This window comes from Chryseobacterium paridis (assembly GCF_016595215.1).
GTDB classification, from domain to species: domain Bacteria; phylum Bacteroidota; class Bacteroidia; order Flavobacteriales; family Weeksellaceae; genus Chryseobacterium; species Chryseobacterium paridis.
In genome coordinates, this window is record NZ_JAENHK010000007.1 from 115,343 (window position 1) to 173,013 (window position 57,671).

55 protein-coding genes and 1 riboswitch (1 of these 56 cut by a window edge) are annotated in these 57,671 nt (G+C 35.6%); of the genes, 33 read left to right on the forward strand and 22 right to left on the reverse strand.

What is annotated here, in order from left to right; all coding sequences use genetic code 11:
• The 11 genes from JHL15_RS07445 to JHL15_RS07495 form a co-directional block, all read left to right on the forward strand.
• Nucleotides 1–381: the 3' portion of a M13 family metallopeptidase gene (locus tag JHL15_RS07445; protein WP_200244665.1), read on the forward strand. The gene continues 1,716 nt to the left of window position 1, outside the view; only the last 381 of its 2,097 coding nucleotides appear in the window; the start codon falls outside the window, past its left edge; its stop codon occupies nt 379–381.
• 257 nt (nt 382–638) lie between these two features.
• Nucleotides 639–1,085 carry a type VI secretion system contractile sheath small subunit gene (locus JHL15_RS07450; protein ID WP_234047709.1) on the forward strand — a complete coding sequence of 149 codons (447 nt, stop codon included), beginning with the start codon at nt 639–641 and terminating at the stop codon, nt 1,083–1,085.
• A 23-nt stretch (nt 1,086–1,108) separates the two neighbouring features.
• Complete coding sequence (locus JHL15_RS07455; protein WP_200244671.1) at nt 1,109–2,470, forward strand: DUF5458 family protein; 1,362 nt, start codon at nt 1,109–1,111, stop codon at nt 2,468–2,470.
• 124 nt (nt 2,471–2,594) lie between these two features.
• Complete coding sequence (locus JHL15_RS07460; RefSeq protein ID WP_234047710.1) at nt 2,595–3,011, forward strand: hypothetical protein; 417 nt, start codon at nt 2,595–2,597, stop codon at nt 3,009–3,011.
• 79 nt (nt 3,012–3,090) lie between these two features.
• Nucleotides 3,091–4,125, forward strand: a complete 1,035-nt coding sequence (gene mutY / locus JHL15_RS07465) for an A/G-specific adenine glycosylase (RefSeq protein WP_200244675.1) — start codon at nt 3,091–3,093, stop codon at nt 4,123–4,125.
• A 44-nt stretch (nt 4,126–4,169) separates the two neighbouring features.
• The gene (gene gldD, locus JHL15_RS07470) at nt 4,170–4,727 is read left to right on the forward strand and encodes a gliding motility lipoprotein GldD (protein ID WP_200244677.1); all 558 of its coding nucleotides are present in this window, start codon (nt 4,170–4,172) and stop codon (nt 4,725–4,727) included.
• Between the two features lie 28 nt (nt 4,728–4,755).
• Entirely contained in the window at nt 4,756–5,679 is a 924-nt protein-coding gene (locus JHL15_RS07475) for a PfkB family carbohydrate kinase (protein WP_200244678.1), read from the forward strand.
• A gap of 87 nt (nt 5,680–5,766) precedes the next feature.
• Nucleotides 5,767–7,134: a peptidylprolyl isomerase gene (locus tag JHL15_RS07480; RefSeq protein WP_200244679.1), complete on the forward strand. Its 1,368-nt coding sequence runs from the start codon at nt 5,767–5,769 to the stop codon at nt 7,132–7,134.
• A 145-nt stretch (nt 7,135–7,279) separates the two neighbouring features.
• Nucleotides 7,280–7,780 carry a hypothetical protein gene (locus JHL15_RS07485; RefSeq protein ID WP_200244680.1) on the forward strand — a complete coding sequence of 167 codons (501 nt, stop codon included), beginning with the start codon at nt 7,280–7,282 and terminating at the stop codon, nt 7,778–7,780.
• A gap of 110 nt (nt 7,781–7,890) precedes the next feature.
• On the forward strand, nt 7,891–8,835 hold the full coding sequence (locus JHL15_RS07490; RefSeq protein WP_200244682.1) for an NAD(P)H-dependent flavin oxidoreductase: 945 nt from the start codon (nt 7,891–7,893) through the stop codon (nt 8,833–8,835).
• Nucleotides 8,836–8,852: 17 nt separating this feature from the next.
• Nucleotides 8,853–9,620: an alpha/beta fold hydrolase gene (locus tag JHL15_RS07495; RefSeq protein ID WP_200244683.1), complete on the forward strand. Its 768-nt coding sequence runs from the start codon at nt 8,853–8,855 to the stop codon at nt 9,618–9,620.
• A gap of 111 nt (nt 9,621–9,731) precedes the next feature.
• On the opposite strand, the gene JHL15_RS07500 is transcribed toward JHL15_RS07495, so the two are convergent.
• Both JHL15_RS07500 and JHL15_RS07505 read right to left on the reverse strand, forming a co-directional pair.
• Nucleotides 9,732–10,349: an HD domain-containing protein gene (locus tag JHL15_RS07500; RefSeq protein ID WP_200244685.1), complete on the reverse strand. Its 618-nt coding sequence runs from the start codon at nt 10,347–10,349 to the stop codon at nt 9,732–9,734.
• A 30-nt stretch (nt 10,350–10,379) separates the two neighbouring features.
• Nucleotides 10,380–10,679, reverse strand: coding sequence for a rhodanese-like domain-containing protein (locus JHL15_RS07505; protein ID WP_200244687.1), 300 nt, complete (start codon nt 10,677–10,679; stop codon nt 10,380–10,382).
• Between the two features lie 103 nt (nt 10,680–10,782).
• On the opposite strand from JHL15_RS07505, the gene queG reads away from it, so the two are divergent.
• Nucleotides 10,783–11,742, forward strand: a complete 960-nt coding sequence (gene queG / locus JHL15_RS07510) for a tRNA epoxyqueuosine(34) reductase QueG (RefSeq protein WP_200244688.1) — start codon at nt 10,783–10,785, stop codon at nt 11,740–11,742.
• Nucleotides 11,743–11,800: 58 nt separating this feature from the next.
• Here the strand turns inward: queG and JHL15_RS07515 are convergent, their stop codons facing one another.
• The 4 genes from JHL15_RS07515 to JHL15_RS07530 form a co-directional block, all read right to left on the reverse strand.
• Complete coding sequence (locus tag JHL15_RS07515) at nt 11,801–13,270, reverse strand: TolC family protein (protein WP_200244690.1); 1,470 nt, start codon at nt 13,268–13,270, stop codon at nt 11,801–11,803.
• The gene (locus tag JHL15_RS07520) at nt 13,263–16,424 is read right to left on the reverse strand and encodes an efflux RND transporter permease subunit (RefSeq protein WP_200244691.1); all 3,162 of its coding nucleotides are present in this window, start codon (nt 16,422–16,424) and stop codon (nt 13,263–13,265) included. Before JHL15_RS07520 ends, JHL15_RS07515 begins: the two co-directional genes overlap by 8 nt.
• A 15-nt stretch (nt 16,425–16,439) precedes the next feature.
• Nucleotides 16,440–17,525 carry an efflux RND transporter periplasmic adaptor subunit gene (locus JHL15_RS07525; protein ID WP_200244692.1) on the reverse strand — a complete coding sequence of 362 codons (1,086 nt, stop codon included), beginning with the start codon at nt 17,523–17,525 and terminating at the stop codon, nt 16,440–16,442.
• A 95-nt stretch (nt 17,526–17,620) separates the two neighbouring features.
• Complete coding sequence (locus JHL15_RS07530) at nt 17,621–18,073, reverse strand: hypothetical protein (RefSeq protein WP_200244693.1); 453 nt, start codon at nt 18,071–18,073, stop codon at nt 17,621–17,623.
• 575 nt (nt 18,074–18,648) lie between these two features.
• Here JHL15_RS07530 and JHL15_RS07535 point away from each other — a divergent pair.
• On the forward strand, nt 18,649–19,326 hold the full coding sequence (locus JHL15_RS07535) for a TIGR02117 family protein (RefSeq protein ID WP_200244694.1): 678 nt from the start codon (nt 18,649–18,651) through the stop codon (nt 19,324–19,326).
• A 604-nt stretch (nt 19,327–19,930) separates the two neighbouring features.
• On the forward strand, nt 19,931–20,389 hold the full coding sequence (locus JHL15_RS07540; protein ID WP_200244695.1) for a hypothetical protein: 459 nt from the start codon (nt 19,931–19,933) through the stop codon (nt 20,387–20,389).
• 27 nt (nt 20,390–20,416) lie between these two features.
• Here JHL15_RS07540 and JHL15_RS07545 read toward each other — a convergent pair whose 3' ends face one another.
• From JHL15_RS07545 to JHL15_RS07585, 9 genes are all read right to left on the reverse strand, one after another.
• Nucleotides 20,417–21,202: a helix-turn-helix domain-containing protein gene (locus JHL15_RS07545; protein WP_200244696.1), complete on the reverse strand. Its 786-nt coding sequence runs from the start codon at nt 21,200–21,202 to the stop codon at nt 20,417–20,419.
• Nucleotides 21,203–21,234: 32 nt separating this feature from the next.
• Nucleotides 21,235–22,374 (reverse strand): MBL fold metallo-hydrolase, encoded by a 1,140-nt coding sequence (locus JHL15_RS07550; RefSeq protein WP_200244697.1) that lies wholly within the window; start codon nt 22,372–22,374, stop codon nt 21,235–21,237.
• A 143-nt stretch (nt 22,375–22,517) separates the two neighbouring features.
• Nucleotides 22,518–23,558: an SDR family oxidoreductase gene (locus tag JHL15_RS07555; protein WP_200244698.1), complete on the reverse strand. Its 1,041-nt coding sequence runs from the start codon at nt 23,556–23,558 to the stop codon at nt 22,518–22,520.
• A gap of 184 nt (nt 23,559–23,742) precedes the next feature.
• Complete coding sequence (locus JHL15_RS07560) at nt 23,743–23,937, reverse strand: cold-shock protein (protein WP_089029390.1); 195 nt, start codon at nt 23,935–23,937, stop codon at nt 23,743–23,745.
• A gap of 30 nt (nt 23,938–23,967) precedes the next feature.
• Nucleotides 23,968–24,396: a cold shock domain-containing protein gene (locus JHL15_RS07565; protein WP_200244700.1), complete on the reverse strand. Its 429-nt coding sequence runs from the start codon at nt 24,394–24,396 to the stop codon at nt 23,968–23,970.
• A gap of 12 nt (nt 24,397–24,408) precedes the next feature.
• Nucleotides 24,409–25,137: a DEAD/DEAH box helicase gene (locus JHL15_RS07570; RefSeq protein WP_200244701.1), complete on the reverse strand. Its 729-nt coding sequence runs from the start codon at nt 25,135–25,137 to the stop codon at nt 24,409–24,411.
• Between the two features lie 662 nt (nt 25,138–25,799).
• On the reverse strand, nt 25,800–26,492 hold the full coding sequence (locus JHL15_RS07575; protein ID WP_200244702.1) for a DUF4386 domain-containing protein: 693 nt from the start codon (nt 26,490–26,492) through the stop codon (nt 25,800–25,802).
• Between the two features lie 92 nt (nt 26,493–26,584).
• Nucleotides 26,585–27,169 (reverse strand): Crp/Fnr family transcriptional regulator, encoded by a 585-nt coding sequence (locus JHL15_RS07580; RefSeq protein WP_200244703.1) that lies wholly within the window; start codon nt 27,167–27,169, stop codon nt 26,585–26,587.
• Between the two features lie 141 nt (nt 27,170–27,310).
• Complete coding sequence (locus tag JHL15_RS07585; RefSeq protein WP_200244704.1) at nt 27,311–27,823, reverse strand: hypothetical protein; 513 nt, start codon at nt 27,821–27,823, stop codon at nt 27,311–27,313.
• A gap of 144 nt (nt 27,824–27,967) precedes the next feature.
• On the opposite strand from JHL15_RS07585, the gene JHL15_RS07590 reads away from it, so the two are divergent.
• The 7 genes from JHL15_RS07590 to JHL15_RS07620 all read left to right on the forward strand — a co-directional run bounded on the left by JHL15_RS07590 (nt 27,968) and on the right by JHL15_RS07620 (nt 38,019).
• Nucleotides 27,968–29,383, forward strand: a complete 1,416-nt coding sequence (locus JHL15_RS07590; protein ID WP_200244705.1) for an aminotransferase-like domain-containing protein — start codon at nt 27,968–27,970, stop codon at nt 29,381–29,383.
• 334 nt (nt 29,384–29,717) lie between these two features.
• Nucleotides 29,718–29,911: riboswitch (cobalamin riboswitch) on the forward strand.
• Nucleotides 29,912–30,306: 395 nt separating this feature from the next.
• Nucleotides 30,307–31,215 carry a methylisocitrate lyase gene (prpB, locus tag JHL15_RS07595; RefSeq protein ID WP_200244706.1) on the forward strand — a complete coding sequence of 303 codons (909 nt, stop codon included), beginning with the start codon at nt 30,307–30,309 and terminating at the stop codon, nt 31,213–31,215.
• Complete coding sequence (prpC, locus tag JHL15_RS07600; protein ID WP_234047711.1) at nt 31,202–32,353, forward strand: bifunctional 2-methylcitrate synthase/citrate synthase; 1,152 nt, start codon at nt 31,202–31,204, stop codon at nt 32,351–32,353. The genes prpB and prpC overlap by 14 nt, the downstream gene beginning before the upstream one ends.
• 45 nt (nt 32,354–32,398) lie before the next feature.
• Complete coding sequence (locus JHL15_RS07605; RefSeq protein WP_200244711.1) at nt 32,399–33,850, forward strand: bifunctional 2-methylcitrate dehydratase/aconitate hydratase; 1,452 nt, start codon at nt 32,399–32,401, stop codon at nt 33,848–33,850.
• An 84-nt stretch (nt 33,851–33,934) separates the two neighbouring features.
• Nucleotides 33,935–35,431, forward strand: a complete 1,497-nt coding sequence (locus JHL15_RS07610; RefSeq protein ID WP_200244712.1) for a CoA-acylating methylmalonate-semialdehyde dehydrogenase — start codon at nt 33,935–33,937, stop codon at nt 35,429–35,431.
• A 74-nt stretch (nt 35,432–35,505) separates the two neighbouring features.
• Nucleotides 35,506–36,666 carry an acyl-CoA dehydrogenase family protein gene (locus JHL15_RS07615; RefSeq protein WP_200244713.1) on the forward strand — a complete coding sequence of 387 codons (1,161 nt, stop codon included), beginning with the start codon at nt 35,506–35,508 and terminating at the stop codon, nt 36,664–36,666.
• A gap of 249 nt (nt 36,667–36,915) precedes the next feature.
• Nucleotides 36,916–38,019, forward strand: coding sequence for an enoyl-CoA hydratase/isomerase family protein (locus JHL15_RS07620; RefSeq protein ID WP_200244714.1), 1,104 nt, complete (start codon nt 36,916–36,918; stop codon nt 38,017–38,019).
• Nucleotides 38,020–38,220: 201 nt separating this feature from the next.
• Here the strand turns inward: JHL15_RS07620 and JHL15_RS07625 are convergent, their stop codons facing one another.
• Complete coding sequence (locus JHL15_RS07625; protein WP_200244715.1) at nt 38,221–38,580, reverse strand: four helix bundle protein; 360 nt, start codon at nt 38,578–38,580, stop codon at nt 38,221–38,223.
• 368 nt (nt 38,581–38,948) lie between these two features.
• Between JHL15_RS07625 and mmsB the strand changes: the two genes are divergently transcribed.
• Both mmsB and JHL15_RS07635 read left to right on the forward strand, forming a co-directional pair.
• The gene (gene mmsB / locus JHL15_RS07630; protein ID WP_200244720.1) at nt 38,949–39,845 is read left to right on the forward strand and encodes a 3-hydroxyisobutyrate dehydrogenase; all 897 of its coding nucleotides are present in this window, start codon (nt 38,949–38,951) and stop codon (nt 39,843–39,845) included.
• 93 nt (nt 39,846–39,938) lie between these two features.
• Nucleotides 39,939–40,721: an enoyl-CoA hydratase/isomerase family protein gene (locus JHL15_RS07635; RefSeq protein ID WP_200244722.1), complete on the forward strand. Its 783-nt coding sequence runs from the start codon at nt 39,939–39,941 to the stop codon at nt 40,719–40,721.
• Between the two features lie 98 nt (nt 40,722–40,819).
• Here the strand turns inward: JHL15_RS07635 and JHL15_RS07640 are convergent, their stop codons facing one another.
• From JHL15_RS07640 to JHL15_RS07660, 5 genes are all read right to left on the reverse strand, one after another.
• On the reverse strand, nt 40,820–41,149 hold the full coding sequence (locus JHL15_RS07640; RefSeq protein WP_200244724.1) for a hypothetical protein: 330 nt from the start codon (nt 41,147–41,149) through the stop codon (nt 40,820–40,822).
• Complete coding sequence (locus JHL15_RS07645) at nt 41,146–41,544, reverse strand: DUF4267 domain-containing protein (RefSeq protein WP_200244726.1); 399 nt, start codon at nt 41,542–41,544, stop codon at nt 41,146–41,148. The genes JHL15_RS07640 and JHL15_RS07645 overlap by 4 nt, the downstream gene beginning before the upstream one ends.
• A gap of 72 nt (nt 41,545–41,616) precedes the next feature.
• On the reverse strand, nt 41,617–42,189 hold the full coding sequence (locus tag JHL15_RS07650; RefSeq protein WP_200244727.1) for a Crp/Fnr family transcriptional regulator: 573 nt from the start codon (nt 42,187–42,189) through the stop codon (nt 41,617–41,619).
• A gap of 170 nt (nt 42,190–42,359) precedes the next feature.
• Complete coding sequence (locus tag JHL15_RS07655) at nt 42,360–42,959, reverse strand: hypothetical protein (protein ID WP_200244729.1); 600 nt, start codon at nt 42,957–42,959, stop codon at nt 42,360–42,362.
• Between the two features lie 224 nt (nt 42,960–43,183).
• Nucleotides 43,184–43,603: a hypothetical protein gene (locus JHL15_RS07660; protein WP_200244731.1), complete on the reverse strand. Its 420-nt coding sequence runs from the start codon at nt 43,601–43,603 to the stop codon at nt 43,184–43,186.
• Nucleotides 43,604–43,751: 148 nt separating this feature from the next.
• On the opposite strand from JHL15_RS07660, the gene JHL15_RS07665 reads away from it, so the two are divergent.
• From JHL15_RS07665 to JHL15_RS07680, 4 genes are read left to right on the forward strand one after another with little or no spacing between them, the layout of a single operon-like run.
• A complete protein-coding gene (locus JHL15_RS07665; protein ID WP_200244733.1) occupies nt 43,752–44,315 on the forward strand; it encodes a TetR/AcrR family transcriptional regulator in 564 nt (187 codons plus the stop codon).
• Between the two features lies 1 nt (nt 44,316).
• Nucleotides 44,317–45,729 carry an MFS transporter gene (locus JHL15_RS07670; protein ID WP_200244734.1) on the forward strand — a complete coding sequence of 471 codons (1,413 nt, stop codon included), beginning with the start codon at nt 44,317–44,319 and terminating at the stop codon, nt 45,727–45,729.
• Nucleotides 45,730–45,732: 3 nt separating this feature from the next.
• Nucleotides 45,733–46,242 carry a methylated-DNA--[protein]-cysteine S-methyltransferase gene (locus tag JHL15_RS07675; RefSeq protein ID WP_200244736.1) on the forward strand — a complete coding sequence of 170 codons (510 nt, stop codon included), beginning with the start codon at nt 45,733–45,735 and terminating at the stop codon, nt 46,240–46,242.
• Between the two features lie 27 nt (nt 46,243–46,269).
• Complete coding sequence (locus JHL15_RS07680; protein WP_200244738.1) at nt 46,270–46,920, forward strand: DNA-3-methyladenine glycosylase family protein; 651 nt, start codon at nt 46,270–46,272, stop codon at nt 46,918–46,920.
• A gap of 28 nt (nt 46,921–46,948) precedes the next feature.
• Here the strand turns inward: JHL15_RS07680 and JHL15_RS07685 are convergent, their stop codons facing one another.
• Nucleotides 46,949–47,728: a hypothetical protein gene (locus JHL15_RS07685; RefSeq protein ID WP_200244740.1), complete on the reverse strand. Its 780-nt coding sequence runs from the start codon at nt 47,726–47,728 to the stop codon at nt 46,949–46,951.
• Between the two features lie 412 nt (nt 47,729–48,140).
• On the opposite strand from JHL15_RS07685, the gene JHL15_RS07690 reads away from it, so the two are divergent.
• The 6 genes from JHL15_RS07690 (at nt 48,141) to JHL15_RS07715 (ending at nt 57,570) form a co-directional block, all read left to right on the forward strand.
• Complete coding sequence (locus JHL15_RS07690; RefSeq protein WP_200244742.1) at nt 48,141–49,808, forward strand: T9SS type A sorting domain-containing protein; 1,668 nt, start codon at nt 48,141–48,143, stop codon at nt 49,806–49,808.
• 4 nt (nt 49,809–49,812) lie between these two features.
• Nucleotides 49,813–52,662 carry a hypothetical protein gene (locus tag JHL15_RS07695; RefSeq protein WP_200244744.1) on the forward strand — a complete coding sequence of 950 codons (2,850 nt, stop codon included), beginning with the start codon at nt 49,813–49,815 and terminating at the stop codon, nt 52,660–52,662.
• Nucleotides 52,663–52,664: 2 nt separating this feature from the next.
• Nucleotides 52,665–56,354: a DUF6443 domain-containing protein gene (locus JHL15_RS07700; RefSeq protein WP_200244746.1), complete on the forward strand. Its 3,690-nt coding sequence runs from the start codon at nt 52,665–52,667 to the stop codon at nt 56,352–56,354.
• 18 nt (nt 56,355–56,372) lie between these two features.
• Nucleotides 56,373–56,714, forward strand: a complete 342-nt coding sequence (locus JHL15_RS07705; protein ID WP_200244748.1) for a hypothetical protein — start codon at nt 56,373–56,375, stop codon at nt 56,712–56,714.
• 427 nt (nt 56,715–57,141) lie between these two features.
• On the forward strand, nt 57,142–57,309 hold the full coding sequence (locus JHL15_RS07710; RefSeq protein WP_200244750.1) for a hypothetical protein: 168 nt from the start codon (nt 57,142–57,144) through the stop codon (nt 57,307–57,309).
• A gap of 6 nt (nt 57,310–57,315) precedes the next feature.
• Entirely contained in the window at nt 57,316–57,570 is a 255-nt protein-coding gene (locus JHL15_RS07715; RefSeq protein ID WP_200244753.1) for a hypothetical protein, read from the forward strand.
• The last annotated feature ends 101 nt before the right edge of the window (nt 57,571–57,671 follow it).

Below are 57,671 nucleotides of genomic sequence, written 5' to 3' on the forward strand. Positions count from 1 at the left end.
GCTGCACAATACAATGGATATGAGCCTGTAAAAGGAAGTTTTGTAAACGGTAAATTTACAAGCGGTGAAAATATTGGTGATTTGGGTGGAGTAGCTGTAGCGTATGATGCATTACAAATGTATCTTAAAGACCATGGAAATCCGGGATTAATCAGCGGGTTTAATCAGGATCAAAGATTCTTTATGAGCTGGGCTACTGTTTGGAGAACAAAATCTACAGACCAATATATGGTGAATCAGGTGAAGACCGACCCACACTCTCCGGGATATTTCAGAGCGTTTGGACCATTGGTAAATCAGGATGCATTTATTAAAGCATTTGACATAAAGCCTGGAGATAAGCTGTACAAAGCACCTCAGGACAGAATAAAAATTTGGTAATAACACCAAAATTGTTAGAAAAGAAAAACACATCAGCGATGATGTGTTTTTTTATTTATTTTTCATAGTTTAGTGAAGTGAAAATGGCATATTCGTATGGCATAAAATACTTATAATTAAATAATTCAAGAAAAATCTTAACAAAATTTTGTATGTTAGAGTTTTTTTTTAAATTTAAACATTGGATTGGCGAACTATTCGATTCGTCGGGGAAAGTCAATTCTAACCAAAATCAAAAATCTCAAAATAATAATAATATGGCAATGTTTAATTATGGTGTTGGCGGAAACGAGATAAAAGTAGACGCTAATGAAGCTATCCAGGAAATACAGGAAAATAAATCACTGATCGTAAGCCAGCTTACAACTGATGAATCTTATACCCCTGAAATTGTAACAGGATTAAAGACTGTAGATGACGTCTTCAGGCATTTTCAACCTTCTATCAGTGTACAGCATGAAACAGAAGATGGTAGTGCTGTAGAAGAAGAATTCCGCTTTCAAAATCTTGCGGACTTCACTCCCAAAAGTCTTACTCAGAAATCAGAATATTTGCAGCAACTTAGCATGGAACAAGAACAATATAATAAAATTGTGCGTCAGCTAAAAACAAATAAGATTCTGCGTAATATGCTGGAAAACGAACAGACAAGATCTGCTTTTGTGGAAGTATTGAAAGAAGTGGCACAAGAACTTGAAAAATAACCTAAAGACTTTACATTAAAATCATGGATAGTAAATTACAGGCAGCAGAAAACCAACAACAAGGTCAGCAGCAACATTCGGGACAACCCAAAGGTAATCCTCTTGCCGAACTCAACAAAATTGGTGGGTTTGGATTTGTAGAATCTGTTGTGGATGGTATCGCCAACATGAATCCTACCAGAAAAGCAAGGAAAGAAATATTCCTGAATGATAATAATAAAGGAGACGAAAGAAAAGAATTACTGCAAAAGATCAACCTGTGGGTAAGTCTTTTAGAAGGTAATGAATCTGCCGATAAAATGGCAGATGTCTGCAAAAATAAAGCACAGCAGGCAGAAAATAGTTTGAAAACAAACTTAAAAAATGCATTGGATACGGTTCGCCAGTTGGAAACATCATACAGAACGGTAGCTCAATTCTATAAAAATACAGAACTTGATAAAGTTGATAATGTAAGTATTGTAAATGCAAGCTTAGATCAGCTTTCAGATTTAGATAATCCTATCTTTATTGATGCGATTGCTGAAGAGTTCAAAAGCTATTACGACCGTTTGGATCTAAGAGATAATTATTCTCTTTTAGCAATTCCAGGATATTTAGGATCTAATAAAGTAGTTGAAAAATGGGCGAAGATCTGTAACGAAAACAAAGTAATGATGGTTACCGATTTTGCTAACCTTGATAAACCGGATGACGTTGTAGATTTATTCCATTCTGCAAACCTTACAGGAGGCGAGCTTCACAGAAGTAATGTGATCATGACCTGTAACTGGCTTGTAGGCCGTGGAAGAGCAGAAGAAGTAGGTGAAGAAGAGAATGTGGAGCTTCCACCTTCCACTTCATTAGCTGGAAAGATCCATAAAACCCTAATGTCTCAGGTAGCAGCAGGTAAAAAACATGGTAACATCAACGAGGTAGATGCTGTAAAATTCGAATTGAAGAAAAGTGAAATTTCTCAATTGGAAAAAATGGGATTGGTACCTATGGTGAATGAGTATGGCAAGATCATGGCTTTCTCTGCAAAAACATTATTTACGGGTGATAATATTGGACTTCAGACTTATTCTGTAGTTCGTGTATTCGACTATGTAACAAAAGTTTTATTGGATTTCCTAAACAGAAGAGCATTTGAAAACTGGACTGCAAAAAATGAGGACGATCTGAGAAGACAGATTGTGACCTTCCTTGATGGAATCAAAGGAGCGGACAAATTGATTGAAAAGTTCAAAATTGTTCGTTTTGAGCAAGATAAAGTAAATAAAGACAGAGTATGGCTGGACATTCGTTTAACGCCTTATTTTCCTACAAAAAGTTTCGTTATTAAACTGGACGGACATAAAGGGGATGATGGTAACGAATGGGAGTCTCAATACACTCAGGACTAATACCAGTCTGATTTAATAATAAAAACCGATGCAATTTTACATCGGTTTTTTTCTACCAATTCACATGAAAATTAATATGTTTAAATCAAGGTTTATTTATTGTATACCGATCTTTCTTATATTTTTGATTATTGGCTGTGAAAAGAAATACGAAAGCCCCAATTATTATAAAAAAGATCTTTTTGAAGATGAAAGACAGGAAGGGAAGGCTTATATCATGAATAAAAAAGAATGTACTGATGCCAGCGATATGGTTCTAGTAAGTTCTAATGTAAAACTTGTGGATAGCTCTTCAGGTCGTGGAAAATCGATATTTATCTACCGCCTCACTTCGGGTGTTATCGAAAAGACCACAAGGGACTCTGTGGTTACTTATCCATTTCAGTTTCTGTCCAATCAAAGATTAAAATTGAAAAAAGATTCCATGTATATCTTCCTCAAAAAGCTGAGTGGATATCGTTTTATAGCAGAAGAGAAAAAGCTCAATTATCAATGGCTGAAATCTGCTCCTGTATATGCTGTAGGTACAGAAAGTAAATAGTTCTATCTTTGCAAATGTTTAATCAGATTTTAGATCAGTATGGTTAAACAAATCGGATTATTTAAACAGACTCAATTTTTTGGAAAAGAATTTTAGAAATTCAGACTTTCTTCATGTAGGAAATAAACTCCTGGCCTGGTATAAGGAAAACGCCAGAGACTTGCCATTCAGAAAAACCAAAGATCCTTACAAAATATGGATTTGTGAAATTGTTTTTCAGCAGACAAGAATTAATCAGGGGCTCAATCATTATAATAATTTTATTAAAAGATTTCCGGATGTAAAAACTTTAGCAGAGGCTGAAGAAAATGAGGTTTTGCTTTATTGGAAAGGTCTGGGATATTATTCCAGAGCGATCAACATTCATAAAGCAGCACAACAAATAATGACAGGTCATAATGGTGCTTTCCCCGCTCAATATGAAGATATATTACAATTAAAAGGAATAGGGAAATATACAGCAGCTGCAGTTTCCAGTATCTGCTTTGGAGGAAAAATGCCTGCAGTAGATGGGAATTTTTATAGAGTTTTAAGCCGTGTTTTCGCTGATGACTTTGATGTTTCCAATTCCAGAGCATTTACTTATTTTTCGGAACTGGCAGCTTTAATTATGCCGGATAATGTGGGAGATTTTAATCAGGCGATGATGGATCTTGGCTCGGAAATTTGCAAACCCAAAAATCCTCTTTGTGATGAATGTCCTTTAGAAGATGACTGTTTGGCATTTTCTTTAGATAAAGTTTCTGATTTTCCTGTTAAAACAAAAAAAGTAAAAACAGAAGATCTTCATTTAAAATATTATTTTGTGCATCATAATGGGCAGTTTGTAGTCCAACAGAGAAAAGATGATTTTATCTGGAAGAAACTTTTTGAATTTCCAGTTTCCATTCCTGAAGAGATGGAAGAATTCATTAAAGGACTGAAAACAGTTCATCATAAACTGACTCACAAGAATTTGACGATTGATATTTATAACGTTGAAGTTACTTCAGACACCGTTTGGAACGATTTCATTATAAAAAATGAATACCTGATTACAGACTTCAATGGATCACAGGACAAATCTTTTCCTAAACCTTTGGAGACCTATATTCAAAACTCGTTGAAAGACTGAAATTTGTCTTCTTAAATCTGAAATCTAATTTGTACTTTTGCAAAATGATTAAAAAAGTCATTTTTATATTTGCTTCATTGCTTTTAATTTCATGTGGAAAAGATCCCATTCCCAAACCGTACGGCGAACTACGTTTGGAATATCCCACCCCAAAATATCAGAAGTTTGAATCTAACTGTGCATACAGCTTTGAGTATTCTGATTTTGCGACAATGACAGATGCGAAAAGACCTTGTTGGTACTATTTGAATTACCCGAAGATGAAGGCTAAGATCTTCGTCACGTACTATCCGATTCAGAATGACTTTGCAGATCACATCAAAGAAGCAGAAAAAATGGTATATGAACATACCATTAAAGCCAGCGCTATCGATACAAAATCCTTTGAATACCCTGAAAAAAAGGTGTATGGGAATTTTTATGAATTGAAAGGGCAGAGTGCTTCCAATCTTCAATTTTACATTACAGACAGTACAAAACACTTTGTAACTGCTTATCTATACTTTAATACAAGACCGAAACCGGATTCATTGGCTCCTGCAGTGGATTATATCAAAAATGATATGAAACACCTGCTGGATACATTTGAATGGAAAAAATAAATCAGTTTAAAAATACATTGAAAAATATATGAAACTTTTAGTTGTTGGAAGTGTTGCATTTGATGCAATTGAAACACCATTTGGTAAGACAGATAAAATTTTAGGAGGTGCAGCCACCTATATTGCAATTACGTCATCCATATTAGGAGTAAAATCAGGAATTGTTTCTGTTGTAGGAGGGGATTTTCCACAAGAACATCTGGATATGTTTACCAATAGAGATGTGAATATTGAAGGGCTTGAAATTATAAAAGAAGGAAAAACATTTTTCTGGTCAGGGAAATATCATAACGATTTAAATACAAGAGATACATTAGCCACTGAGGTGAATGTATTGGAAAATTTTGATCCTAAAATTCCTGATTCTATGCAAGATGCCGAGATCTTATTATTGGGTAATCTGCATCCTGGTGTTCAGCTATCAGTTCTTGAAAAAATGAATCAACGTCCTAAATTAGTTGTTTTAGATACCATGAATTTCTGGATGGATAGCGCTTTGGATATCTTAATGGATATGATTGCTAAAACAGATGTGATCACTATTAACGATGAAGAGGCAAGACAACTTTCCGGAGAGTATTCTTTGGTAAAAGCAGCGAAAAAGATCCTTACCATGGGACCAAAATATGTTATTATTAAAAAAGGAGAGCATGGTGCTCTACTTTTCAATGATACGCAGGTGTTTGCTATTCCGGCACTTCCATTAGAAGATGTTTTCGATCCGACAGGAGCGGGAGATACTTTTGCAGGTGGTTTTGCAGCTTATTTAGCTAAGAAAGAAAAGATTGATTTCGAAACAATGAAATCTGCATTGATCGTTGGTTCTGCTATGGCTTCTTTTACTGTTGAAAAATTTGGAACAGAAAGAATTGAGGAAGTAAACGAATCTGATATGTTCAGCAGACTGAGACAATTTAAAGAATTAACAACATTTGATGTTGAACTTCAATAAATAGATGTTTTTAAGAAATATTTATAATAAAAAATTGAGTGTAATTCATTAAGAATTCTAAATTTGCAACTTGTTTAAAATACTAAAATGATAAATAAACTAAAGATCACTTTTCTTTTTGGAGTTTTTGTGATGCTGTTTGCTACCAACATGAAAGCTCAGATAAAACAAGGAGACCTAGTGGATGGTATTGCTGCTGTAATAGGAGATGAAATTGTGTTGGAATCTGATGTAAACGAACAGATGAACTACGCTAAACAGCAGGGAGCTTCCAATACGGATAAGTGTGAGTTTTTGGAGAATCTGATCAACAATAAACTTCTTGTATTCGAAGCCAAAAAAGATACATTAATTGAAAACAGATCTGCAGCTATTAAAAGCCAGGCCAGCGCTAAATACAGCCAGTTACTTTCTCAGTTTCCGGATGAAAAAACAATGTTGGCAGCTTATAAATTCAGAAATGGGTATGAAATGAAAAATGCTATTGAGAAAATAGATACTGATACCTATTACGGACAGGCAAAATATCAGAGAGTTACTGATAAAGCAGATGTTACTCCGAATGAAGTAACTGATTTCTTCAATATGTATAAAGCTCAATTGCCAGAGATCAAGGATGAAGTTTCTTTAGCTCAGATCATGATGTATCCTAAGCTTACTGAAGCCCATAAGGATGAGTTGATCAATAAATTAAAAAAAATCAAACAAGATATTGCTGGTGGAGAATCATTTGAAAGCCAGGCAAGAATCTATTCTGAAGATCCAGGTTCTGCATCTACAGGAGGTCTGATGAAAAATATTTCTAAAGGTCAGATGGTAAAACCATTTGAAGCTGCTGCGCTTAACCTACAGGAAGGTGAGATTTCAGATCCGGTAGAATCTGAATTTGGTTACCATATTATTCAGTTGGTAAAAAAATCAGGAAAGATCTATGACGCAAGACATATTCTTTTAATGGCTACGCCTACAGAAGATGAGCTTAAAACAGCAAAAAAGAAATTAGATAGTATCAAAACTTTAATTACTGAAGGTAAGATCACATTTAAAGATGCTGCTTTTAAATATTCTGATGATAAAAAGACAAAGTTCAATGGTGGTGTAATCGCTGGAGCTGACGGTTCTAATAAGATTGAAAGAGAAAGCATTCCCGGAACGATCAGTTATGAGCTAGCAGGTCTTAATAAAAATGATATTACCTCTGCTTTTGATGATGAGGATGAAAGAAAGAGAAAGGTCGTTAAAGTTGTGAAAATAGAGGATGTAATTCCTGCTCACCAGATCACTCTGGAAACTGACTATGACAGAATAAAGCAAATGGCGCTTAATAAAAAAAGAAATGAAATGGTTGAAAAGTTTGTTAATTCCAAATTACCGACCACCTTTATATCAATAGACAGCCGCTATGATTCTTGTAAGTTCAAAGGAAACTGGAAGAAAGAGGCTTTAAAGAAATAAATTAAAAACCTTCAGTAGTACTGAAGGTTTTTTTTATTTATACAATTGGCTAAAAGTATTACTTTTAGCCAATTATCTTTATTGAGATATAGACTTTAATACAAAGCTTATTGAACAGTTTATTTTAACTTTTAAAGCAAAACATATGGATTATAATTTTTACCGAAATAATTTTCAATCTGTTATTTCTAAGATTTCTAAAAAGCAATTAGATGATCTTGGGCTTATAATATCTATAGATGAAGTAATGGAATCCATAGCACTTAAAATCTATAAACCAGAATGGTCCAGCAATCCTCAATCGCCACTGGATGCCACTGGAAGAATATTTTTTTCAATCTGGGTAAATGATAAGGGTATTCAAGAGGGTAAATTATATTATAATATTCATGCATTTAAACTCAGAACATTCAAAGGGTATAAAATAGCCAGTAGAAATTTTGCAGAACGATTTAGAGAGCGGTTTATTACTGAAATGGACAATTGGCCTAATGTCAGTATACAATATGGACCTTTAACATTAATGGAAGGGTGGTCTGAACTGAAAATAGATCATATTGAAAAAGAAACAGCAAAATGGGTTCAGCAGTTTTTAGATATCAGTTTTATAATCGATGAAACACTTGAACATTACAAAGTTCAATAGAAATCAAAGTGAATATTTTTAAAAATTGAAATGTGTAAAATCTTTGTTTTTAGTATTTTTACACCATGAGCAATTTTATAGATTTTAGTACGGCAAAAAGGCTCCATAACATGGAATCAGAGCAGAATAGAATTACAAAACTTTTTGATATAAAATACCCGATCATCCAGGCTGGAATGATTTGGCATTCAGGTTGGAGACTTGCTTCTGCTGTTTCTAATTGCGGAGGATTAGGACTAATTGGTGCAGGAAGTATGTACCCTGATATATTAAGAGAAAATATACAGAAATGTAAAGCAGCTACTGATAAACCATTTGGGGTGAATGTCCCTATGCTGTATCCCAATATAGAAGAGATCATCCAGATTATTTTAGAAGAAGATGTGAAAATTGTTTTTACTTCTGCCGGAAACCCTAAAACCTATACAGAGACACTACAAAAGGAAGGAATAAAAGTAGCCCATGTTGTTTCCTCAACAAAATTTGCGATCAAATGTGAAGATGCCGGAGTTGATGCTGTTGTTGCAGAAGGTTTTGAAGCTGGTGGACATAACGGACGAGATGAAACCACCACTTTTTGCCTTATCCCTAATGTAAGACAACATATCTCTAAACCTTTAATTGCCGCAGGTGGAATCGCTCTAGGTTCCCAAATGAAAGCAGCAATGATTTTAGGAGCAGATGGTGTGCAAATAGGTTCCCGCTTTGCGGCTACTCATGAAGCCAGTGCCCACGAAAACTGGAAAAAGAAGATTACGGAACTGAATGAAGGGGATACTCATCTTACATTAAAAGAATTGGCACCTGTAAGAATGGTCAAGAATAAATTCTTTAATGAGTTAGAAACAATATATCAGTCAGGGAGAGATGCTGCAGCTTTAGCAGCGTCACTGGGTAGAGCAAGAGCTAAAAAGGGAATGTTTGAAGGTGATATGGAAGATGGTGAATTGGAAATAGGGCAGGTTTCAGCCTTAATTAAAGATGTTCTTCCTGTGGAAACGGTTTTTAGCAATTTATTGAAAGAATTCGAAGCCGTGAAAATGCCTCAATTTTAATGAAGTATTGAATTTTGATGTTAGAAAATGTAATTAGAGCAAAAGAAGAAAGTTTTTATATAGAATATGATCATTCATTAGAGGATAGACCGACACTGGTTTTTCTGCACGATTCGCTCGGATGTACTCAATTATGGAGAGACTTTCCTAAGAAACTCTCAGAAGCATCTCACTGCAATGTTCTGGTATATGATAGATTAGGATATGGTAAATCCAGTCCGATGTCGACTTATGAAAGACCTAATAACTATATGGAACTGGAGGCAGATTTATTAAATGATCTGTTGTTGGAGTTGAATATCAAAGATGCTATTTTATTTGGGCATAGCGATGGAGGAACAATAGCTTTGATCACCGCAAGTAAATACCCCAAAAATATAAAAGCTGTAATTTGTGAAGCTGGGCACATATTTGTTGAGGAGGTGACTTTAAAAGGGGTCTATGATGCTTGGGAAGCCTATAAAACAACTAATCTTCCTGAACGTTTACAAAAATACCATGGTGATAAAGTAGAAATGCTTTTCAAGGCATGGACAGAAACATGGACAAGGGAAAGTTACAGAGATTGGAATATAGAATATCTTTTAAAAGATATGAGTTGTCCGTTGCTCTTTATTCAGGGAGAAAAAGATGAATACGGAACTTTAGATCAGGTCGAGAAAACGTTAAGTCAAGCAAGCGGAACCTCAGAAAAGTATATTATTCCTGACGTAGGACACACTCCACACAAAGAAGTACCGGAATTAGTATTGAACAGAGCTGTAGAGTTTATTCAGCATCTTTAGAATAGGGGAGCTTTACAATAATCATAGGAGAAAATTACAATAATCAATAGAAGCGGGCTTTAGCCCGCTTTTTATTTTATATAGCCACCTCCAACTGGCTTTAGCCAAAACTTACAAACTTTCCAATTCGTATTTGATATTTACTCTTGCTTGATTTTCATATTTATTTTTAAAGTAATCGCTTTTAAAAATATGCTCTAACTCCAGGAAATATTTAAGCACTTTTTTTCTGCCAGGTTTATATAAAAGATCAGGATAAATACCATATTCTTTTCTGATCTTTTTGGTATAATCCATATAGGTCTCGGTATCTTTTCCTAAAATAGATAAGTCAGCATCTAAAAGATAATTGGTGTCATTATCAGCAGATCCTTGATGAGATTTAGTTGCCAGAATTTGTTCAAAAACCTCATCAATCGATTTTTGTTCCATATTAAGCTTCTGAAGTCTTATTGTAGCAATCCCAGCACTTTTTTCCTCATTCATTTTTGATGAAGCATCATAAATAATGTCATGATAAAATACGGAGAAACTGATATTCGAAAAATTTGAAATATGAGTTTCTACCAATTCAAGTTCTGAAAAAATATTACTCAAATGTTCCAGATTGTGATAATACCTTCCTTTGTGAGAATAGGAGGTTTCAATTTCCTGCCACAGAACATCAATTAAATCTTGATCCTGTTTATATTGTAAAACATTCTGCTTAAATCTTTCTTTTAGCTCCATATCAATAATTCATATAATAAAAAAAGGAACTTAAAAAGTTCCTTGATTTGCTTCGATTGTTGCTTTTAGATCTGCCCAGCCACCGCCGTTGTAGCCATCCTTAAGCCCTTGAGAGTTTAAATACTCCAATGCTTTTCCACTTCTGTTTCCACTTCTGCAGAATATCACAACTGGTTTTTCAATCGAAAGAATTTCTTCTTTTCTATCTTCTACTTCACCTAGTGGAATATTTTGAGCACCTTCTATATTGCCGTCCATTTCCAGTTCCATTGGTTCACGAACGTCTATTAATTGATAATTTCCTGATTTTAATACTTCTGTTAAAGACATAATTTAAATATTTAAGTTAAAAGTCTGATGTAGAGGTTTGAGATTTCAAACATCCAAACTCCAACAAATTTATAAAATAATCTTAATTTTGCAATGAGAAATCATGAATTCAACTGCTGAAAAATATTCTGAACTGATAAAGTCCAAAGCGCTGCGTTTTGGGTTTCAGAATTGTGGTATCTCGAAAGCAGATTTTCTTGAGGAAGATGCAAGACATTTGGAAAAATGGCTTAAGAATAATTTCCATGGAGAAATGAAATACATGGAAAATCATTTTGATAAAAGATTAGATCCCAGATTGTTGGTAGAAGGTTCTAAGTCAGTAATTTCATTATCTTACAATTACTTTCCTGAAGAAAAGATTCCAACGCTGGAGAATTATAAAATTTCAAAATATGCTTATGCCGAAGACTATCATGAAGTGATCAAGGAGATCCTTCGTGAAATGGTTGCTGAATTGCAAGAGGAAATTGGAGAATTTGGATTCAGGGTTTTTGTAGATTCTGCTCCTATACTTGAAAGAAGCTGGGCGAGAAAATCGGGGATTGGCTGGGTAGGTAAAAATGCGAATCTGATCACCAAGCAAAATGGATCTTTTTATTTTTTAGCAGAAATCATCTGTGATCTTGAACTGGTTGCTGATCATGAAACCACCAATCATTGCGGAACGTGCAGAAAGTGTATAGATGCTTGTCCCACAGATGCTATCGTTTCAGATAAACTTATTGATGGAAGCAAATGTATTTCTTATGCAACTATAGAATTGAAAAGCGAAATTCCGGATTATTTTAAAGATAAAATGCAGGATTGGATGTTTGGTTGTGATATTTGCCAGGATGTTTGTCCTTGGAATAGGTTCTCAGCTCCTAATATGCAAAGCAGATTCAAACCTAATGAAACCCTTAAAAACTTTAAAAAAGGAGAATGGAAAGAACTTACCCAGGAATTGTTCTCAGATATTTTTAGAAAATCACCTGTAAAAAGAACAAAATTTGCTGGCTTGAAAAGAAATATTGAGTTTTTGGAAAAGGGAAATAGTACAGAGGTGAAAATTTTAAGCTGAAAAAAAGAAGCCCACCTTTCGGTAAGCTTCCTCTAAGAAAAAATTAATTGGGGTAATGTTATTTTTTAATAATATCAGCTGATGCAACAGGGTTCTGATCCCATCCGCCTCCTAATGCTCTGTAAACAGCAACACTGGCTTTAAGCTGATTCACTTTCTTTTCAACAAGTTCAAATCTGGATTCCAGTGCATCCCTTTGCGTTAAAAGGACCTCCATATAGTCTGCACGTGCATATTTAAAGAGATCATTGGAGATGTCAATGGACTTGGTTAATGCATTTACTTCCCGGGTTTTGATATCAAAGCTACTTTCAAGATTATGAATTTTCGATAATTGATTAGCCACTTCAATATAAGCACCCAAAATAGTTTGTTCATAATGATAAACTGCCTGAACCTGCTTTGCGTTGGCATTATAATAGGCTGCTTTTATAGCATTCCTGTTGATCAGTGGGGCAGTAAGCTCTCCCGCAAGAGAATAAAGGAAGGATTGGGGCTTAATAATATACAGAGGATTGAAGGCCTGGAAACCAATTCCCACTGCAATATCCAAAGAAGGGTAGAACCTGGCCTTGGCAGACTTTATATCCAGTTTGGATGCAGCCAGTTCATATTCGGCTTGTTTGATATCAGGTCTGTTTTCCAGTAATTCCGATGGAATTCCTGTAGACACATGTTGAGGAACAATCGTTTCAAAGGCGTCTGAAGTTCTTTCTATCGGCTGTGGAAATCTTCCCACCAGATAATTGATCCTATTTTCTGTCTCTACAATTTTTTGTTTGATGTCATACTGCATTCCCTGTGTTTTCAATACCTGAGCCTGAAAACGCTGTACAGCAAGTTCATTGGAGCGGGCAAACTTTTTAAGGTCTTTCACCACTTCTAAAGCATTGTTTTGAATCTTGATATTCTGCTGAAGAATATTCAATTCATTATCGAGAGCAAGTAACTCATAGTAAGAATCTGCAATTTCAGCAATAAGATTAGTCGTCATAAAGTTTTTCCCCTCAACACCTGCCAGATATCTCTGCACCTGGGCTTTAGTTGCATTATGCAGCTTTCCCCAGATATCGGTTTCCCACTTTGCCTGGGCACCTATTGCAAAATCAAACAGAGGATCAGGCATTTCTTTACCTGGTTCTATATCTGTAGTAGCTTCCATAGCTCCGATATTGGTATAACGGCTTACTTTATCCATGCCTGCTCCAGCTTTTAATCCTACAAAAGGTAAATACTCCCCTTTACGGGCTTTGATTTCATTTTTAGAAATTTCAATTTCCTCAAGAACAATATTAAGTTCCTGATTGTTCTTAAGTGCTTCATTGATCAGCGACTGGAGATTGGGATCGGCAAAATATTCATTCCATTTCATCTTTCCTGTATTGGAAGTACTGTCGTCAGCAGTGGCATACTTTTCAGGAACTGTTTTATTTTCAGCACGCTGTTCTATTTCTATAGGTTTACAGGCTGCAAGGCTTAATAAGATCAAAGCAGTACCTGTATATTGATATATTTTATTTTTATTCATAGTGTATCATGTCTTCGCTTAAAGGTGATTCGTCTTCGTCTTTGATCATTTTTTTGCCATCAGACCATTTGGCAAAAATGTAGTATAGTCCAGGGATAATAATAACTCCTAAGATAGTTCCAACCAGCATTCCGCCTAACGCAGAAGCTCCAATGGTATGGTTTCCTATCGCTCCCGCACCTCCTGCAAAAATTAAAGGAATAAGGCCGGCAATAAAAGCAAAAGAAGTCATCAGGATTGGTCGGAATCGAATTCTGGCACCTTCCACAGCCGCTTCAAAAATTGAATCTCCTGATTGTCGTTTTTGTACAGCAAACTCAACAATTAATACGGCATTTTTACCCAGCAATCCGATGACCATAATCAATCCTACCTGAGCATATATATCATTTTCCAATCCCATTGCTTTAAGTAGCATGAAAGACCCAAATACTCCAACAGGAAGCGAGCACAAAACAGCAAAAGGAATAACAAAACTTTCATACTGCGCTGCCAATACCAGATATACAAACACAAGAACGACAAGGAATACATAAATAGCTTCATTTCCACGCTGTGCCTCATCATAAGATAACCCTTCCCAGGCCACTTTATATCCATGAGGGAGTGTTTTTATTGCCGTTTCATTAATCGCAGTAATGGCATCGGCTGTAGTATACCCAGGAGCAGGTAATCCACGGACAGCAGCAGAATTGTACATATTATAACGGGTAATTTCATTGGGACCCTGTGTTTTTTTCAACGTCATGAATGCTGAATACGGAACCATTTCATCTCTATCATTTTTTACATAGAGTTTCATGATATCAGAAGGAAGCCTTCTGAATTCAGGAGAAGACTGTACATACACTTTAAAAAACTGCCCGAACCGGATAAATCCTTGTTCGTAGGTACTACCGATCAGAATATTCAGGTTATCCATGGCTTTACCTATAGAAACTCCTTTTTGCATGGCGGCATTATTATCAAATACAAGTTCGTATTGTGGGTAATTAGCGGCAAAAAAGGTAAAGACACCTGTCAGCTCTTTTCGTTTTTTAAGATTGGCTATAAACTCTTTGTTTACTTTATCAAAATCCTGATAATTAGTAGTTCTGTTAAGATCCAGTAATCTCATAGAAAAACCTCCTGAAGATCCAAATCCGGGAACAGCGGGTGGTTCGAAAAATTCGATGGTTGCACCAAGGTCTTTTGATTTTTCTTCAAGCTCTTTCATGATTTCTTTTACAGAATGATCACGGGCGCTCCATGTCTTAAGGTTAATCAAGCAAGTTCCGGCATTAGAACCACGTCCTTCCGTCATGATTTCATATCCTGCCAGTGATGATACGGATTCTACACCGTCTACACCCTGACAGATCTTTTGTAATGCTCTCGAAACCTTATTGGTCTGTTCCAGTGTGGAACCCGGAGGGGTCTGAATAATGGCATAGATCGTTCCCTGGTCTTCGTTAGGGATGAAACCTCCCGGAAGTGTTTTATTGATCACAAAAATTCCGACTGAAAATAAGATCAGGATTCCCCAGGTTACCACTTTTCTGTCTACAATTTTTCTCAAAAGAGATGCATATTTACCTGTTACTTTATCAAAGCCTCTATTAAATGCATCTAGTGATTTTGTAAAAAGATTAGACTTTTTAGGTTTCCCATGATTATTTTTAAGAAGCATTGCAGCTAAAACAGGAGTTAATGTAAGAGCCACAACCGCCGAAATAACAATGGAACTCGCCATGGTAATGGAAAACTGACGATAAAAAGTTCCTACCGGACCTGTCATAAATGAAATAGGAACAAATACCGCCACCATTACAGCGGTAATAGCGATAATAGCTCCCGCAATTTCAGCCATAACCTCTTTTACAGCTTTGTACGGTGAGATGTTGCTTTCCTCCATTTTCGCATGAACAGCTTCTATAACGACAATAGCATTATCTACAACGATACCAATGGCAAGTACAAGCGCAAATAGAGTAACCAGGTTAATGGACAGGCCGAAAAGCTGAATCACAAAGAAGGTTCCGACTAAAGAGACTGGTACAGCAATGATAGGAATTAATGTAGACCGCCAGTCTCCAAGAAATATGAAAACTACAATGGCCACAAGAATAAATGCATCCCTTAATGTGTGGACTACCTGTTCAATAGAAGCATCTAAGAACTGGGAAACATCATAGCTGATCTTGTAGTCTACTCCTGGTGGGAAATTGCCTTTCATTTCCTCAAGTTTTGCTTTTACATCTTTGATCACATCATTTGCATTACTTCCGTAGTTTTGTTTGAGGACAATGGAAGCAGAGGGGTGTCCATCCAGATTGGAATAAATATCAAAGAACTCACTTCCCAGTTCTACCTTGGCAACATCTTTTAACTTAATATTTTCTCCTTCTGCATTGGAACGGACAATAATATTTTCATATTCTTCCGGTTTGTTATACTGGCCTTTATAAGTAAGTACATATTCCAGAGATTGTGCTGCAATTCCGGAGCTCTGACCTATTCTTCCGGGACGCCCGATGATACTTTGTTCACCGATTGCTTTCATTACCTCGTCTACAGAAATAGAATAAGCACGCATACGATCAGGATTCAGCCAGATTCGCATCGCATACCTTCTGCTCCCCAGAATCTGTGATTTAGCAATTCCATGAATACGGTTAATTTCTGGAATAATATTTACCGTTGCATAATTGTACAGGAATTTTTCATCCATGCTTTTGTTGGTGCTATACAAATTCACATACATCAACATACTCGGCTGGATAGGGTTAACTACCACCCCCTCTTTTTGTACAAGTTCAGGAAGCAGTGGCATGACCTGATCCACTCTTGTTTTTACTAAAACTACAGCTGCATTAGGATCTGTTCCAGGATCAAAAACAACATTTACGGTTGCTTCTCCGGCACTGGTTGCATCTGTGGTTATATAGCGCATTCCCTGGACTCCATTGATCGCATTTTCAATGGTAATTAATGATGATTTTACGAGTACATCAGCACTTGCTCCCGGATAAGCAATAGATACAGCAACAGTGGTGGGGGCAATTTTAGGAAACTGTTCGGTAGGAAGCTGCTTAATAGCCAGCCCACCGATAAATAAGATGACAACCGATATTACGATAGCGAATACCGGACGGTGTATTACTTTTTTAAACATAATTCTGCTTTTTAATTACTCCGCGTAGAGATCCAGGTTCGACATCACTTTTTCAGGTTTCTGATAACGGACAGAAATTTTTTGGTTCTCCTGTACCATTCGAAGTCCATCAAGAAGAATTCTTTCATCTTTTCTGAGTCCTGATGCTACTACATAGATGTGGGGTAACTCTGCAGCAATTTTTATTTCACGTGCTTTTACTTGATTATCTTTATTGATTACATACACATATTTTTTCTCCAGCTCTTCAAAAGTAGCTTTCTGAGGAATCAGCATTGCATTGGTATAAGGAGATGTAACCAGTATATTTCCGGTTTCTCCGTATCGCAAAAGACCTTTTGGATTGGAAAAGGTGGCTCTATAGGCAATATTTCCTGTCTCATTGTCAAAATCAGATTCAATGGTTTCGACCAGACCATCCTGATTAAATGTTTTGCCATTAGCCATTTTTAAACGGACATGCATAGGATCATTGTCTTTTCTATCACTCATCTGATTGAGATATTCAGCCTCAGGTACATTAAAATACACCCACATTTTGCTATTATCTGAAAGTTCTGTAATAAGTTCTCCTTCATCAACAAGACTTCCTTTTCGAACGTGTAAGCGTCCTACAATTCCGGTAAAGGGAGCACGTATTTCTGTGAATTTAAGGTGGGTGTTCATTGAAGAAAGTTCAGCCTGGGCTTTTTCATATTTAGCTTTGGCCATTGCCATTTCCTGAGGTGCTACAATATCTTTATCTGAAAGATTTTTAGTATTCTGATATTCGATTTGGGTGTATTTTAATTCTGCCTTAGCCCGGTTTACATCTGATTCATAAAGATTGGGCATAATTTTAAACAGCAATTGTCCTTTTTGTACATATTGTCCTTCGTCTACATACAAGGTCTGGATATATCCTTTCTCCTGTGCGCGAAGCTCAATATGATTAATGGACCGTATCTGAGCTACATAATCTTTGTCGATTAATGTATCTTTAATGAGAGGGCTTGTTACATTGAAAACAGCTGCTTCTGCTTTTTCTTTTTTTTCAGACTGGCAGCTTATGCATAGCAAAATAATGCATAGATTGATATACATGAGACTTTTCTTGACCATGATGATTCTTTTAATAATTTTTTAATTGAAAAAAATAGGATTCCGGGTCCTCAGAATGAGAACCTATAAAATTTTCGAAAAAAAGTATACTAAAATCACAGTCGGATGACCCTGTACTGAATGTACAGATCATCATTGAAATATTTTAGATGTTCTGAATTAGCAAATGAAACAGCGCTCTGTCTGTTATGAAATATGGTAACGAAATCTGATTTCAGATATCCGATATCTTCTCTTAAGAAAACAGGCAGCTCTGTAAAGCCGGATGTCTCTACATTATCATCATTTTCATTATCGCTTTCAGAGAGATTTGCTCTAAGCTTATGGTAAGGTAGATGAGAAACAGTGTATTGATCATGAAGTTCCTGATCTGTAAGAAATGCGTAAGAATGTTTTACATTATTTTCAGTAGAATAATCACTGACGGATTTTGAATTGAAGGAGATATCAAAGTCTGGATACTCAGGTACCTGACCAGAGTACAAACCTAAAACGGTGAGTAGTGCAAATAAAAAGGTAAACAAATATTGATGAAATCTTCCCTGCATTCAATGACAAAGGTAATTAAACTTGAAAACCGGAGCAAAAGGTGAAGATTAAAAATGTGTTAAAAAAATGATAAAAATGTAAAATGTATTTATGATAAAGGATCCATTGTAAATAATTGATCAGAATGTATTCGGAAAAGAGAAGTATTGATAGGATGTAGGGGAAAGAAACTAGAAAAAAAAAGTTTCGTAGGGGAGGAATAGCGTGAAATTTTTGGTGATAAACCCTCGTTTGGAATTTCTGCTGTTCCAAATTAAAGAGGGTATCGATCAAGCCTTGTCCTTTGAGGGATAAGGAGATGAAGATTATGAATTGTAAGAACTCGTTAAAAAGCCTTTCCTACAAAAGAAAAATTGATTTTCAAAAAGATAAAATCTTTTAGAAAATCAACGTCTTTTTTGTATTCTTTTTGGAGCTATTTTTACTCTTACTTTAAATCTTTTTTGGGATTTAGTGTTTTTACGCATATTTGTAACTATTTCATACTTAAATGTACTCATTTTTCCGATTAAAACAAATATTTTTGTGAGAAATTAAAAATTAATTTTTCTTAATCCTTATAAAAAACATCTCTGTGAAAAAAATATTGATCATATCCTTAAAAGTCATAGGAATTATTCTTGGAATTGTTGTTTTATATGTCTTGTTAGGGCTTTTAGTTCCTTTTATTGGAGTGTCAGCAAAGGACGATGGGGAGAAGAAAGAAATTCCCATCTATATTTATACCAATGGAGTTCATACAGATATTGTAATGCCCGTTAAAAATGATCTGCAGGATTGGGGAGCAAAGGTTCCTTTTTCCAATACTACTTCAAAAAGAACCGATTATCAATATATTGGAATTGGTTGGGGTGATAAAGGTTTTTATCTGGATACACCAACCTGGGCGGATCTGAAGTTTTCAACAGCTTTTAAAGCAGCATTCTGGATGAGTGAGTCTGCGATGCATTGCACCTATTATTATACAATGAAGGAAGGGGATGACTGTAAAATGATCATGATCAGCAGGTCTCAGTACAAAAAATTAGTAGAATTTGTTGAAGCTAAGTTTGATCGGGATAAGAACGGCAATTTTATTGTTATTCCTACCAATGCTGTATATAGCGATAACGATGCGTTTTATGATGCCAAAGGAAGCTATAATTTCTCCTACACCTGCAATACGTGGGCAAATGATGCTCTGAAAGCTGCGGGACAAAAGGCTGCGTTGTGGACACCTACGGATTTTGGGATATTTAGACATTATAAGTAGAATACAAATTATAATGAAAAAATATCAAGATTAATTTTAATTATTCCATTGACTTTTACTGTCGTTTTTCTTTTGCAATAGCTTTAAGATAAGATTGGTGAAAACATTGCTCCATTATTACATAATATCTGAAGAAAGACAGGTAAATTATAATAAATATTTTAGTGATGAAAAAAACAAATACAAGATAACTTTCAATGATTAAAGTAAAGTTTAATTTAAGCGTATTTTATTATTTCCTAATAATAGCTCTTGTCGCACTTTTATTATATAATATATATTCAATATATATAAGTTTTAATCTGATTAAGATACTTCCTATAGTAATCCAATGTCTTTTATTGGTGATGCTTTTCGTGAAACACATTAAAGTTAAATTAGCAATTAAGGTATGGAGCATTATTTTTTTAATCATAGCTCCTTTAATGCAACTTGTAGGAAAGCTTCTAAAGGATGTATCACATAACTTTCAATTTTTTGAAATAAATCATTATCTCATGCCTTCTTTGTTCTTAGCAATCGGCTGTTTAATACTATATCTTAGTGAGAAAACAATTGAAGTAAATAAAGATTCAACTCATCAAAATTAAAAATTAGTTGTAGTATGATAACAGAAATGGATCAATTAGGAATGGATATAGACTGGTTTCTTACGGATGGTAAACACATAGGATTCATGGCATCTGGAGGAGGTAAATTACCAGATTCTGTAGCTAAATCTATTGAAAATCATGAAAGACTGGTTTCTTATTTTAGAGGGCTTCCTGAGATATCAGACTTTGTAGTTAGTCCTGAGTTAGATGGAGTGTTAATCAAAATATCAGGAACAAAAAGTAATGAAAGATATCTTAAAGATTATGTTTCAATAACTAAGAGGGGTTTGTACTCATTTGATAAAACTCTTGTTAACAACTTTATTGATGGGCAATATCATCTCGTAGCAAGCCCTATAAAACCATTAAACATAAATGAGTTACCTGCGGATATTTTGGAAATTCTTCTTGAAACGCAATATTCTGATAAGCTAAATAGTATCCTGAAACTGGATTGTAGAAATTTATAAGGTTTCGAATCTCTCCAGCTCTATACATTATTTCACCAAATCCCTCGGAGCATTCCCAAACTGCTTTTTAAAGGCAAATGAAAAATGAGAAAGATCTTCAAAGCCAAGGTCGAGATAAATATCGTTAGGACGTTGGTGCTTTTTCTCTAATAAAAAGCGAGCTTCTTCTAGACGCTTTTTAACAAGCCAATGACCTGGTGTATCATTGAATATCTGTTTGAAATCCCTTTTAAAAGCTGATAAGCTGCGTCCTGTAAGGTAAGCAAAGCGTTCGGTGCTTACATTGAATTTATAGTTTTGGAGCATAAATTCTTCCAGATCTATTTTTCCAGGGATACCGAAATCAAAAAACAATCCAGACAGGGAAGGCTTTATCTGCAATAAAATAAGCAAAAGCTCTTCTCTTTTTAGTTCAGAGAATACTTCATTGATTGCTCCTGATTCTGTATAATAGGGCTGTAAAGAATTGATGAAATGGGTGATCAGTTCATTTTTTTTTGGAATGATAAAGGCACCTTTGGGAAGAAAGGTTTCCATAGAGACCTGATATTTTTTAAAAAAAGATCTGAGAAAAACCTCATCAAAAATAATCACTATTTTTTTAAATTCATCATTGTCTTTTTCCTTGTTGTAGCGGGCCAGCCGATTTTTTCGGACAATGCAAAAATCTCCGGGCTTCATGGTGTAGTTCCTGTGCCCATCGTAGCTATTGATCTTTCCTTTAATTAAAAACAAAAAGAAATGTTCCGGAATAAATTGCTCCGGAGATATTTCAGGTCCTATATAACAAGATTGTATTTCTGTTAATTTCATACCAAATCATTTTTAAAAAAAGAAACAGATTACTAATTTACAGTTTTCCACCATTCTTTAAACTGTTGTTGCTGATTATCCAATTGAACCAATTCACCAATCATAGGTGTTGCTAAACGATACGATTTATTTTTTGATAAAGCTGTTATTTTCTCTAATGGTTCTTTCCAGGGATGGTTAGCCAGCGTAAATTTTGAATTATGCACAGGCAATAGATTTCTTGCTCCCAACTCCTGTGTGGCAAGTGCAACTTCCTCTGGTAGTTCATGTACAGATTGCCAGGCTTTATTGTATTGGCCACACTCCATAATGGCCCAGTCTATTTTTCCATATTTTGAACCAATTGTTTTAAAACGATCGTCGCGTCCACCATCACCACTATAATAAATATTCATCGAGGGTGCCTGAATTAGAAATGATAACCATAATGCCTGTCCACTTGTAAAACCACGGCCAGAATCGTGATGGGTAGATTCTGTCAATATTTTAAACCCGGGCTTTACTTCCACAGATTCATACCAGTCTTTTTCGATAATTTGTTTTGGGGTATATCCCCAACGTTCAAAATGGGCTCCATTACCAAGTCCGCAGACCACATATTTTACTTTGGTTTGTAAAGCTTTTACCGTTTCATAATCCAGATGATCATAATGATCATGAGATAGCAGTAGATAATCAATATCTGGTAAACCTGCTACTGTATAAATATCACTTCCTTTATAAGCGGTCACACTTCCCGGTATGGGCGAAGCTTTTCCGCTGAATACAGGGTCTGCAAGAATTTTAATTCCATCCACCTGAAGGAAAAATGAAGAATGCCCAAACCAAACATAAGCATTTTCAGATGGGTCCAGCGATTTTAAATTCGTTTTAATGGAAGGAAGCGAATCAACAGGGCTTCGGTTAGGAAATTTTGTAAAAAGAGTTTCATATAAAACACCTGGCATACTGTAACCTTTTGTTAGGGTTGGCCGTTCTACCAGATTTCTGAACCTGCCATCTTTATAATGAGGTGAAGATTTCACGAGCTCCAGGCGCTTTCCTTCCGGTAAAGCTCCGAATTTATCTTGCCTCATATAGAAAAATGTAGCGATAGTCAGGACTACAACAAGGACGGATAATACAATTAATATTCTTTTAAATATTCTGGTGACTTTTCTCAGTGTACTCATTTTTTTCAATTTCAAGAATGCTTTGTGTTTTACTAATCAGTATCAAATGGACATTGATCAGTTTGTTTCAAATAAAGATAATGTTTATAAAGAAAGTATATCCTTGTGTATTGGATTTTTTTACTCTTTATAGAGTAGACGATTTAAAGCGCATTATACTTTATCAGACTGCTGACCGTTGCTAAAATAGCTTCTTGATTCGTTCTTGGCTTCCATTCCAAAATACGTTTGGCTTTCGCGTTGCTTGCTTTTCTGTTTACTCCAAGCAGAGGGGCAATTGCTTTAGCTTTCGGATTGAATAAGGCCATGAACCGAATAACCCAATCCGCTACTTTTTTGTTTGAGATCTTCTGGGAAACCTCAGGCATTTCTTTTTTAAGAAACTCTGTGATTTCAGGTAATGTCATAGTTCCTCCTGATAAGGCCAGAAAACGTTCCCCATTAGCTTTTGGACTTTCCATAGCCCGGATATGTAAATCTGCCAGATCACGAACATCTACAATAGCCAGTTCAATATTGGGAATCTGTTTCATGCTTCCATCCAGCATACTTTTAAGCAGCCCAAAACCACTTGAAAGTTTGTCGGTAAAGGAAGGCCCTAAAATAGCGGTTGGATTAATGACACTCAGTTCAAGATTACCACCCTGACTTTTAATAAAATCCCAGGCCGCACGCTCAGCAAGTATTTTTGATTTATTATAGGCAGATAATCCTTTTTCATTCGGATCTGTCCAGCTTTTTTCTGTGATCAGCCGGGTAGGATCCCTGTGACTGTATCCAACGGCTCCAAAATTTGAAGTCATTACCACTCGCTTTACACCAGCATTTCTGGCAGCTTTTAGTACTCTTATTGTTCCTTCAACTGCAGGACGTATCATTTCATCTTCGTGTTGAGGGACTTTAAGAAAAATCGGAGATGCAATATGCAATACATAATCACAATCCTTTACTGCATCATCCCAGTTAGTATCCTGTAAAAGATCGGTTGCAATGAAATCCAGATTTTCGAAAGACGAAAGACCTGCGTTGGTAAGCATATTTAATATTTCATCTTTTCTGGATAGAGAACGTAATGTAGTTCTTACCTGATATCCTTTTTGTAAGAGTTGTAAAATCGTATGAATAGCAACAAATCCTGTACCTCCTGTTACTAAAACTAATTGATTATTGTGTAAACTTTCCATTATTGTCATGTTTTGTTGGAGCAAATTTCCGCTAAAAAAGCAATAGTTTATTTTGTTGAAAGGTTCAGACTAACTTTGTTAAAAAGTCCTTTTTAGATTTTGAAATTGATTATTAACATAAAAAAAGACCCCTGATTGGGGTCTTATGTGTGATTCGATATTATAATATTAAAATATCTGGAAACTATGCAAGTTTTACGTTTACTGCGTTTAATCCTTTTTCACTTTTTTGTACTTCAAAAGTCACTTTATCGTTTTCACGAATGATTCTTGTGCTTAATCCTGAAGCGTGTACAAAGATGTCTTGTCCTCCGTCTGCTGGAGAAATAAATCCGAAACCTTTTGTTTCGTTAAAAAATTTTACTGTGCCTTCTTGCATTGTAATTGTATTAAAAATTGTTGTTATTTATTATTTGACCAATTGAATATCAATAGCAGAGAACCCTTTTGGAGATCTCTCTTTTTCAAATGATACTTTGTTTCCTTTCTTTACGGGTTCCGTACAGTTGTTGGTATGGAAAAATACATTTTCCTTAGTTTTATCTTCTGTGATAAAACCATAACCTTTCTCACTGAAAAAAGTGATAATTCCAGACTTACGGATTTCTTCTTCAGGAATTGGAGCAGCTCCTAACTGAATATCATCAAGATTGATTTCTTGTGTTTCTTCTGGTGGAGTAGACGTTAATCTTCCGAATGAGTCAACATATGTTAACATCTCATCCAGTCCTTTTCCTTTGTTGTTATTAGTTTTACGGTCTTCACGGCGTAAAGCCTTTTCTTTTTGTTTTTGAATTTTTTTCTTGAAATTTTCTTTTTTAGAGAAAGAATCTGCCATAAATTAATTTTATTATTTAGTTATTGTATTAAGGTATTGGGTTGGATTGGCTTGATACAGCCTATCCGTTTTTTCTTTTTTTTCAACAAGTGCTACTTGTAGATTTGCAGTAATAGGACTTGCTTTAATTTCCATAGGATTGCTTAGTGCTATATCTGCAAACTTCCGAATATTTTCTGACATCGTTGAAGAAAATAATAAGGTCTGTCTTTTCTGAGGAATAAGTTTAATAACTTTTTTCACATCATTTACAAAAGCCGGATTCAGCATTTTGTGAGCTTCATCCAAAATCAGAATTTCGATCTTGGAAAGATTAATATGTCTCTGGTTGATCAGGTCGAGCAAAGCAGTGGGTGTTGTAATGAGAACATCCACTCTAATCCTTAAAGCCGCAAGTTGATTTCCCTGAGAAGTCCCATCATGAATAGTAAGTTGGGAAAGCGGAAGATATTTGCTGTATACAGTGAGGTTTTCTTCGATCTGAATAGCCAGCTCTTGTGTAGGTGCTAATATAAGAACCCGTATTTCCTTATGATCCGGTGAATTTTTCTTCAGCAATTGAATAACAGGCATTGCAAATGCTGCCATTTTTTCGGCTCCTTCAGCTGCAACCCCTATAATATCTCTACCAGCCAGAATCTGGGGAATTGCTTCACTCTGTATTCCTGTAGGTTTTGAATATCCGGCCTCTGTTGCAGCACGGATGATGGGATTTATTAAATTTAAATTTTTAAAATTCATGTATAAGGGTTGCCGAATCTTCGACCTTTAATCAATTCTTTATCAGAAATTGAAATCATTATTTTGTTATTGGTACCTATGGATAAAAAAAGAAATTGCTTCTTTGTTTTCCCATTATTTTACTTTGCCTTGTTCACCAATAATCTGAATATATAAAGATCGTTGCTGAGTTTGCAATAGCGTTCATGCTTCACCTTTAGCTGAGCATTTCTATACGCCCGTAAACCCTTGAGCCTGCGTAATGGACTTCTTTTGTAATTTCTACTGTGAGTAAATCTCCTAAAGGAGTAAAAGGATGTTCAAATTGTTTTTCTATTGTTTTGAGTTTTAAAGTTACCAATATAAATATTTATTCATGAAATAAATAAGGGTTAATTTTTGGCAGCTGAAAAAGCAAAAACTGAAAGAAAAAAATAAGTATTCTAAACTGTAACAGAGAGCAAAGGCAGAGGCCTGTTTATTTATTATATGCAAATGTACGAAAAAATATAGAATAAATGGTGTTTTAATCGATTGATTTTCAAAAAATTGTTTAAGATAGATTATATTTAATGGAGATTTCGATCTCTATTTATGAATTTGTTAATCACAATCCATTCGAAATATATTTTTCCTTCTTTTTTGATTAGCTATAATCATAATTAAGTTCAGTTTATATAATACTACACTGGTTTTTTGTTCCTGATTCCAATGATCATCATCCATAAACATAGCCCTATTTCACCCAAGCTTGCAGGGAGAATAATGTAATCGGGAATACAGGTTTTATCGTAAGAAGGAAAAAGAAAGGTTCCAAAAAAGTCGATCACATATCCAAGACATCCCATCATCAACAGAACCCCAAAAACTTTAGGAATAAATCCCGACCGATAAACGAGATAGCCAAAAGGAAAGAGCCAAAGCCCCCAGAATATATGATTAAGGAAATTGCCTTCATGATACAAATGAAGATAAAATTTAACCTGGGCAAACCGCTGATCATCAGAATATATTTTCAGGTAGTTGGGATTATTGATCAGATTGAGTACAGCGAATTTATTGGAAAGATTGCTGAAGGAGATCGGAACCTGGACCACAGCAAAAGTCACCATAAGCTTAGCATATAATTCGTTCACATGTTTTAAAAGGCGGTAAAGAAGAAAAGGCAATACCAGAAATAGTACCCAGCAGATGATTTCACTTACAATTCCCATTTTCAATGCTGATTCAAAAGCAGGAATAATGGGTTTGAATTCTGAGGCTTTTCCCGGTAATTTAATTTGGGAAGGGATGAATTGCAAATACAATGTACCGGTTATAATAACGATTGAATATACGATGCCGGCTATTCTTGCTGTTCTTTTTGGAGAATTCATGTTTGTTAAGTTTAGTTAGGGCAGACCTGGAAGAGGATATCATGCTTATTGTAAAGATATCCCGTATCAACCTGTACTTCACTTAACATTTGTTAGGAAAATAATTCCCTTCTTATTCTGCTTAAACTTTCGGGCTTGATTCCTAAATATGATGAAATGTATTTCAGCGGAACATTCTTGATGATGTTGGGCTGTTGAGCGATCAGCTTCAGATAGCGTTGTTCGGCTGTAAGCGTAGTCAGATCATTCATTCTTTGTCTGTCTTCTTCCTGTATCCTTTCAAATAGCTTAATGGTAAAATCTTTTTGAGTTTGACTGGTTTGGGCAGTGGCAGCAGCACTTTCGAATGTAATTCTTAGTAGTTCACAGTCTGTGATGCAATGAAGGTTCTGATCAGAAACGGTTTGATTAACAAAATGATAATAAGATGTGAAAAATCTTGGACCATCATTAAGGTCTACAGTAACTTCCTCACCATGATCATTCAGATAGAAATTGCGCATCTGGCCTGATACGATAAAATTATGGTATTTGGGGATAGATCCTGCTTTTTCAAGAATAGTATCTTTTGGAATCCGAATAGGTTTGAAAGTTTCAATGCACTGCATTTTATCAGTTTCGGGCAGTATTACGATTTGTTCTATATACTTAAAAAGAGTTTCATAATAATGATCCATTGTATCCAGGTTTTTAATTGCAGAACATACCAGGAAGGTACATTATGTGATCCTTCCCGGTGTGTGGGCTAAACAAATTTAAGTATTTTATCTGTTCAAAAGAATGGACATTGTAAAAATAACCGGGAACGATAGCTCCTCTTACTTCAGTTCCAGTTCGTATATTTTTGCAGGGAGTGAAAATGCCTTCAGCGTGGTGTCTTTTACAAAAGAAAATCCAATAGTAGTAAAAAACGAAAGCATAGAATCGTTATCCGCAATACTGATCCAGATACTATCCGTAAAAGTGATGGCTGATCTGCTTTTATTCCAAAGGGATTGTCTTACTTCAGCTTGGTCATACTCCGGAAGTATCGCAAAATCAATTATTTCTGTCATCCTTTTTCCTTCAGGGGAATTGGGGTAAACCGAACCACTTTTAAAAAGACAATAGCCAACAGGCTCATTGTCTGCAAACACCATAATAAGTTGTGTAGACAGATCATTCAGAACATTGATCATTTTTCTGTATTCTACATGCTCACTAAGATATTCTTCAATTTTTTCTGCAGAAATAATCTCCTGATAAGTGGTTCTGATATATGGTCTCATGACAGCAAAAAGATGGTCAATCCCTTGATCTGATCCTACTGTGAATTTTGAAATAATCTCCATTTAGATTCTATTTTTATTCAAAGCTACACGATTATTATACTATACTATGAGTACAGTTGGCTACAATTGAATCGGTACAGTTGTTTTTTAATTGATATTTTATCAGAACACATTTGTACATTTGTTATGAAAAGATGAATTGGTATGCAGGCATACAAATATGAGGTTTTTACTTCTGCGATTGAAAGCAACATTAAAAAAGGAATACTAAAGCCAGGAAGCCGTCTTCCTTCTACTCGGGAGATTAAAGACAAATATCACCTCAGCATAAGCTCCGTTCAAAGTGGTTATGATTATCTGGTTATAAAAGGATTGGTAAAAAATATTCCACGCTCTGGCTATTTTGTCGCTTCGGATATACAGCAGCCTATCGCAGAACCTTTATTACATCCATCTTTTGGTCAAAAAAACGAAGCATTCAATAAGAATATTGAATTAATTTCAGTTAGAAATAAACCTTCAGAATATGCCTCATTTAATTCAGCCACGCCTACGGATCTATTGGTTCCGCAAAAGCTTATTCTGAGAAAGATGCAGGAAGTAATCCGGGAGAAGGGAACTTCACTGCTTCGTTATTATCCTGTCAATGGCTCAGGAGAGCTCAAAAATCAGATTGCTGACCGTGCTTGTCAGTATGGATGTACATTTAATCCTGAAGAATTAATTATTACAGATGGTGCTCTACAAGCATTGTATATTGCTTTAGCATCTGTAACAAATGCTGGTGATCATATTGCTGTGGAAAGTCCATGTGTCTTTTCTGTTTTGGAGGTTATTGAAGGTCTAAAACTTAAGGCAATAGAAATTCCTGTTGATAGGGAAGTGGGTTTTGATACACAATATTTCAAGGAAGTTTGCCGGGATAATGAGATTAAAGCACTCATTGTTACGCCAAATTTTCATAATCCAACAGGCATTCTTATGACAGATGGTACAAAAAAAGAATTGCTTTCCATTGCCACACATTATCAATTTCCTATTATCGAAAACGATATTTATGGAGATCTTTATTTTGGAACCGAAAGACCTTCAAACATTCAAAGTTTTGATGTGGATGGATGGGTAATGACGTTTTCTTCTTTTTCTAAAACTTTAGCTCCAGGTATTCGTTTGGGATGGTTGCACTCAGGCCGGTTCTATGCACAGACAGAAAGATTGAAATTTTCATTGGGACGATCAGTGGCCCCAATATACCAGGAATTGCTGATTAAACTCCTCAATGACCAGAGCTATGATAAGCATTTACGTTCATTCATGAAACAATTACAAAGACAGGCTAAGGAAGTATTAGATACTTTACATACCTATTTTCCGGATGGTTCTTATTTTGGCGTACCTCAGGGTGGATACAGTATATGGGGATGTTTGCCAAAAGGGGTGAATATGGAGATGTTCTATGCTTATTGTGAAGATCATCGGATATTATTTACACCTGGAGAAATTTTTACTCTCACTGACCGGTTGAATCATCATTTCAGAATTATTTTTGCGGAGCGTATCACTCCTCATAGTCTTACGTCACTACAAAATATAGGTAAAAAGGTAAAAGAGCTTTTGTAAAATATTTTCAATGATAATACATCCTTTTTAGTCTCAATTTTTTAAGATAAAAAGAAGAATTGTGAAATGACATATTCCATTATTTTTCTTATCAAATTGTTCCGATCTTTTTTTATTTATTGCATATGTTTTTTCTGGAAAATTTCCCTGACCGTACTTTTTTGCAGAGTAATTTTACATGATTTATATCACTTAATTATTTTTATTTAATTTTAAAATATCTTTATTGATCACATTTTCAAAGTATTACGATTACCTAACTATTGTTCGTAAATTAATATTTTGACGTTTCGATAAAATACCTATATTTACCACCAAGGAGTTTATTTAGACTTCTTTATCAACCGAAACTGGTTACACTTAGCTGTGAATTAAAAGGGAATCGTGTGTAAATCACGAACTGTCGCGCAACTGTAAGTAACACTTAAAAGGTTTTTATCAATCAAGGTCCACTGTTCATTTTTTTGAATGGGAAGGACGATAAAAATTGTTACAAGTCAGGAGACCTGCCTATTTCGAATTGACGATGCTTTCGCGATCTGAAGCTTATAGTCAGGTATGATACGTTATGATGACATTGCCCTACACTTTTCTGTGCGCATGATCATGTTAGAGATATTTTTACAAAGTTTACTTTCAAAGTTCTGTTGTACCTATATCTGCCGTATTACCCCTTTCCATAATTTTCTCTCTTACAAAGTATTGTGAAGTGTATCAACAACTTTTTATGTTGATTTATAAGCATTGAAGGCTGATGGGGACAGTTATATATTTGAATAATGGTCAAATCACCTGTTCGTCATTCAGTCGTTCATTAATGTTTATAGGTCGTTCAATTAATTTAATAATTTGAAAAAATATATTTTTTTAAATTGTTGATAATAGGTAGGTTAAATACATTAAAACGAACAATAATATTAAAGATGAGTAAAAATGCAAGTTTAGAGTCTGCCGGACTACGGTTCCGGGAGGCAATGCAAAAAGAAAATCCTCTTCAGATTGTAGGAGCAATCAATGCCAATCATGCATTGTTAGCACAACAGGCAGGTTTCAATGCTATTTATCTTTCAGGAGGAGGAGTTGCTGCAGGTTCATTAGGAATTCCTGATCTGGGAATTACAACCCTCGAAGATGTACTAATCGATATTCAACGAATAACCAACGTATGCGATCTGCCTCTGCTGGTAGATGTAGATACAGGCTTTGGTCCGTCGGCATTTAATGTGGCGAGAACAGTGAAATCACTGATTAAAGCCGGAGCAGCTGCTTTACATATTGAAGACCAGGTAGGCGCAAAACGCTGTGGACACCGTCCTGGAAAAGAAGTAGTAAGTAAAGAAGAAATGGTAGACCGGTTAAAAGCAGCAGTGGATGCAAGGACGGATGAGAATTTCGTCATTGGAGCCAGAACGGATGCTTTTGCCAATGAAGGATTGGATAGAACATTGGAAAGAGCAGTGGCTTATAAAGAGGCTGGAGCTGATTTTATCTTTGCAGAAGCCGTTCCTGATTTAAGCTATTATCAAAAATTTGTAGATGCAACAGGGATTCCTGTCCTGGCTAATATCACTGAGTTTGGGATGATCAAAATGTATACTGCAGATGAACTAAAAAACGCCGGAGTAGGTTTGATTTTATATCCACTTTCTGCCTTTCGCGCGGCTAACAAAGCTGCTCAGAATGTGTATGAACACATCAGAAAGGATGGAACCCAGGCCAATGTATTGGATACCATGCAAACCCGCGATGAACTTTACAAAAGCATCAACTATCACGATTACGAACAAAAATTAGATAACCTATTTAAAAACAACAAAGATGTCAATGGATAATGAGCCTATATTTAAGCCTAAAAAAAGCGTAGCACTTTCAGGGGTGACAGCTGGTAATACTGCTCTTTGCAGTGTTGGAAAAAGCGGAAATGATCTCCACTACAGAGGTTATGATATTTTGGATCTTGCAGAAAGAGCACAATTTGAGGAGGTTGCCTACCTTCTTATTTACGGACAATTACCAACCGGAGCTCAATTAAAAAACTATAAAGCCAAATTAAAATCATTAAGAGGACTGCCTCATTCTGTAAGAAATATCCTGAAAAGTATTCCTGCAGCTGCGCACCCGATGGATGTTATGCGGTCAATGGTTTCAGCGATCGGAAGTATTCAGCCTGAAAAAGATGATCACAATGTGGCAGGAGCACGGGATATTGCAGATAAGTTATTAGCATCATTCAGTTCAGGACTTTTATACTGGTATCATTATACCCATAATGGGAAAGAGATCGATGTAGAGACGGATGATGACACGATTGGGGGACATTTTCTGCACTTGTTACATGGTAAAAAAGCTCCTGATTCCTGGGTAAAGGCAATGGAAATATCTCTTAACCTTTATGCGGAACATGAGTTTAATGCTTCTACTTTCACCGCCCGTGTCATTGCGGGTACATCTTCAGATTTCTATTCTTGTATAACAGGAGCTATTGGTGCTTTAAGAGGTCCTAAACACGGTGGAGCCAATGAAGTGGCTTTCGAAATCCAAAGCCGATACAATTCCCCTGATGAAGCGGAAGAAGATATCAAAAAACGTATTGCTAATAAAGAGGTAATTATAGGATTTGGACATCCTGTCTATACCATATCAGATCCACGAAACGTAGTGATCAAAAAAGTGGCTAAAGAACTTTCCGAGGAAGCTGGTGATATGTTGCTTTATCATATTGCTGAAAGACTGGAAAGCATCATGTGGGAAGAAAAGAAAATGTTCCCGAACCTGGATTGGTTCTCAGCAGTTTCTTATCACTTGATGGGAGTTCCTACACTTATGTTTACTCCTTTATTTGTTATTTCAAGAGTAACCGGATGGAGTGCCCATATCATCGAGCAGAGACAGGATGGGAAAATTATCCGTCCGAGTGCCAATTATACGGGACCTGAAAACAAAGAATTTGTTCCTATCGGAAGCAGATAAAACAATCAATTCTAAATACATACTAATTAAATTTAAAATAAAAAGATGTCATCACACATTTCAAATGAAAGACCACAACCGGATCAAGTACTAAAAGATATTGCAGATTACGTATTAAACTACGAAATCAAAAATGATTTAGCTTGGAAAACAGCTCATTATTGCCTTTTAGATACGATCGGATGTGGATTAGAAGCTTTAACCTATCCTGCATGTACGAAGTTATTGGGACCCATTGTAAAGGGAACTATTGTTCCAAATGGGGCTAAAGTACCTGGTACTCAATTTCAGTTGGATCCGGTTCAGGCTGCTTTTAATATTGGAGCTATTATCCGTTGGTTGGATTTTAATGATACATGGTTAGCTGCAGAATGGGGACATCCTTCAGATAATTTAGGAGGAATCTTGGCAACTGCTGATTGGTTGTCAAGAACGAATATCGCAGAAGGAAAAGCTCCTTTGAAAATGAAGCAGGTGCTGGAAGCAATGATCATGGCGCATGAAATTCAGGGAGTAATTGCTCTTGAAAATTCATTCAACAGAGTAGGTTTAGATCACGTTTTATTAGTGAAGTTGGCTTCTACGGCCGTTGTAGGGAAATTAATCGGATTAAACCGTGATGAGTTGATCAATGCAATTTCATTAGCTTTTGTAGATGGACAATCTTTAAGAACATACCGTCATGCTCCGAATACGGGAAGCCGTAAGTCTTGGGCGGCAGGAGATGCTACTTCAAGAGCCGTACGTTTAGCATTAATTGCTAAAACAGGTGAAATGGGATATCCTTCTGTATTGACTGCTAAAACCTGGGGATTCTATGATGTTTCTTTTAAAGGAAATGAGTTCAAATTCCAACGTGAATACAGTTCTTATGTAATGGAAAATGTATTGTTTAAAATTTCTTTCCCTGCAGAATTCCATTCTCAAACAGCGGTAGAAGCGGCAATGACATTACATCATAAGCTAAAAGAATTAGGTAAAACGACAGAGGATATTAAGAAAATCACCATCCGTACCCATGAGGCAGCGATCCGAATCATCGATAAAAAAGGGCCATTAAATAATCCTGCTGACCGTGACCACGCGATTCAGTATATGGTGGCAGTACCTCTTATCTATGGAAGATTAACTGCCGCAGATTATGAAGATAATATTGCATCAGATCCAAGAATTGATATCCTACGTGATAAGATAGAATGTGTAGAAGAAGTTCAGTTTACCACAGATTATCACGATCCTGAAAAACGTTCTATTGCCAATGCATTAACAATAGAATTAAATGATGGAACTGTTCTGGATGAGATAGTAGTAGAATATCCAATCGGGCATAAAAGAAGAAGAGATGAAGGTATTCCTGAATTGATCAAGAAATATAAAGTGAATCTGGCTCGTATTTTTCCTGAAAAACAACAAAAACTTGTGTTAGAAAATTCATTAGAATATGATCAACTGATAGGATTGAATGTTAATGAGTTCGTAGACCTTTTGGTTATTTAATTAATGCAAAGTAGAAAATTGAAAAAGGAAATTTGATTTTCGTTTTCAATTTTCCACTTTCCACTTTCAATTCACAACAATATTATGTCAGAAAAAGTAAAAATATTAATCAATGGAGCTTTTATCGAAAGTAAAGCTACCGAACATTTACCTGTTGAAAATCCGGCTAACAGAGAAGTCTTAGCTGAAGTCCCTTTAACGCTATTATCAGAAATTGATGAAGCTATAGAGTTTGCAACCGAGGCATTTAAGACCTGGAAAGAATATACGATACCTGAACGTGCAAGGTTATTTCTTTCCTACCAACACTTATTAAAACAGCATCAGAAAGAAATTGCTGAAATTCTTTCTAAAGAAAACGGAAAAACTTTTGCCGATGCGATGGGTGATGTATGGCGGGGGATAGAGGTTGTAGAACATGCTTGTAATATCCCGACATTAATGATGGGTGAAACTGTAGAAAACGTAGCGAGAGCAGTAGACACCTACAGTTATATTCAGCCACTGGGAGTATGTGTTGGAATTACGCCTTTTAATTTTCCGGCGATGATTCCTCTTTGGATGTTTCCAATGGCAATCGCTTGCGGGAATACATTTATATTAAAACCTTCAGAGCAGACGCCAATGACTGCTATAAAACTAGCAGAATTGTTTATAGAAGCTGGATTTCCTAAAGGAGTGCTCAACGTAGTTCACGGTTCCAAAGACCAGGTGAATCATATTCTGAATCACTCTGAAATTAGAGCTATCTCTTTTGTGGGTTCCGTTCCTGTAGCAGAACATGTGTATCGTACCGGAACGCATAATTTAAAAAGAGTGCAAGCTTTCGGAGGGGCTAAAAACCATATGGTAGTCATGCCTGATGCGAATAAACAACAGGTGATCAATAACCTCGTGGGAGCATCATGTGGTGCTGCCGGGCAACGTTGTATGGCAATCAGTGTCGCTGTACTTGTAGGTGAAGCTCAAAACTGGGTGGAAGAAATTAAATCTGCATTAGGTACTATTAAACCCGGTGTATGGTCTGATGAGTCTGCGGCTTATGGTCCATTAATTAACCAGCAATCCAAAGAAAAAGTATTGCGTTTAATAAAAAGTGGCTACGAACAAGGAGCAGAAGTTCTGTTAGATGGAAGCAACTGTACTGTAGAGGGCTATGAAAATGGATATTTTGTAGGGCCTACTTTATTCAGCAATGTATCTGCTGACATGGATATTTATAAAGAAGAAATTTTTGGACCTGCTTTATTGTTGATGAAAGCAGATACTTTGGACGAAGCCATTAAGATCATCAATAACAATCCTTATGGTAACGGAACTTCCATATTTACCAATTCAGGAGCTGCTGCCCGGAAATTTCAACATGAAATTGAAGTAGGACAAATTGGTATCAATATTCCTATTCCCGTTCCACTTCCTTTCTTTTCATTCACGGGTTGGCGTAAATCTTTCTTTGGCGACCTGCATTCTTATGGAAAACAAGGAGTACGCTTTTATACCGAAACTAAAACGATCACAGCACGTTGGTTTGAAGAAGACGTTCCGGGAGGAAATGTCAATATGACGATCGCGCTAAAATAATACGAATACATTGAAGGTTGATAAGTGCTATACAACTTTTTAACTTTCAATTTTCCACTTTCAACTATACAAAAATGGAGTTTAATCTAAATGAAAATCAACGCGCATTTCAGGATGCGGCGAGAAGCTTTGCTGAAAAAGAACTGGCGCCCTATGCTTCTGAATGGGATGCTAAAAAGATGTTTCCAAGAGAAGCTATAACCAAAGCTGGTGAACTGGGATTCTGTGGAATCTATACCAGTGAAGATGCCGGAGGATTAGGATTGTCACGATTGGATGCAGCTATTATTTTTGAAGAGCTGGCTGCTGCATGTCCTTCGACAACGGCTTATATTACCATTCACAATATGGTTTCCTGGATGATTGATGAATTTGGAAAAGATGAGGTACGGAAGGAAGTGGGTACAAAGTTAGCGTCGGGAGAATTATTAGGCTCTTATTGTCTTACTGAACCAGGTTCCGGCTCTGATGCAGCAAGTTTGAAAACTACTGCAATCAAAAAAGGTGACCGATATGTTATCAATGGAACGAAAGCATTTATCTCAGGTGCCGGTGAAAGTGATGTTCTCATCGTTATGGCGCGTACCGGAGATTCAACCGCGAAAGGGATTAGTGCTTTTGTTATTCCTGCTACAACAGAAGGCATTAGTTTTGGAGAAAAAGAAAAGAAATTAGGCTGGAACACACAACCCACACGTTTTGTTTTCCTGGATCACGTGGAAGTTGATGAGAGCCATCTTTTAGGAGAGCTGGGTGAAGGATTTAAAATAGCGTTGAAAGGATTAGATGGTGGGAGGATCAATATCGCAACATGCTCTGTAGGAGCAGCACAAGGAGCAATCAATCAGGCTCAGAGATATATGCATGAAAGGCATCAGTTTGGAAGATCTCTAACCCATTTTCAGTCGTTGCAATTTAAGATTGCCGATATGGTTACGGAATTGGTAGCTGCGCGTCAGATGGTACACCTTGCTGCTTTTAAATTAGATTCCAAAGATGTTAACGCTCTTACCTATTGCGCAATGGCTAAGCGGTTAGCAACAGATATGTGCTTTAATATCTGCAATGAAGCATTACAGATATTAGGAGGTTATGGATGCACACAGGATTTTCCTGTAGAAAGGCTTATGCGGGATGCCAGAGTACATCAGATCGTAGAAGGAACTAACGAAATTATGAAACTCGTTATTTCCAGAAAAATATTGGAAGAAGGAGCTACTTTACAAATCAGATAACTATGCAATTAAAATTGAAAGTGGAAAATTGAAAATTGAAAACCAGCAACTAAATGGCCGACATAGTAATTTTCAACTTTCAATTTTCAACTTTAATTAAATTTAAATTGGGTTAGCTACTTACAGAAATCAAGTCAGATAATTATATAGTGGAAAATGGAAAGTGGAAAATTGAAAACTAGCCAATAAACGGCAGGCACAATAACTTTCCACTTTCAATTTTCAATTTTCAACTTTTAATCAAATACAATGAGTTTACTACTTACAGAAATAAAAAATAGAGTGGGGATCATTACCCTTAACTCGGAAAAGACACTCAATGCTCTTTCTCTGCCTATGATAGAAGAGCTACATACTATATTGTCTACCTGGAAGATCAATGATGAGGTTGCCTGCATCTTTTTACAGGGATCAGGTGAGAAAGCATTTTGTGCAGGTGGAGATGTTCGTCAGTTATATGATTCAATTATTGCTCAGAGAGCTATTGATCATACTAAAGTACCTCAGGATTGTTTTGATTTCTTTTCAAAAGAATATCAGGTTGATTATATGATCCATACTTATCCTAAACCCATTGTTGTTTGGGGACATGGAATTGTAATGGGTGGAGGTATTGGTTTAATGGCGGGCGCATCGCATCGGATTGTCACGGAACGAAGTAAGTTGGCTATGCCTGAAATTACGATTGGACTATATCCTGATGTAGGAGGAACGTGGTTTCTGAATAAAATGCCTTCTGCTTACGGTTTGTATCTTGGATTAACCGGAGCAAGGCTTGACGGTGCCGACTGTAAATTTTTAGGATTGGCAGATTTTTATCTTTCATCTTCATTAAAAGAGCAAATTCTTTCATCTTTACAAGAAATTATCTGGAATGGAGACGGTCATCAGGCAGTTTCTGAGGTTCTGGAAAAGTTCTCAAAAGAGACAGAAATACCTGAATCACAAACGGAATTGCATCAAGCCTTTATTCATAGGTTTGAGGGAGTAGATTCATTAGAAGAATTTGCCGAAATACTTACTGATTACCCTAAAAAAGATGATTGGATTTTAACTGGACTTAAAAGCTTTGAAGCGGGTTCACCCAGCTCTGCCCATATTATTTTCAGGCAATTAAAGCAGGGAAAAAAATTAAGCCTCGAAGATGTATTCCGCTCAGAATTGAATTTGTCCTGCCAATGTTGTATTCACACTGATTTTATTGAAGGAGTAAGAGCTTTATTAGTAGATAAAGATTTAACTCCGAAATGGCAGCCCGCTACTTTGACTGAAGTTACAGAAGACTGGGTGGATGGTTATTTTAATTGGATCATCGGAGAGTGGGATGTTGTTGAAGTAGAAATTGAAAATTGAAAGTGGAAAGGTGAAAATGGAAATTCGTGCAGATTTATTTATTAAGAGATGTATGGTTTTATAATGGAGTTGGAAAATTGAAGAGTTAATTAAATTGAAAGTTGAAAATTGAAATTTGAAAACGAAAAATTGAAATTTGAAAATGAGAAATTGAAGGCTACTTCTGGAACTTTCAACTCTCCATTTTCAATTTTCAACTTTTTAAAGAAGTAAGTTCCTTTTAGTGGTTTTCACTATAGCGGCAAGAATTCTTATTAATTCATCAATTGTCGGATATATAGTTTTGAATGTTGATGAAGAAATATATCCGCTATCTCTTAAAAGTTGAAGCCAATATTTAGTTTCATTTGCTTCTTTTAGGGCAATATTGATCTTATTTAAAAAATCTCTTTTGCTTTGAGCGTGTTCAGATTCACGTACTAAAGCTCCGATTGCAGTACCGCTGCGAAGAATTTGCTTGGATAAAACAAACTCTTTCTTTTCGGAAACCAGTTGTTTATACAATAATATGATTTGTAAAGCAAAGGAATATGCTTTTGCATCAATAATAGAAGTTGTCATACATGTGTGTTTTAGGGTAAGATACAAAAAAGTGGAAAATTGAAGAGTTAATTAAATTGAAAGTTGAAAATTGAAATTTGAAAACGAAAAATAGAAGGCTACCTCTGGAACTTTCAACTTTCAATTTTCCACTTTGCATTTATAAGAAAAGTTGTTAAATGAATAAAAGAAAGATAAAAATATGGCTGACATTGAAGCTTTCAACTTTCCACTTTCCATTTTCAATTTTCCACTTTGCATTTATAGGAAAAATCGTTAAATGAATAACAAAAAGGTTAAGATGAGACTGACATTGAAGCTTTCAACTTTCCACTTTCAATTTTCAACTATATAAATCTCAACTATATAAAAATAAATTATTAATAAGAATGAAAAAAATAGCATTCATAGGATTAGGAAATATGGGAGGTCCCATGGCGGCTAATCTGGTTAAAAAAGGACATGAAGTAGTAGGTTTTGATCTTTCGGAATCTGCTTTAAATGCTTTAGTATATGCAGGCGGACAAGTGGCAGGATCTGCTTTGGAGGCGGTAAAAGAAGCTGGAGTTGTTATTACGATGTTGCCTTCAGGGAAACATGTCGCGGAATTATATTCGGAAGAGTTGATCAATAATTTGCAACCTGGAACATTGATCATTGATAGCAGTACTATTGATGCTGTAACAGCAAGATCTGTTGCAGAATTGGCAGTTTCCAGAGGGCACAAAATGATCGACGCTCCTGTTTCAGGGGGAACTGGTGGGGCACAAGCGGGTACGCTTACCTTTATTGTTGGAGGATCCGCAGAGAATTTTAATGAAGCAAAACCTGTGCTTGAATGTATGGGACAAAATATATTCCATGCCGGAGATTCTGGAGCCGGACAGGTGGCTAAAATATGTAATAATATGCTTTTGGCCATTAATATGATTGGTACTTCTGAGGCCATTAACTTAGGTGTACGACATGGATTGGATGCTTCAGTTTTAAGTGAAATTATGCAAAAAAGTTCCGGGAGAAACTGGTCTTTGGAAGTTTATAATCCTTATCCGGGAGTGATGGAAAATGCTCCTGCTTCCAGAGAATATTCTGGCGGGTTTGCCGTCGATCTTATGACAAAAGATCTAGGATTAGCAGCAGAGGCTGGTCTCGAAACAAAAACGTCGACTCCACTGGGAAATACTGCTTTAAATCTGTATAGAATCTGGAGCGAATCAGGAAACGGGAAAATAGATTTTTCAAGCATCATACAGTTTTTAAATGGAAAATTGAAAGTGGAAAATTGAAAATTGAAAATAAGAAGGGCACAGATACAAAACCCGCACACTTTCGACTTCTCACTTTCCATTTTCAACTTTTAACTTTTAACTTTAATAAAAATGAATTTCGAAACATTACTATATCAGCAGGAAGGCTCTATCGGAGTCCTGACAATCAATCGTCCTCAGGCATTAAATGCTCTGAATAAAGACGTTTTAAGAGAATTAAAAAAATTCGCAGATGAAATAAAAAGCAGTCAGGATATCAGAGTACTTATTATTACCGGATCTGGCGAAAAAGCTTTCGTAGCAGGTGCAGATATTAAAGAAATGCAAGGAATGACTCCTAAAGAGGCAGAGTCATTTTCAGTTTTTGCACAAACAGCATTCAATGCAATTGAAGAATTGCCATTTGCAGTTATTGCTGCTGTAAACGGTTTTGCATTGGGGGGCGGTTGTGAACTAGCATTATCCTGCGATATTATTTTAGCCAGTGAAAAGGCTAAATTTGGTTTGCCAGAAGTGACTCTTGGACTTTTGCCGTGTTTTGGAGGAACTCAACGTTTGCCAAGAGCTATTGGCTTGTATAAGGCAAGAGAAATGGTTTTCTCCGGAGAATTTTATTCTGCAGCAGATTGCAAAGAATTTGGTTTTGTCAATAGAGTGATTACTTCTGAAGAATTAATGAATGAAGCAAAAAAGTTAGCCTCCACTATTTCATTGCGAGGCCCTGTAGCAGTCCATAAAGCAAAACAGTCTTTAAATACAGGATTTGAGCTGCATATTCATGAAGGCTTACAACAGGAAGCTCATTTATTTGGTGAGCTATTTAATAGTGAAGATCAAAAAGAGGGGATAAACGCTTTTATTGAAAAAAGAAGCCCTGATTTTAGAGGAAGATAGATATTTGATTTTTTTTTCAAAGCCTGAACGATCATGAAGTTCAGGCTTTGATGTATAATGACTATATGATGTCAGGTTGAAAATGTGTTGAAGAATCCTTACGTTTTAATGATTCCTATAAGACCGGCCAAAATAGCCATTCCAAATAAAAGGTAGAAGACTTTGGTTGGAACATTTTTCCCACTGTATATCCCGCAAAAAATTGAAACTCCTAAGAATAAAAATGATTTCGGGATGATTTTATATAAATTGATATGGGGGTATTTTAAAACGACAAGAAGGATTCCGGTTATTAAAATAGTAACTCCAATAAGGATGTTTCTTTTATGAAGCATCTTGTTTTCCTGAGGAAATAATATAGCAAGTTGGATAATAAATATTAAGAAGGCTATGAAATGTAAGGCCAGAACGATATTAAATAAAATCATGATGCTATCATTTTATGATTGTTTAAATAATAGAACCCGCATGACAAACAGATGATAACAGCGATCAAATGTGAAATTAGATGACCAGTTTTGAAGTCAGGATGCGATAGTACTACGTAGAAATCTGTAGCAGGAATTATAGTTCCTAAGATCAGAATAAAACCTAATGCAAAGAACTGTTTTTTCCATAAAAGGAATATAATAATCAATCCAAAGAAAAAATCACGGATTCCTTTAATATACTGAAAGGAAAAATCTCCATTGGTAATAGTGCGAATGCCATAATCTATTTCAGCACCGACAGGATTGATAAAAAAGCGGATACCAATGTACAGTAAACCAATACCTGAAATGAGGCTCAGCCAGAATGATGTTTGTTGTTGTAAACGTTTCATAAGAACTTTATTTTGTTGATACAAAATTCCTCAACGTTTACTAAAAATTTATGCACCCAGGTTAATAAATCATTAAAGCGATATCCTTTTTCTGATTCGGCTTAATGACTGTGGCTTTACACCAACGTAGGAAGCAATATAATATTGAGATACCCGTTGTTGCAGATCAAAATGCTCTTTGATAAATTTTTCATAGCGTGATTTTGGAGAATCAGTGTGAAATGAATTCCTGTCTTTTAATGTTTTAATAAGAACATACTCAATAGATAGCCGTCCAAATCGTTCTCCATTTTTAACCTGTTCATAAAGCTTCTGAAGGTTTTCATAGCTGATGGTCCAGATGCTGGAGTTCTCAAGAGCCTGAATGATTTGTTTTGATGGTGTTTGCGGACCAAAGCTTTCAAAATTACTGGTAAATTCATTTTCTTTTGAAAAACCATAGGTCCTTTCTTCTCCATCATCATTAATGTAATAGCGCACAAGGCCTTTTTCAATAAAACCAACGTATTTGCAGACTTCACCTTCTTTAAGGAAAAATTCTCCTTTTTTATAGGCTTTCAATGTGAATAAGCTGTGAATTATTTTTTCTTCATCAGGACTTATTTCTATTACTTGTTTAATTGCTGTAATTAAAGGATCATCCATAGTTAAGTAGTTTTTATCAGAGTTAGGTTGAATCAATATTGAAAATCTATGAACAATTTAATGCTAAAATTAAGCTGTAAATTTATATCAAATCACTGATTCTTTGATAATTTATATATTTAAATTGTATTGATTACAAGTAAAACTACTTATCTAAATCCCATCTTTATCTATTGTGTTAATAGGTAATTATATTCGATGTTGCCCCATAATACCTCATCACCGGTTTCAGTCATTTCTGATGGATTATTAAAAGCACTATGACCGAAAACACTTTGGTATTCAAAGGTCCCAAAAGTATTGTTTTGTGAAAGAAAAAAAGCAGTAGAATTGTTTCTGGGCATTTTCTTTACGTACCGAAGTGCTCTTTTCAATGTAAAAGAAGATTCAGTCTTATTGAACATTCCTATATATTCAGGTTCGCCATTTCTGATGATAAATACAGAGTCTTTTGAAAGGGTAATCTTATATTCTGCATCAGCTGATGATCCGGCGATCAGTTTAATGGAATTGTTTTTTATATCCACACTTATCTTATTCCATATAGGCTCCTGATAAAATTCCCAATATTTACTCAGGTATGATTCATTCGGATGGGATGGTTGAGCAGTTGGGGCTTTGTAAAGGACGACACTTTTCACAAGGTAATTTTTATACTGAAAATCATACACTACCTTTTCTATTGGTTTTGGGTTTTCGAGCGTATCATCATTTTCGCCACATGAGATTACAAGAATTGAGGCTATAAGGATATTGAAAATAGATTTCATTATGGTTTGTTTCGAGATAATTTTTTTTTGTTATTTAATTCACAGTAAAGATAGTTATTAATGCTTAAAATAACGATCAATCTCCTATAGAAAGGAGTTTATAGAGTTGTTGGTAGATATAATATGTTTATTATTAGCTATTTAAAATTCTCTTTTTATTAACCAAGAGCACTAATGATTTAAAGTAATCATTCTTTTGGTTTTTGCAGGAATTAGCTGGTTATTTAATTTGATTTTGCAATAGTGGTCTCTTCATATGTATCCCACATATCGGTAGTGATCTTTGAAACAGTTAATTCATTTCCATTAATGGAAGCATGATAAATAACAAAATTAAGGATCATACTCGCATTCCCGCTGCTATAAGACCCTTTCAGTATCTGATAGCTATCACAAGTTGAATAGGATACGAAAATAACCTCGCTTGATCCATTGAGCTGATCAATCTGATAATATGATTTTGCTGTACATGTACCATCATGCAGTGTAGTAAAGGTTATGACCCCATTCTTTTTTGTAACAGATTTATGTACATAGTACTTAGTGGATTTTACAACAGGAGCAGGAGGATTAGGGACATACTCAGAGTCACTCAAGCAGGAAGTAAGGAAAAACAGTAATAAAGCTGACAGGAATAACTTCATAATTTGACGTTTTTGCAAAGATATACTTTGAAATCAAATTGTGCTATTGCTTTCATTAAACTGTTTTTTGATGTCATACATATATGTTATAGAAAAAAACGAATAATTAAATATACAAGTCTGTCTATTTAATTGTTAGTTTTGCTTCATGAAACAGAGAGGACAAGTCGTAGCCGACAGAATATTGGATACCGCCGAGCGCCTATTTTACGCCCAGGGCTATAATAATACCGGCATTAATCAGATCATTGAAGAAGCTGATATTGCAAAGGCTTCTTTATACAAACATTTTGAGACAAAAACAGATCTGTTAATTGCGTATGTCCGGCGGACGCATGAATTGTGGTTTAGCAGGCTGGAAGCAAGTGTAAACAAAGTCACAGATCCTAAAGGTAAATTATTGGCACTTTTTGATCATCATACAGATCGGCAGAAAATTCGTCAATTTGGTGGCTGTCCATTCATTAAAGCTAATGATGAAGCAGGAGCAAGCGATCCAAGAGTTTTGGCTGAAATACAGTCCACAAAAGTTCACAGCAAAGAATATATAAAAATGCTTGTAGAAAATTCAGGTCACAAAAAAATCTTGTCGGATGAAGAGTTGGCGGAGATGATCTATGTAATGCTTGAAGGTTCTATAGTTACCGCATCTGTTTTTAAAAAACCTGATGATATTCAATCTGCAAAGAAAATCATTGAAAAACTGATCTAAAATGAAAGAGGTAAAAAATAAATGGTTGGAGCTGATCATTGTACTGGCCGCTCCTTTGCTTTCTGTAATTGATGTATTCATCATTAATGTTGCCATACCCACCATCAAAAAGGGAGTTCATGCCACAGATGGTGAGATGCAGTTTGTAATAGCTGGATACCTTCTTGGTTATGCCGCTTTCCTTATAACAGGAGGTAGGGCAGGAGATCATTTTGGACGGAAAAAAGTTTTCTTTTGGGGAATGTTTGCCTTTACTGTTTCATCCTGTTTATGCGGATTATCACAATCAGCTTTTCAACTCAATGTAACAAGAATTTTTCAGGGGTTAAGTGCATCATTTATGGTTCCGCAAACCATCGCATTTATACAAGTGCTTTTTACTGATACCAAAGAACGGGCAAAAGCCTTTGGTTTGTATGGTATTACACTTGGAACTGCTGCTGTCATCGGACAGGTACTGGGAGGCTATTTATCAGATATCCATTGGATCATAGATGGCTGGCGATTGGTCTTTTTCATCAATCTTCCGATTGGAATTATCACCCTTTGGGCAACGCATAAATACCTTACCGAAACGCCAAAACATGAAACTACAAAATTTGACTATACCGGAATATTGATTTTGACTTTAGCATTATTCTCTCTTATTTATCCTCTGATACAAGGACGTGAATCTGGATGGCCGTTGTGGAGTTTCGCATTGCTTACTTTATCTGCCATTCTGTTTGCCTTTTTCATATACAATCAAAAAATTAAGCTTTCCAAAAATGAAAATCCTTTAATCGATGTCAGGCTATTCAGGATAAAAGATTTCAATATAGGACTGGTTGCGGTGCTATTCCATTTTATGTTGCATACAGCATATCTTTTGCTCAGCGCAGTATATCTGCAAAATGGACTTGGTATTTCAGCTTTAGATAGTGGGTTATATTTTATTGTTCCCGGGATTTTATTTATTGTATCTTCTCTATTGGCTTCGCGATTGATTATTATATTTGGGAAAAGAGTATTACAAGTTGGGGTGATTATTTTGTTTATTGCTTTTTACCTTCAAATGACAGTATGGAAACCAGGAATCAGTACAGGGTTGATTATCGGATTAATGGCAACCTGGGGATTTGGAAACGGACTTGTGCTTCCGTCCTTATTGAATATTGCTCTTAAAAATGTACCTTCACAATATGCTGGCGCAGCAGCAGGAATCTATTCGACATTTCAGCAAACGGCTTCTGCGTTGGGAGTAAGTATAATCGGTGGTGTATTTTTTTATTTTTCAAAAGATGGGTGGCAAATGGCTTATCATTTTGGAGTCATATGCCTGTTGATCTGCGTAGTGATCGTAGGGCTTATGCTACAATTGCTACCCGGTACGAAACCGGTAACTGAAACTGCTGAAAAAATCATCAAGACATAAATCATGGAAGATAAAAAACTGGTGTATAAAGATATCTCTTCCCCTGTTGGGTTAATAAGGACGATTGCTTCGGATCAAGGCCTCGTAGCCATAATCTGGGAAGGTGAGGACTATAAAAGAACCAAACTTTCTGTCCCTGTGAGAGAAGATCAACATCCGATACTTGTGCAAACCGAAAAAGAATTAAAAGAATATTTTGAAAATAAGAGGAGGACTTTTGATATTCCACTTGACTTTAAAGGGACTGAGTTTCAGGTTAAAGTTTGGGAAGCCTTGTTGAAAATTCCTTATGGTGTTATAAAAACTTATGGAGAGCTGGCTAAAATCCTTGGTGATATAAAAGCAGTACGTGCCGTTGGTGGAGCTTTGAATAAAAATCCGATATCCATTATTGTTCCGTGTCATAGAGTAGTAGGTGCATCCGGGAAATTGGTTGGTTTTGCAGGAGGTCTGGAAAATAAATCGATTTTACTTGATCTCGAAAAGGGTTTCAGAATGCCCTCCTTGTTTTAAATATAATATGAAAAAAATATAAACTGTATGGATCAAACATCAGAAATCACGACATTCAACCTTGAAAACTTTCACCAGTTATGTGAGCATTTAGCCAATAAGGATGCAGATTTAAGAGGCATTTTAAATACTCATGGCTACCCTCCGATGTGGACAAGGGATAATACTTTCGAAACACTTGTCCATATTATTTTAGAGCAACAGGTTTCTTTGGCATCGGCTTTATCTGCCTTGAATAAACTGAGAGAAAAAGTAGTGGAAATTACTCCTGAAAATGTTCTTAAACTTAATGATGAAGAGATGAGAGAATGTTATGTAAGCCGTCAAAAAACTGCTTATATCAAGGGATTGGCACAAGCAATTGTAAGTGATGAAATAAATCTTAAGGAATTATCAGAAATGTCCAATGACGAAGCCCGAAAAACATTAGTCAATCTAAAGGGAATCGGCAACTGGACGGTTGATGTATATCTGATGTTTACTCTTCAACGAACAGATATCTTCCCAATTGGTGACCTGGCAGCAGTCAATGCTTTAAAACGTCTGAAACAACTTCCATCCAAAGCTTCAAGGGAGGAAATTCTTGAAATAAGTGAACTATGGAAACCTTTCCGTTCGATCGCTTCTATGATGCTATGGCATTACTATTTATCCAATGCAAAGAAGAAAGCACTGTAAAGGTATTGCGGTAATTCAACTGCATTTGCTATTTCTTTTCAAGATCTTGAAAATAGAGCATCACTTTTCTTTCAGTTTCATTTTGTAAAATTATGGAGGTATCGAAGAGGACTTTCCTTAACTGTCTATATAACAAAACAGAATGGTGTAGGCATTCCAGTAAGGATTTTCGATCATAATGTGGTAGGGTGAGTTTTAAATCTTCAAGATCACCCTTATTCAATTCCATTTCAACTTTTCTTACTCCTCTAGGGAGATTATTATTTTTAATATGGAGCAGGGGACCAAAAACAACCATTCTCAAAAAGCCTAAGAAGTCAAATGCTTCAAAATATTCACCCCTACCAATCTTTAGTAATGCATAGTGTATCCAAATCCAAAACCGATCTTCAATCCACTGATAATCGGGATATGGGAAATTTGAAGTTGAGTCATTAATAGCCTTTTGAAGCCTGTTGTCTTTGTCAAAAAGAATTGTTGGTGTTTCAACTCTATGATGAAATTCTTCTAATGTCACGAATTTTATGTCAACATGCAAGAGGGGATTGTCATATAGACAAATCAAAAGCCTTGGCTCTCCAACATGTTCTCCCGTGAATGCTGAAAGAAAACTACCAAGACGTTTTGCATAATCCACCATCTTATCTTTGTTATCACTGATTTTTTCATCAGTTACAATGATTAAGTCCAAATCCGAAAACTCATCTATTTGATTAGCTATCCAGGAACCCCCAACAGCTAAACCAATGGTATGTTGATCTGTTTCTAAAATTTCTTTAGCTCGCTGTGCAAATTCAATTTGTATCATTTGGGAGTTTCAGGTTAGCTTTAATAGTTACGGTGTAATAGAAAATATTAAAGAGGAATATAAATTTATTAAAATCTTAAGTAGCTGAAAAACAAATATTAATTTTTTTAATTCTAATAAAATATTAGTTATGATATCAAACCAATTTAAAAGTAAAATAGCTGTCTATCTTTTCAATACTTTCAAAGATTTTCCAACTTGTTCTAAACTATTTGCATCTTATATTTAACGCGTCAAGTTCTGGCGTTATATCCTAATATCTTTGCATTATACAAAATGTAACACTTTAAAAATGAGAAAGTAAAAACATGATGCAATTCATGTTAAATCTTTTTAAAGTGAAATTAATGAATGCTAAAAAATGTTAAATTTGCACGATTTTAAATTAACATAAGGAAACTAAAAAATAATAATGATAAAACTCTACATAAGTGTATTTTCGATTTGCACAATGCTGAGCCTTTCGGCTCAGGAAGTAATCTGGCAAAAGGATATCAAGTCCAATACTCAGGATTTTCTAAGTCAGGTGACAACGACTATTGATCAGCAGTATTTGATTACGGGGAGTGTTATTCAGCAAGGTAGCCTTCGAGAGCCTCAGGCTACGAACAAGCAAAATAACGGATATGATTTCCATTTAGTGAAACTGAATCAGCAAGGTGACCAGGTTTGGGAGAAATATTTTGCGGGACAGAATCATGATTATTTATCTTCAACAGTTACTACTCAAGATGGCGGGTTCCTTCTTTCAGGAACCACGTATTCATCAAAGGGATTTGATAAAAAAGATGGTTCCAAGGGAGGTTCGGATATCTGGCTGATCAGAATCAATGAATTTGGTGATGAATTGTGGCAAAAAACATTGGGAACTTCTGCTGATGAAGAAGCCAGAGCTGTTATTCAAACTACTGATTTAGGTTTCTTTGTAGCAGGAAATGTGCAAAGTTCCCTTCGAGAACCTCAGGGAACTTCAACACAAAAGACACCAACGACATCTGGTTATGGATCAAAAGATGTCTGGATCACCAGACTTGATAAAAACGGAAAAGAAATTTCACAACTTGTTTTAGGTGGTTCTGGGTTAGACGAAGTAGAGAAAATGATTCCAACGAAGGATGGTGGGGCTTTATTAGGGGTTTATTCGAGGAGTTCCGAGGTTCGGGTTTCGAGTTCCGGGAATCAAAATTCAACGATAATAACCTCGAATCTCGTATCCCGCTACCCAAAAACCACCAACAATGAAGGTGAGGGTGATTACTGGATTGTAAAACTTTCAAAAGACGGAAAAGTAGAATGGGAAAAGAACTATGGAGGTAAAGGAGATGATCATTTGAGAACATTGGCACTAACCTCAACTGGCTACGTTATCGGTGGTGAAAGTCGTTCTGAACGCTCAGGAAACAAGACTGTAGGAATTGAAGAGGGAACAGATCTTTGGTTAATCTCTTTAAATGAAAGAGGCGATGAACAGTGGCAAAAATCCTACAACTTTAAGAACAGGGATATTTTGATGGGAATGAGTGTGATACAGAGCCAAGATACAAGAGCCAAGAACCCAGAGGTTACCAAAGGAATATTGTTGGGTGGATATACTCAGGCTGAAGGAAGAATAGAAACAGATGATGAAACCTTCTGGATGTTGTATCTGAATCAGGATGGTAATGAACAGTGGAGAAAATACGTAAAAGGAGAATCCAGAAAGAAAGAAGAGAGATTATCTGATATCAAATTAAACAGAGACGGTTCAATCATTTTAGCTGGAACCAGTGCAGAAGAGCTTGGAAAAGAGAATTGGAAGATTATTAAACTGGGAGATAAACAACTTGATCAATTGATCGAAAAGCAAGATATTAAGATCTATCCGAATCCGATATCAGATTATGCTTATGTAGAAATAGGTTTTGATTTTAAAGAGGCTGATATTACTTTATATGATATGGGAGGAAGACAACTCCAAAATTTAAAAACGAAGAATAAAGTGACTAAGATCAATACTCAGCCTTTAATTCAAGGTGCTTATTTGGTGGTGATTAAAACAGATACGAATAAAACAGCGAACGCTAAACTAATAAAGAAATAAACAAATGAGAAAAAACAACTTTATAAAAAACCTGTTTTTCTTTTGCTTTTTTGTTTATAGCATAATTGCTTATGGACAAAGCGGAAATACTTTTGAACTTCAGAAAAGCAATTATGAGAGCATGGGTACAGTGGATATCGCCCGAGGGAATCCCAGTATAGGTATTCCTCTATTCAATATTCCTACACAATCTTCCAAACTTAAGATCAATGTTGGAATAAGCTATTCTGCTTCAGGTATTTCATCCAAGCAAATGATTACTGATATTGGCATGGGATGGAACCTTACAGCGGGATCTTATGTATCAAGGTCTTCTCATAATTATGTGAAAGAGTATGAAGCAGGTAAGATTAATGATAAAAAGGTATACAATTCCAATATGTTTCAGTATAGCTGTCCTGGAGGAAGTGGAAGATTTGCAATAGCCTATGATAAAGCTACTAATGGAGCGAAAATTATACAAACAGAAACTTCAAAAACCAGGATCATCTTCGAGAAGACTACTGATACCACAAAATACCTGATAAAATCTTTTACAGTAATTGATGAAAATGGGTTAAAATATATTTTTGATAAAAACGATATATCATTTTATGGAATACTGAATAAGAAAGAATTGTTTCAGAGTGCTTATAACCTTACTCAAATAAAAGATGAAGGAAATAATACCATTGTAACCTATGATTATGTTCCTTATACACAGAGTATTTCAGGTGTCGGCGGAACACAGTATATTGTAAAAAACAAGCTTTTGAAAATCAATATAACGAACATTGGATCCATTGATTTTCAATATTATCAAGGCAGTGCACCCTTACCCGTTACCAACTGGACACCAACCTCTGGAGATCGTGATGCTTATTTGCTACAAAAATTAATACTCAAAGATGCAGGGTCAAGAGTTATCCATCAATATCAGGTAAATACCAATGGAAAAGAGCTACTCTCTTTATCTAAATTGGATAAGAATAATAACGTGATTGAGAAATACAGCTTTGACTATCTTTCTAATAATGGTGTAAGTATAGATAAAAAAGATGAGTTCGGTTTTGGAACGGTTTCTTCCTACCAAATCTTTGAACAGGATAGATTATATAATACTGGGGAAGTTAATCCTCATTTTGCCAATAATGGGGTTTTACAGGCAATACATTTGCCATCAGGAGGAAAAATAGAATATGAATTCGAGTCAAATACACTACCTGTACCAAGTCGTCAGTATAGTGTATCTTATAGCGGTGGTAGTATCCTAAATCATCCTTTTAAAGATTTTAAGCTGGTAAAAATAGCTGAGATCAACTTTGATATGGCTATTACCAGAGACTATTCCTTTACTGTTGACAGCTCTGTGTATACTGATGTATGTTATATCATTGGTGGAGTAAATGACGTAGAATTAAAAAATGCAGGACCTGTTCCTTTTTCCTATAGAATTAATAAGGCTAATGGTACAGAAGTACCAAGGTCAACATTTAAAAATGATACAGAGACTTCCAGTTATGAGTATTTTATAACCAATGGCATAAACAAAATACGGTTGATAGGTTCAGAACTTGAGAAAGGATCATTTATTATATATGGAGTAAAAAAGCTTTCTGAACCTTTTAACTATACCAGAGGCTTGAGGGTGAAAAGTATTAAAAAATATGATGATCCTAATGCTACACCTATAGAAATACTGGAATATAATTATGATGATTTTTCAAAACCTGGAGTTCCTAATAGTGTGCTTTATGGCTGGGATAATAGCAGTATTCTGCTAGATGGTGGATTTTATCAACCTTATGAAGAGATGCTTTATAAAAATATAAAAGTTACCAATACAACTAAGAACTATTCTACCAAGTATTCTTTTATTATGCCTAATGATAATAGTGGACAATTAAACCTACCATTTCAAAATTCCTTCAATTATGCTGATCTTAATTATAATATTTTGAATATGTTGCTTCCTGAAAAAATTGAGCAATATAAAGGGAATGGACAACTGGCACAGAAAAATGAATATCAGTACACCATAAATTATACTCCGATTGATGCTAATATTCCTGTTCCTCCAAAAATCCCATGGATAGAAACCCAGACTATCAATGGGTTTTCATATCCTGATACGAATACTGTTCTAAGCAGTTCAAGTACAATAACAGTAGAAGGTAAATATGGAAATATTATTAAAGAAATAGCTACTGACGAAACCGGAGATTATTCTGAAAAAAATTACAAATATGCTGATGATCTTAATAATCAGAAACTTAAAAATGCCAATCTGATTGCAGTTCCCATACAATCAGAAATCAAAATAACCCAGGACGGAATTTCCAAAAACATCTCTAAATCTGAGGTGAAGTTTGACCGAACTACAGATGCTTATCCCTCTTCAACTGTTTCTTATGATGTAGTAAGTGGTACACCTTCTACAGAGGGAACTTTTGATAAATATGATGCATATGGAAATGTATTGCAGCTTACCGGTAAAAGTGGTGTTCCGGTAGCCTTAGTTTATGGATACAATAATACACTTCTAATCGCTAAGGTTGAAGGTATTACCTATGACCAGCTTGCGGCTCTTAATATTATTCAGCCTATAGTGAATGCATCACTTAATGATATTTCAAATCCAGCTACGGAATCTACATTTATTACTGCTCTCGATACCTTTAGAAAGAATCAGAATTTGAAACAATATAATATAACAACCTATACTTATGATCCACTCATTGGAGTAACAAGTGAAACTTCTCCTACCGGACTTCGAAAGAATTACCAATATGACAATGCTAACCAGTTGATTAAAATCACAGACAGAATGGGCATTACATTACAAGAGTTTAAGAGTAACCTTAAAAACCAATGATCATGAAGTCAGGTATACAATACAAAGCACAGATCAGGATGAAAAAAATTATTTTATGCTTGATGTTATTAATCTCTGGATGGAGCTTTGCCCAGTCAGGGCTTACTACCAACGAAAACTATTCTTATGCGAAAAGCTGTCTTACAGAAGATTGCTCCAAAAAAGTAGAATCAGTTCAATATTTCGATGGGCTTGCCCGTCCTAAGCAAACCATTAGTATCAAAGGAACTCCATCCGGAAAAGACGTAGTACAGCATATAGTATATGATCCTACCGGAATAACGAATAAAACTTACCTGCCTGTCCCACAAAGTGTAACTCAGGATGGAGGCATTTATACGGATCCCCTTGCGAATGCTTCCCAGATTTATGGATTAGAAAAGATATTTGGAGTAACAACAATGGATATCGCTCCTTATAACAGGGTAAAACAGAGCGTAAAACCGGGAAATGCCTGGGCAAATAAACCTGTACAGTACAATTATGGGACAAATGCGGCTAATGAAGTATTGAAATTCACGGCGTCTACGATATGGGAAAATAATGCTACTAAAACGGATATTGTTAAAGCTGGGTATTATCCTGTACAAAAACTTTCTAAAAATACGGTAACTAATGAAGATGGGAATACCAGTATAGAGTTCAAAAGCGCAAGTGGAAAAACTTTGCTGGTAAAGAAAGTAATTAGTGCATCGGAGAGTATAAACACTTACTACATTTATAACGAGTATAATCAGCTTGCCTTTGTACTCTCACCGGAAGCTTCAAAAGCAATTGAAAGCACGGCTAATGGAACTAGTGTTTCTCAGAGTACACGTGATCTATTGTGCTACCAGTATAGATATGATTCAAAAGGAAGGCAGGTAGAAAAAAAATTGCCAGGAAAGGGATGGGAATATTTTGTGTATGATAAAGCTGACAGGCTTATTATGACTCAGGATGCCGAATTAGGAAAAAAAGGAAAATGGTTTTTTTCAAAATATGATAGATTGGGAAGAGTGGTATATACCGGTATAGCTGATATTGGAGCTCAATTTATCAGGGATCAGGTTCAACGCAGTACCTATGATTATATTGATCAGGGGAAACCATGGACAGAAGAACGGAATACAACGGGATTCACAAACAGTGGAATGACTGTATATTATGGTAATACAGCATACCCTACCACAATAGACAAAGTTTTAAGTATTAATTATTATGATACTTATCCAACAGGAACCCCTGCACGGCCTACACAGATTCTAGGTGTCAATACAATCAGTGACAATACTGCTAATGCAGTCAGTACAAGAAGCCTTCCTACAGCTTCTTACGTAAAAAATATTGAAGATGATAACTGGACAAAAAGTTATATATGGTATGATGATAAAACCAGGCCAATCGGGACACATTCCATCAATCATTTAGGAGGATATACTAAAACGGAGTCTTTACTAGATTTTGCTGGTATACCGCAGCAATCCAAAGTATACCATAAAAGATTAAATGCTGATACGGAAAAAATCATCACTCAAACTTATGAGTATGACAGTGGGAACAGATTAAAAAAACAATGGCATCAGGTTGGAACTGGACCTCAGGAACTACTTGCAGAGAATACCTATAATGAACTGAATCAACTTTCAGGCAAAAAAGTAGGAAATAATATCCAGGATATTGTTTATACCTACAACATCCTGGGCGCTCTTACTAAAGTTAATGACCCTGCCAGTCTTAATGGAAAGTTATTTGCTTATGAGCTTAAATACCAGAACCCTGTTAATGCCAGCGTAAAATATAATGGAAACATTACTGAAACAGACTGGAGAACTACTTCAGATAATATACTAAGAAGGTATACTTATAGTTATGATGCTTTGAATAGGTTAACAAAGGGAACGTACTCGGAGCCCGGTTCATCAGTTCCTCAAAATGGGTTCTTTAATGAAACCATTGCGTATGACAATAACAGTAATATTACCAGTCTGCAAAGAAACGGAAAGAGCTTTGTCGGTACCTCTGAACTTATTGATAATTTGACATATTCTTATACAGGTAATAAACTTAATTCCGTTAATGATGCTTCTGGAAACTATAGTGGTTATCCAGATGTCTCAGGAAATAATATTACCTATGATGACAATGGTAGTATGAAGGATCATGTGGACAAAGGTATTCTCCAGATTGATTATAATTTTTTAAACCTACCGGATTATGTAAAATTTGATAAGACTTATATACCAAGGTTATCAATCCCAGATGGTAAATACAACGTTAATACCAGGTATTTATACAGGTCAGATGGAACAAAATTAAAAAAGACTTATCAATACGGGTCTGCGGACTCAAATACGGAAACTTATACTATAACAGAGTATTTAGATGGATTTCAATATGAAAGCACAGCGAGTATTTTTAAACCTACTTCACCCCTTACTTTAAAGTTTGTTCCAACTTCTGAAGGCTACTACAATTTTGAAAATAATAAGTATATTTACAGCTATACCGATCATTTAGGAAATGTAAGGTTGAGCTATGCCAAAAATGGCTTAGGAACTGAGATCATTGAAGAAAACAATTACTATCCTTTTGGATTAAAACACCAAGGCTACAACCAATTAAGCGGTAACCCAGCATACAACTATCAATATAATGGAAAAGAACTCCAGAAAGAAACTGGATGGAGTGATTATGGAGCAAGGATGTATATGTCAGACATCGGAAGATGGGGAGTGATAGATCCGTTATCTGAGACTTCCAGAAGACTTAGTCCTTATAACTATGCAGTTAATAATCCTATTAATTTTATAGATCCGGATGGCAGAAAATCTATTTATGCCCCTGCTATGGATCCTGAAAGATCTGTAGGATTTGGTGAACGAGGCGGTCTACTACGTTATTATGCTAGTGGAGGCCATGGTGGAGTGGCTGATTATTTAGAATATTTGGGGCAGCAAAATGGAACCGCAACGTCTCTGTTAATTGCAATGTCTAAACTTAATATTGTAGGAGGTGGAGATAGCCAGACCTTTGGAGAAACACAGGAGTATAAAGATATTATGGCTTACTTAAATACGGGAAGTAATCCTAAGCCAACCTTTTGGAAAAGGGTAGGCAACTTTTTCAGTAGTTTATTTGGAGGTAATAAAGGTACGAAAGCAACTGCTGGAGCTTGGGTTGTAACAGATATAGCTTTAATTCCTGATGGTGTAGTTGCGGCTGAAACAGCTACCACTGCTACAGCTGGTACTCTTGCATCAACTGGATTACTAACTTTTGGAGCTGTTTTATTTCCTACAATGGCTAAAGATCCGGCAATACCTATAGTAATGCCTGCTGATATGGTTAATGACCAGCCAAGTGAATTTATTACATTATATAGGGGAGTATACAATGAACACCCAGATTATATGAATGCATTAAAAGGGGAAGCTCGGCCATATTCTTTAAGTGGACATGATGACCCAGAAAGACACAATGGGGGAGATTTTAAAAGTTTATTTACATCATGGACGCTTAGTTTAGGAGTAGCTAATTATAATGCAAACAAAAATGGACCTGGAGGTGTTGTGTTAATAAAGCAAATACCATTAAATCATACAGTTCCTAGTCCTGATCATTATGATGAATTAGAAGTGTTAATTCCTGGTGTAGTAAGAGGAGCAACAGTTATTGCGCCAACAGGTCCCGGTTCTCCTAGAGCATTTTAAAAAATAATAAAAGTGATAATGAATAGTCAAAAACTAAAACGAAGTATCCAAGATAAGCACCCAATTAAGAATACTCTTTTCGAAATTTTTTTTGAAGAAGATCCTTTTTTGGAAATACCTGAATCAATTATACTTGAAGCTAAGCATGCATATAACGTTTATTATGATAGATACATGATTCAAGAAACGGTGACAGGAGCAGGTATAATGGGGTATGAATTTTTGTTAAAAAATTTGAAAGAGGAAAACGGAAGTATTTTTATTTATCAGTTGAAAACAAAAATTGGGTTTATAGCATGTTTCTTTGATAAAGATGAAAATTTACTTGGTGTTTTATGGAATCACGACAAAAAAGGCTAATGTTAGTCCGTTTCAACATTCTATGACAAAAATTGAAAGAAATATTGAAATTTAAGATGCAGACAAATAAGTATTAGCTAATGGAGTATTGCGGGTTATTACAGCAAATGCTCGGCTCATAATTTTACACTTCACATTATTTATTACCAGGAGGGAATGTTTTCCTTCCTATTTTTTTGTGATCATTTGGAAATCTTTCCCCCTGCTGGCGCGAGCGTCACGCTCGTGTCCGAATAGGTAGGCGGGCAACTTATAAATAAATCCGAGAAAGTACTAATATCTCGGATTTTTATTTTAGTATTTGAAGACTATGGGCTGAAAGTAGCTTTTATTTGGAATCTTATAAATTGAAATTTAATGTTACATGAAATTACTATAAAGATGATCAGGAAAATTTTGGAAATAAATTTAAATTTGTAATGTATGAATGTTAACGAGCGTGACGCTCGCGCTAGCGGGGGAAATTGAAACTTTTGGAGGAACAGTTGAATCCTCTCCAACTAAAAATAATCCTTATCACTCTACTTTATCTGGAATAACATTTCAACAAGCTGAACAGCTATTTAACCCTAATATAAAAAAACCTACTAAATAATAAATTATGACAGAATTAGAGCTAAAAAACATTCTTGAAATATGTAATAAGGCAACAGCAGCTCCTTGGACTTCTTATGTGGAAGGGAGAGATTTTGAGTCAGGTTCAAGTTTTATAATGACAGGTAAAGATGAATATAGAGACTATGATATAGAATTTGTAAAAATAAAGCCAGAAGATCAAGATTTTATTTCTATGGCAAGGAACACGATTCCTGTATTAATTGACGAAATTATTAAGTTAAGATCAGAAAAGAAATAATGGTCAAAATTAACCCAAGATGATCAATAATATCTAGCTAATTCATAAATTACATATAGTAAAATTTGATCTCGAGTAAATTTTCTTTAAAAATCAAAAAA

What these genes read in the sequence shown, in the direction of transcription:
- JHL15_RS07715 (WP_200244753.1), top strand. Translation starts at nt 57,316, where the DNA reads ATGACAGAATTAGAGCTAAAAAACATTCTTGAAATATGTAATAAGGCA.
- JHL15_RS07495 (WP_200244683.1), top strand. Translation starts at nt 8,853, where the DNA reads ATGTTAGAAAATGTAATTAGAGCAAAAGAAGAAAGTTTTTATATAGAA.
- JHL15_RS07505 (WP_200244687.1), bottom strand. Translation starts at nt 10,679, where the DNA reads ATGTCTTTAACAGAAGTATTAAAATCAGGAAATTATCAATTAATAGAC.
- JHL15_RS07545 (WP_200244696.1), bottom strand. Translation starts at nt 21,202, where the DNA reads ATGAAATTAACAGAAATACAATCTTGTTATATAGGACCTGAAATATCT.
- JHL15_RS07655 (WP_200244729.1), bottom strand. Translation starts at nt 42,959, where the DNA reads ATGAAATCTATTTTCAATATCCTTATAGCCTCAATTCTTGTAATCTCA.
- JHL15_RS07700 (WP_200244746.1), top strand. Translation starts at nt 52,665, where the DNA reads ATGAAGTCAGGTATACAATACAAAGCACAGATCAGGATGAAAAAAATT.
- JHL15_RS07640 (WP_200244724.1), bottom strand. Translation starts at nt 41,149, where the DNA reads ATGATTTTATTTAATATCGTTCTGGCCTTACATTTCATAGCCTTCTTA.
- JHL15_RS07685 (WP_200244740.1), bottom strand. Translation starts at nt 47,728, where the DNA reads ATGATACAAATTGAATTTGCACAGCGAGCTAAAGAAATTTTAGAAACA.
- JHL15_RS07625 (WP_200244715.1), bottom strand. Translation starts at nt 38,580, where the DNA reads ATGACAACTTCTATTATTGATGCAAAAGCATATTCCTTTGCTTTACAA.
- JHL15_RS07560 (WP_089029390.1), bottom strand. Translation starts at nt 23,937, where the DNA reads ATGCAAGAAGGCACAGTAAAATTTTTTAACGAAACAAAAGGTTTCGGA.
- JHL15_RS07455 (WP_200244671.1), top strand. Translation starts at nt 1,109, where the DNA reads ATGGATAGTAAATTACAGGCAGCAGAAAACCAACAACAAGGTCAGCAG.
- JHL15_RS07665 (WP_200244733.1), top strand. Translation starts at nt 43,752, where the DNA reads ATGAAACAGAGAGGACAAGTCGTAGCCGACAGAATATTGGATACCGCC.
- JHL15_RS07540 (WP_200244695.1), top strand. Translation starts at nt 19,931, where the DNA reads ATGATAACAGAAATGGATCAATTAGGAATGGATATAGACTGGTTTCTT.
- JHL15_RS07565 (WP_200244700.1), bottom strand. Translation starts at nt 24,396, where the DNA reads ATGGCAGATTCTTTCTCTAAAAAAGAAAATTTCAAGAAAAAAATTCAA.
- JHL15_RS07525 (WP_200244692.1), bottom strand. Translation starts at nt 17,525, where the DNA reads ATGGTCAAGAAAAGTCTCATGTATATCAATCTATGCATTATTTTGCTA.
- JHL15_RS07705 (WP_200244748.1), top strand. Translation starts at nt 56,373, where the DNA reads ATGAATAGTCAAAAACTAAAACGAAGTATCCAAGATAAGCACCCAATT.
- JHL15_RS07500 (WP_200244685.1), bottom strand. Translation starts at nt 10,349, where the DNA reads ATGGAGCTAAAAGAAAGATTTAAGCAGAATGTTTTACAATATAAACAG.
- JHL15_RS07695 (WP_200244744.1), top strand. Translation starts at nt 49,813, where the DNA reads ATGAGAAAAAACAACTTTATAAAAAACCTGTTTTTCTTTTGCTTTTTT.
- JHL15_RS07450 (WP_234047709.1), top strand. Translation starts at nt 639, where the DNA reads ATGGCAATGTTTAATTATGGTGTTGGCGGAAACGAGATAAAAGTAGAC.
- JHL15_RS07710 (WP_200244750.1), top strand. Translation starts at nt 57,142, where the DNA reads ATGTTAACGAGCGTGACGCTCGCGCTAGCGGGGGAAATTGAAACTTTT.
- prpC (WP_234047711.1), top strand. Translation starts at nt 31,202, where the DNA reads ATGTCAATGGATAATGAGCCTATATTTAAGCCTAAAAAAAGCGTAGCA.
- JHL15_RS07675 (WP_200244736.1), top strand. Translation starts at nt 45,733, where the DNA reads ATGGAAGATAAAAAACTGGTGTATAAAGATATCTCTTCCCCTGTTGGG.
- JHL15_RS07555 (WP_200244698.1), bottom strand. Translation starts at nt 23,558, where the DNA reads ATGGAAAGTTTACACAATAATCAATTAGTTTTAGTAACAGGAGGTACA.
- JHL15_RS07680 (WP_200244738.1), top strand. Translation starts at nt 46,270, where the DNA reads ATGGATCAAACATCAGAAATCACGACATTCAACCTTGAAAACTTTCAC.
- JHL15_RS07620 (WP_200244714.1), top strand. Translation starts at nt 36,916, where the DNA reads ATGAGTTTACTACTTACAGAAATAAAAAATAGAGTGGGGATCATTACC.
- JHL15_RS07475 (WP_200244678.1), top strand. Translation starts at nt 4,756, where the DNA reads ATGAAACTTTTAGTTGTTGGAAGTGTTGCATTTGATGCAATTGAAACA.
- mmsB (WP_200244720.1), top strand. Translation starts at nt 38,949, where the DNA reads ATGAAAAAAATAGCATTCATAGGATTAGGAAATATGGGAGGTCCCATG.
- JHL15_RS07615 (WP_200244713.1), top strand. Translation starts at nt 35,506, where the DNA reads ATGGAGTTTAATCTAAATGAAAATCAACGCGCATTTCAGGATGCGGCG.
- JHL15_RS07490 (WP_200244682.1), top strand. Translation starts at nt 7,891, where the DNA reads ATGGAATCAGAGCAGAATAGAATTACAAAACTTTTTGATATAAAATAC.
- JHL15_RS07660 (WP_200244731.1), bottom strand. Translation starts at nt 43,603, where the DNA reads ATGAAGTTATTCCTGTCAGCTTTATTACTGTTTTTCCTTACTTCCTGC.
- JHL15_RS07670 (WP_200244734.1), top strand. Translation starts at nt 44,317, where the DNA reads ATGAAAGAGGTAAAAAATAAATGGTTGGAGCTGATCATTGTACTGGCC.
- JHL15_RS07550 (WP_200244697.1), bottom strand. Translation starts at nt 22,374, where the DNA reads ATGAGTACACTGAGAAAAGTCACCAGAATATTTAAAAGAATATTAATT.
- prpB (WP_200244706.1), top strand. Translation starts at nt 30,307, where the DNA reads ATGAGTAAAAATGCAAGTTTAGAGTCTGCCGGACTACGGTTCCGGGAG.
- JHL15_RS07645 (WP_200244726.1), bottom strand. Translation starts at nt 41,544, where the DNA reads ATGAAACGTTTACAACAACAAACATCATTCTGGCTGAGCCTCATTTCA.
- JHL15_RS07590 (WP_200244705.1), top strand. Translation starts at nt 27,968, where the DNA reads ATGCAGGCATACAAATATGAGGTTTTTACTTCTGCGATTGAAAGCAAC.
- JHL15_RS07605 (WP_200244711.1), top strand. Translation starts at nt 32,399, where the DNA reads ATGTCATCACACATTTCAAATGAAAGACCACAACCGGATCAAGTACTA.
- JHL15_RS07635 (WP_200244722.1), top strand. Translation starts at nt 39,939, where the DNA reads ATGAATTTCGAAACATTACTATATCAGCAGGAAGGCTCTATCGGAGTC.
- JHL15_RS07485 (WP_200244680.1), top strand. Translation starts at nt 7,280, where the DNA reads ATGGATTATAATTTTTACCGAAATAATTTTCAATCTGTTATTTCTAAG.
- JHL15_RS07580 (WP_200244703.1), bottom strand. Translation starts at nt 27,169, where the DNA reads ATGGATCATTATTATGAAACTCTTTTTAAGTATATAGAACAAATCGTA.
- JHL15_RS07610 (WP_200244712.1), top strand. Translation starts at nt 33,935, where the DNA reads ATGTCAGAAAAAGTAAAAATATTAATCAATGGAGCTTTTATCGAAAGT.
- JHL15_RS07530 (WP_200244693.1), bottom strand. Translation starts at nt 18,073, where the DNA reads ATGCAGGGAAGATTTCATCAATATTTGTTTACCTTTTTATTTGCACTA.
- queG (WP_200244688.1), top strand. Translation starts at nt 10,783, where the DNA reads ATGAATTCAACTGCTGAAAAATATTCTGAACTGATAAAGTCCAAAGCG.
- JHL15_RS07575 (WP_200244702.1), bottom strand. Translation starts at nt 26,492, where the DNA reads ATGAATTCTCCAAAAAGAACAGCAAGAATAGCCGGCATCGTATATTCA.
- JHL15_RS07480 (WP_200244679.1), top strand. Translation starts at nt 5,767, where the DNA reads ATGATAAATAAACTAAAGATCACTTTTCTTTTTGGAGTTTTTGTGATG.
- JHL15_RS07570 (WP_200244701.1), bottom strand. Translation starts at nt 25,137, where the DNA reads ATGAATTTTAAAAATTTAAATTTAATAAATCCCATCATCCGTGCTGCA.
- JHL15_RS07650 (WP_200244727.1), bottom strand. Translation starts at nt 42,189, where the DNA reads ATGGATGATCCTTTAATTACAGCAATTAAACAAGTAATAGAAATAAGT.
- gldD (WP_200244677.1), top strand. Translation starts at nt 4,170, where the DNA reads ATGATTAAAAAAGTCATTTTTATATTTGCTTCATTGCTTTTAATTTCA.
- JHL15_RS07690 (WP_200244742.1), top strand. Translation starts at nt 48,141, where the DNA reads ATGATAAAACTCTACATAAGTGTATTTTCGATTTGCACAATGCTGAGC.
- JHL15_RS07515 (WP_200244690.1), bottom strand. Translation starts at nt 13,270, where the DNA reads ATGAATAAAAATAAAATATATCAATATACAGGTACTGCTTTGATCTTA.
- JHL15_RS07585 (WP_200244704.1), bottom strand. Translation starts at nt 27,823, where the DNA reads ATGGAGATTATTTCAAAATTCACAGTAGGATCAGATCAAGGGATTGAC.
- JHL15_RS07520 (WP_200244691.1), bottom strand. Translation starts at nt 16,424, where the DNA reads ATGTTTAAAAAAGTAATACACCGTCCGGTATTCGCTATCGTAATATCG.